This is a genomic window from Arthrobacter sp. Soil763, from assembly GCF_001428365.1.
Classification (GTDB): domain Bacteria; phylum Actinomycetota; class Actinomycetes; order Actinomycetales; family Micrococcaceae; genus Arthrobacter.
In genome coordinates this window covers 685,929-743,599 of the sequence record NZ_LMSH01000003.1, presented here as the reverse complement: position 1 = coordinate 743,599, position 57,671 = coordinate 685,929, and the positions used below count along the sequence as shown (strand labels likewise).

The 57,671-nt window shown below is 69.9% G+C and carries 47 protein-coding genes (2 of these 47 cut by a window edge); 31 read left to right on the top strand and 16 right to left on the bottom strand.

Translation table 11 applies throughout. From position 1 onward, the window contains the following. On the top strand, positions 1 to 72 hold the final stretch of the coding sequence (locus ASG71_RS13110) for a S41 family peptidase (RefSeq protein WP_056739895.1). 3,477 nt of this gene lie to the left of the window's left edge; only the last 72 of its 3,549 coding nucleotides appear in the window; its start codon lies off the left edge, out of view; it ends in the stop codon at positions 70 to 72. 118 nt (positions 73 to 190) lie between these two features. On the opposite strand, the gene ASG71_RS13105 is transcribed toward ASG71_RS13110, so the two are convergent. The 5 genes from ASG71_RS13105 to ASG71_RS13085 all read right to left on the bottom strand — a co-directional run bounded on the left by ASG71_RS13105 (position 191) and on the right by ASG71_RS13085 (position 6,436). After that, positions 191 to 619 (bottom strand): OsmC family protein, encoded by a 429-nt coding sequence (locus ASG71_RS13105; protein ID WP_056739892.1) that lies wholly within the window; start codon positions 617 to 619, stop codon positions 191 to 193. 209 nt (positions 620 to 828) lie between these two features. Next, a complete protein-coding gene (locus ASG71_RS13100) occupies positions 829 to 1,179 on the bottom strand; it encodes a hypothetical protein (protein WP_056739890.1) in 351 nt (116 codons plus the stop codon). A gap of 156 nt (positions 1,180 to 1,335) precedes the next feature. Further along, complete coding sequence (sucB, locus tag ASG71_RS13095; RefSeq protein WP_056739888.1) at positions 1,336 to 3,117, bottom strand: 2-oxoglutarate dehydrogenase, E2 component, dihydrolipoamide succinyltransferase; 1,782 nt, start codon at positions 3,115 to 3,117, stop codon at positions 1,336 to 1,338. A 123-nt stretch (positions 3,118 to 3,240) separates the two neighbouring features. Continuing rightward, on the bottom strand, positions 3,241 to 4,626 hold the full coding sequence (lpdA, locus tag ASG71_RS13090) for a dihydrolipoyl dehydrogenase (RefSeq protein WP_056739886.1): 1,386 nt from the start codon (positions 4,624 to 4,626) through the stop codon (positions 3,241 to 3,243). Between the two features lie 283 nt (positions 4,627 to 4,909). Then, positions 4,910 to 6,436, bottom strand: a complete 1,527-nt coding sequence (locus ASG71_RS13085) for a leucyl aminopeptidase (RefSeq protein WP_056739884.1) — start codon at positions 6,434 to 6,436, stop codon at positions 4,910 to 4,912. Between the two features lie 277 nt (positions 6,437 to 6,713). On the opposite strand from ASG71_RS13085, the gene ASG71_RS13080 reads away from it, so the two are divergent. The 4 genes from ASG71_RS13080 (at position 6,714) to ASG71_RS13065 (ending at position 11,978) form a co-directional block, all read left to right on the top strand. Further along, positions 6,714 to 7,652 carry a proteasome assembly chaperone family protein gene (locus ASG71_RS13080; RefSeq protein ID WP_056739882.1) on the top strand — a complete coding sequence of 313 codons (939 nt, stop codon included), beginning with the start codon at positions 6,714 to 6,716 and terminating at the stop codon, positions 7,650 to 7,652. Between the two features lie 35 nt (positions 7,653 to 7,687). Next, positions 7,688 to 9,019, top strand: a complete 1,332-nt coding sequence (locus ASG71_RS13075; RefSeq protein ID WP_056739881.1) for an MFS transporter — start codon at positions 7,688 to 7,690, stop codon at positions 9,017 to 9,019. A gap of 65 nt (positions 9,020 to 9,084) precedes the next feature. Beyond that, complete coding sequence (locus ASG71_RS13070) at positions 9,085 to 10,356, top strand: DUF4192 family protein (RefSeq protein WP_056739879.1); 1,272 nt, start codon at positions 9,085 to 9,087, stop codon at positions 10,354 to 10,356. 287 nt (positions 10,357 to 10,643) lie between these two features. Then, complete coding sequence (locus ASG71_RS13065; RefSeq protein WP_056739877.1) at positions 10,644 to 11,978, top strand: RNA polymerase sigma factor; 1,335 nt, start codon at positions 10,644 to 10,646, stop codon at positions 11,976 to 11,978. A 169-nt stretch (positions 11,979 to 12,147) separates the two neighbouring features. Here ASG71_RS13065 and ASG71_RS13060 read toward each other — a convergent pair whose 3' ends face one another. Further along, positions 12,148 to 12,369 carry a hypothetical protein gene (locus ASG71_RS13060; RefSeq protein ID WP_056739875.1) on the bottom strand — a complete coding sequence of 74 codons (222 nt, stop codon included), beginning with the start codon at positions 12,367 to 12,369 and terminating at the stop codon, positions 12,148 to 12,150. A 215-nt stretch (positions 12,370 to 12,584) separates the two neighbouring features. Here ASG71_RS13060 and ASG71_RS13055 point away from each other — a divergent pair, with 215 nt between their 5' ends. Beyond that, positions 12,585 to 14,693: a DNA gyrase/topoisomerase IV subunit B gene (locus tag ASG71_RS13055; RefSeq protein WP_056739873.1), complete on the top strand. Its 2,109-nt coding sequence runs from the start codon at positions 12,585 to 12,587 to the stop codon at positions 14,691 to 14,693. Positions 14,694 to 14,724: 31 nt separating this feature from the next. On the opposite strand, the gene ASG71_RS13050 is transcribed toward ASG71_RS13055, so the two are convergent. Further along, a complete protein-coding gene (locus ASG71_RS13050; RefSeq protein ID WP_056739870.1) occupies positions 14,725 to 15,714 on the bottom strand; it encodes a M56 family metallopeptidase in 990 nt (329 codons plus the stop codon). A gap of 6 nt (positions 15,715 to 15,720) precedes the next feature. Next, the gene (locus tag ASG71_RS13045) at positions 15,721 to 16,107 is read right to left on the bottom strand and encodes a BlaI/MecI/CopY family transcriptional regulator (protein ID WP_056739869.1); all 387 of its coding nucleotides are present in this window, start codon (positions 16,105 to 16,107) and stop codon (positions 15,721 to 15,723) included. Positions 16,108 to 16,383: 276 nt separating this feature from the next. Here ASG71_RS13045 and ASG71_RS13040 point away from each other — a divergent pair, with 276 nt between their 5' ends. From ASG71_RS13040 to ASG71_RS13025, 4 genes are read left to right on the top strand one after another with little or no spacing between them, the layout of a single operon-like run. Then, positions 16,384 to 17,979 carry a cytochrome ubiquinol oxidase subunit I gene (locus tag ASG71_RS13040; protein WP_056739867.1) on the top strand — a complete coding sequence of 532 codons (1,596 nt, stop codon included), beginning with the start codon at positions 16,384 to 16,386 and terminating at the stop codon, positions 17,977 to 17,979. Positions 17,980 to 18,015: 36 nt separating this feature from the next. After that, complete coding sequence (cydB, locus tag ASG71_RS13035) at positions 18,016 to 19,065, top strand: cytochrome d ubiquinol oxidase subunit II (protein WP_056739865.1); 1,050 nt, start codon at positions 18,016 to 18,018, stop codon at positions 19,063 to 19,065. Positions 19,066 to 19,071: 6 nt separating this feature from the next. Beyond that, positions 19,072 to 22,569 carry a thiol reductant ABC exporter subunit CydD gene (gene cydD / locus ASG71_RS13030; RefSeq protein WP_056739862.1) on the top strand — a complete coding sequence of 1,166 codons (3,498 nt, stop codon included), beginning with the start codon at positions 19,072 to 19,074 and terminating at the stop codon, positions 22,567 to 22,569. 21 nt (positions 22,570 to 22,590) lie between these two features. Then, complete coding sequence (locus ASG71_RS13025) at positions 22,591 to 23,619, top strand: GNAT family N-acetyltransferase (RefSeq protein WP_056739859.1); 1,029 nt, start codon at positions 22,591 to 22,593, stop codon at positions 23,617 to 23,619. 33 nt (positions 23,620 to 23,652) lie between these two features. On the opposite strand, the gene ASG71_RS13020 is transcribed toward ASG71_RS13025, so the two are convergent. Next, positions 23,653 to 24,171 (bottom strand): DinB family protein, encoded by a 519-nt coding sequence (locus ASG71_RS13020; RefSeq protein ID WP_056739857.1) that lies wholly within the window; start codon positions 24,169 to 24,171, stop codon positions 23,653 to 23,655. 64 nt (positions 24,172 to 24,235) lie between these two features. On the opposite strand from ASG71_RS13020, the gene ASG71_RS13015 reads away from it, so the two are divergent. After that, positions 24,236 to 24,619: a VOC family protein gene (locus ASG71_RS13015; RefSeq protein ID WP_056739855.1), complete on the top strand. Its 384-nt coding sequence runs from the start codon at positions 24,236 to 24,238 to the stop codon at positions 24,617 to 24,619. Positions 24,620 to 24,752: 133 nt separating this feature from the next. Here ASG71_RS13015 and ASG71_RS13010 read toward each other — a convergent pair whose 3' ends face one another. Next, positions 24,753 to 27,266 carry a DNA topoisomerase (ATP-hydrolyzing) subunit A gene (locus ASG71_RS13010; protein ID WP_056739852.1) on the bottom strand — a complete coding sequence of 838 codons (2,514 nt, stop codon included), beginning with the start codon at positions 27,264 to 27,266 and terminating at the stop codon, positions 24,753 to 24,755. Positions 27,267 to 27,334: 68 nt separating this feature from the next. Here ASG71_RS13010 and ASG71_RS13005 point away from each other — a divergent pair, with 68 nt between their 5' ends. The 3 genes from ASG71_RS13005 to ASG71_RS12995 are packed head-to-tail and all read left to right on the top strand — an operon-like array spanning position 27,335 to position 32,156. Continuing rightward, positions 27,335 to 30,073, top strand: a complete 2,739-nt coding sequence (locus ASG71_RS13005) for a GNAT family N-acetyltransferase (protein WP_056739850.1) — start codon at positions 27,335 to 27,337, stop codon at positions 30,071 to 30,073. Between the two features lie 59 nt (positions 30,074 to 30,132). Beyond that, the gene (locus ASG71_RS13000) at positions 30,133 to 30,876 is read left to right on the top strand and encodes a DUF5998 family protein (RefSeq protein WP_056739848.1); all 744 of its coding nucleotides are present in this window, start codon (positions 30,133 to 30,135) and stop codon (positions 30,874 to 30,876) included. Continuing rightward, positions 30,876 to 32,156, top strand: a complete 1,281-nt coding sequence (locus ASG71_RS12995; protein ID WP_056739846.1) for an alkaline phosphatase family protein — start codon at positions 30,876 to 30,878, stop codon at positions 32,154 to 32,156. The genes ASG71_RS13000 and ASG71_RS12995 overlap by 1 nt, the downstream gene beginning before the upstream one ends. Positions 32,157 to 32,239: 83 nt before the next feature. Here ASG71_RS12995 and sepH read toward each other — a convergent pair whose 3' ends face one another. Next, entirely contained in the window at positions 32,240 to 33,685 is a 1,446-nt protein-coding gene (gene sepH, locus ASG71_RS12990; protein WP_056739844.1) for a septation protein SepH, read from the bottom strand. A 355-nt stretch (positions 33,686 to 34,040) separates the two neighbouring features. Between sepH and ASG71_RS12985 the strand changes: the two genes are divergently transcribed. After that, complete coding sequence (locus ASG71_RS12985) at positions 34,041 to 34,340, top strand: DUF4193 domain-containing protein (protein ID WP_056739842.1); 300 nt, start codon at positions 34,041 to 34,043, stop codon at positions 34,338 to 34,340. Between the two features lie 37 nt (positions 34,341 to 34,377). Here the strand turns inward: ASG71_RS12985 and ASG71_RS12980 are convergent, their stop codons facing one another. Then, on the bottom strand, positions 34,378 to 34,863 hold the full coding sequence (locus ASG71_RS12980) for a DUF3093 domain-containing protein (protein ID WP_056739840.1): 486 nt from the start codon (positions 34,861 to 34,863) through the stop codon (positions 34,378 to 34,380). Between the two features lie 146 nt (positions 34,864 to 35,009). On the opposite strand from ASG71_RS12980, the gene dut reads away from it, so the two are divergent. The 4 genes from dut (at position 35,010) to ASG71_RS12960 (ending at position 37,454) form a co-directional block, all read left to right on the top strand. Continuing rightward, entirely contained in the window at positions 35,010 to 35,543 is a 534-nt protein-coding gene (gene dut, locus ASG71_RS12975) for a dUTP diphosphatase (RefSeq protein WP_056739838.1), read from the top strand. Between the two features lie 72 nt (positions 35,544 to 35,615). Continuing rightward, entirely contained in the window at positions 35,616 to 36,314 is a 699-nt protein-coding gene (locus ASG71_RS12970; protein WP_056739836.1) for a DUF3710 domain-containing protein, read from the top strand. Beyond that, complete coding sequence (locus ASG71_RS12965) at positions 36,307 to 36,705, top strand: hypothetical protein (protein ID WP_056739834.1); 399 nt, start codon at positions 36,307 to 36,309, stop codon at positions 36,703 to 36,705. The genes ASG71_RS12970 and ASG71_RS12965 overlap by 8 nt, the downstream gene beginning before the upstream one ends. Further along, positions 36,702 to 37,454, top strand: coding sequence for a DUF3159 domain-containing protein (locus tag ASG71_RS12960; protein WP_056739832.1), 753 nt, complete (start codon positions 36,702 to 36,704; stop codon positions 37,452 to 37,454). Before ASG71_RS12965 ends, ASG71_RS12960 begins: the two co-directional genes overlap by 4 nt. A gap of 45 nt (positions 37,455 to 37,499) precedes the next feature. Here ASG71_RS12960 and ASG71_RS12955 read toward each other — a convergent pair whose 3' ends face one another. Further along, positions 37,500 to 38,243, bottom strand: coding sequence for a potassium channel family protein (locus ASG71_RS12955; protein ID WP_056739830.1), 744 nt, complete (start codon positions 38,241 to 38,243; stop codon positions 37,500 to 37,502). Further along, positions 38,244 to 38,915: a potassium channel family protein gene (locus tag ASG71_RS12950; RefSeq protein ID WP_056739828.1), complete on the bottom strand. Its 672-nt coding sequence runs from the start codon at positions 38,913 to 38,915 to the stop codon at positions 38,244 to 38,246. Between the two features lie 157 nt (positions 38,916 to 39,072). Here ASG71_RS12950 and ASG71_RS12945 point away from each other — a divergent pair, with 157 nt between their 5' ends. The 11 genes from ASG71_RS12945 to ASG71_RS12895 all read left to right on the top strand — a co-directional run bounded on the left by ASG71_RS12945 (position 39,073) and on the right by ASG71_RS12895 (position 53,723). After that, complete coding sequence (locus ASG71_RS12945) at positions 39,073 to 41,049, top strand: APC family permease (protein ID WP_200947987.1); 1,977 nt, start codon at positions 39,073 to 39,075, stop codon at positions 41,047 to 41,049. Continuing rightward, positions 41,046 to 42,401 carry a class I SAM-dependent RNA methyltransferase gene (locus tag ASG71_RS12940; protein ID WP_056739824.1) on the top strand — a complete coding sequence of 452 codons (1,356 nt, stop codon included), beginning with the start codon at positions 41,046 to 41,048 and terminating at the stop codon, positions 42,399 to 42,401. The genes ASG71_RS12945 and ASG71_RS12940 overlap by 4 nt, the downstream gene beginning before the upstream one ends. A 180-nt stretch (positions 42,402 to 42,581) precedes the next feature. Further along, positions 42,582 to 45,392, top strand: a complete 2,811-nt coding sequence (locus ASG71_RS12935; protein ID WP_056739821.1) for an aconitate hydratase — start codon at positions 42,582 to 42,584, stop codon at positions 45,390 to 45,392. 207 nt (positions 45,393 to 45,599) lie between these two features. Further along, positions 45,600 to 47,573 carry a 1-deoxy-D-xylulose-5-phosphate synthase gene (gene dxs, locus ASG71_RS12930; protein ID WP_056739819.1) on the top strand — a complete coding sequence of 658 codons (1,974 nt, stop codon included), beginning with the start codon at positions 45,600 to 45,602 and terminating at the stop codon, positions 47,571 to 47,573. Positions 47,574 to 47,593: 20 nt separating this feature from the next. Further along, positions 47,594 to 48,151, top strand: a complete 558-nt coding sequence (locus tag ASG71_RS12925; RefSeq protein ID WP_056740029.1) for a hypothetical protein — start codon at positions 47,594 to 47,596, stop codon at positions 48,149 to 48,151. Positions 48,152 to 48,235: 84 nt separating this feature from the next. Beyond that, positions 48,236 to 48,454: a hypothetical protein gene (locus tag ASG71_RS12920; RefSeq protein WP_056739818.1), complete on the top strand. Its 219-nt coding sequence runs from the start codon at positions 48,236 to 48,238 to the stop codon at positions 48,452 to 48,454. Positions 48,455 to 48,528: 74 nt separating this feature from the next. Continuing rightward, on the top strand, positions 48,529 to 49,506 hold the full coding sequence (locus ASG71_RS12915) for an aldo/keto reductase (protein ID WP_056739815.1): 978 nt from the start codon (positions 48,529 to 48,531) through the stop codon (positions 49,504 to 49,506). A gap of 44 nt (positions 49,507 to 49,550) precedes the next feature. Beyond that, entirely contained in the window at positions 49,551 to 50,564 is a 1,014-nt protein-coding gene (locus tag ASG71_RS12910; protein ID WP_056739813.1) for a nucleoside hydrolase, read from the top strand. Between the two features lie 64 nt (positions 50,565 to 50,628). Beyond that, a complete protein-coding gene (locus ASG71_RS12905; protein ID WP_056739811.1) occupies positions 50,629 to 51,456 on the top strand; it encodes a hypothetical protein in 828 nt (275 codons plus the stop codon). Positions 51,457 to 51,459: 3 nt separating this feature from the next. After that, entirely contained in the window at positions 51,460 to 52,212 is a 753-nt protein-coding gene (locus ASG71_RS12900; protein WP_056739809.1) for an energy-coupling factor transporter transmembrane component T, read from the top strand. Continuing rightward, positions 52,209 to 53,723 (top strand): ABC transporter ATP-binding protein, encoded by a 1,515-nt coding sequence (locus ASG71_RS12895; RefSeq protein ID WP_056740027.1) that lies wholly within the window; start codon positions 52,209 to 52,211, stop codon positions 53,721 to 53,723. The genes ASG71_RS12900 and ASG71_RS12895 overlap by 4 nt, the downstream gene beginning before the upstream one ends. A gap of 53 nt (positions 53,724 to 53,776) precedes the next feature. Here ASG71_RS12895 and ASG71_RS12890 read toward each other — a convergent pair whose 3' ends face one another. Beyond that, positions 53,777 to 55,093, bottom strand: coding sequence for a hypothetical protein (locus ASG71_RS12890; protein WP_056739807.1), 1,317 nt, complete (start codon positions 55,091 to 55,093; stop codon positions 53,777 to 53,779). Between the two features lie 177 nt (positions 55,094 to 55,270). Here ASG71_RS12890 and ASG71_RS12885 point away from each other — a divergent pair, with 177 nt between their 5' ends. Beyond that, positions 55,271 to 55,618 (top strand): VOC family protein, encoded by a 348-nt coding sequence (locus ASG71_RS12885; protein ID WP_056739805.1) that lies wholly within the window; start codon positions 55,271 to 55,273, stop codon positions 55,616 to 55,618. 100 nt (positions 55,619 to 55,718) lie between these two features. Here ASG71_RS12885 and ASG71_RS12880 read toward each other — a convergent pair whose 3' ends face one another. Continuing rightward, positions 55,719 to 57,671 carry the 3' portion of a 3-hydroxyacyl-CoA dehydrogenase NAD-binding domain-containing protein gene (locus tag ASG71_RS12880; protein WP_056739803.1) on the bottom strand. Its footprint extends 213 nt past the window's final position, so only the last 1,953 of its 2,166 coding nucleotides appear in the window; the start codon falls outside the window, past its right edge; it ends in the stop codon at positions 55,719 to 55,721.

Genomic DNA, 57,671 nt, shown 5'->3' with positions numbered 1-57,671 from the left:
CGGCCGCCCCTGCGCGAGGGCTACCGCCTGGTCCGGCCGGCGCCCCTGCCGGCCCGCAGCCCGCGCGGCTAGCGACCGGCGCAGTACAGCCCGCCGCGGCTTTCGGGCCCGGCACGGCCCGGCGCACGGCAAAGGCCCCCGCCCTCCGGAACAACCCGGGAGGCGGGGGCCTTGGCGTTGGCGCTCCTGGCTAGGCGGCCAGGGTGGCGTCCAGGGTGATCTTGATGCCGGTCAGGGCTGCCGAGACAGGGCAGCCGGTCTTGGCCTCTTCGGCGATGCGCTGGAAGTCCTCTTCGGAGATGCCGGGCACCCGGGCGTTCAGGGTGAGGTGGCTGCCGGTGATGCCGGTGCCGGGCTCGAAGGTGACGTCAGCCTTGGTGTTGACTTCCTCCGGCGTGTGGCCGGCCTGCGCCAGGGCGTGGCTGAAGGCCATGGAGAAGCACGCGGAGTGCGCTGCGGCGATCAGTTCCTCCGGGCTGGTTTTGCCCTCGGCCGCCTCGGCGCGCGCCTTCCAGGTGACATCGAAGTTGCCCAGGCCCGAGCTGTCCAGGCTGGTGTTGCCTGCTCCGGACATCAGGTCGCCGTTCCATACAGTGTGTGCGGTGCGTGTCGTTGCCATATCCACTCCTCAGCGTCGTTGTACCAGGATCCGGCCAGTCGGCGGACCCTGCCGTGTCCCATCCTAGGGAGTCGTTCCCGCCCCCGCACCCGGTGTCCGCTGTCAGAGAAGTCGTGCCCCGGCACAGCGCCTGCCGGCGTACGCCCGGGAGGTTAACGACGACGGCGACGCACCCCGCGGGGTGCGTCGCCGTCGTCGGCAAGGAGTTGCTACTGCCAGAGCGTGGCGATCGCGACGTTCAGCAGGGCCAGGCCGCCGACGCCGTGGGCGAGGGCCTTGCCGACCGGCTCGTCCTTCTTGTACCGGCGGCTGCCGATGAACGCGAGCACGGCCACCGCGAGGGCGATCGCGAACTTGATGCCAAGCTTGAAGTAGTTGGCCTCCATGTCCAGGGCCGGGATGAGGCCCATCATCACAATGCCGGTAATGAGCTGGAGTGCTGCGCCGTCGAACTGGCGCGGGTGGACGGTGGGCTTCTTCATCTGGCCGATCCAGAGGCCGACGATCATGGCGGCGCCGACGATGTGCAGGAAGACCATGACGTTATAGACGATGTTCATGGGACCAGTGTAGCGAAGGTGTTCTACGCCCCGTAGTAGGACCCGCCCGCGGCGGCGGGACGCGGCGCCGCGGCGGCACGCAAACGGCGGCGGCCGTGCCGGCTGTGGTTTCCCACCGCCCGCACGGCCGCCGCCGTCGGTGCTGCTGTTTCGGGCCTAGAGGCCGAGATCGGCCTCGAAGGCGCCTTCTTCCAGCCGCGCCTTGAGCGTCTGCAGGAAGCGTCCGGCGTCCGCGCCGTCCACCAGGCGGTGGTCGTACGTCAGCGAGAGGTACATCATGGAGCGGATGGCGATCGAGTCGTCGCCGTTCTCGTCGGACACGACGACGGCGCGCTTGACGATCGCGCCGGTGCCCAGGATGGCCACCTGCGGCTGGTTGATGATCGGGGTGTCGAACAGGGCCCCGACCGAACCGATGTTGGTGATGCTGAAGGTGCCGCCGGACAGCTCATCCGGACCGATCTTGCCGTTGCGGGTGCGGTCGGCGACGTCGGCGATCTTGCCGGAAAGGCCGGCAAGGTTCAGGTTTCCGGCATCGGCGATGACCGGAACCAGCAGGCCCTTGTCGGTGTCCACCGCAATCGCCAGGTGCTCGGCGTTGTGGTAAGTGATCTCCTGCTTGTCCTCGTCGTAGGAGGCGTTCAGCTTCGGGTGCTGCTTCAGTGCCTCGGCGACGGCCTTGGCGATGAACGGCAGGAAGGTCAGCTTGGAGCCGTTCTGGGCCTGGAACGAGTTCTTGGCCTTGGCGCGCAGCTTGGCGACCTTGGTCATGTCGACCTCGTGGACCTGGGTCAGCTGGGTGGAGACATCCAGCGACTCGCGCATGCGGCGGGCGATGACCTGGCGGATGCGCGGGGCCTTCTGCACGGTGCCGCGCAGCGAGGACGCGGCGGCCGACGGCGCTGCCGAGGCGGCTGCTGCCGGAGCCGGTGCGGCGGCCGCGGGGGCTGCCTTGGCTTCTGCCGCGGCAAGCACGTCCTGCTTGCGGATGCGGCCGCCGACGCCGGTGCCGGTCAGCGACGCGATGTCCACGCCCTGCTGGTTGGCGAGCTTGCGGACCAGGGGAGTGACGTAGCCGGACTCGGCCGGAGCCGAGGCGGCCGGGGCAGCCTGCTTGGGAGCTTCCTGCTTGGGAGCTTCCTGGGCGGGGGCGGCGGGAGCTTCCTGCTTAGGGGCCTCCTGGGCCGGGGCAGCGGGTGCGGGGGCGGCCGGTGCTTCCTGCTTCGGTGCTTCCTGCTTGGGAGCTTCCTGCTTGGGAGCCTCCGGGGCCGGGGCTGCCGCGGGTGCGGCGGCGCCGGAACCGATCACGGCGAGGACGGAGCCGACCTCGGCCGTCTCATCCTCCGCGACGCGGATTTCCTGCAGCGTGCCTGCCACCGGGGACGGGATCTCGGTGTCGACCTTGTCCGTCGAGACCTCCAGCAGCGGCTCGTCGACCTCGACCGTGTCGCCGACGCTCTTCAGCCAGCGGGTGACGGTGCCCTCGGTGACGCTCTCGCCCAGCGCGGGGAGGGTGACCTCGTGGCCTTCGCCGGCCGGAGCGGCCGGGGCTTCCTCGGCGGCAGGAGCGGCAGTTTCCGCCTCGGGGGCCGGGGCCTCGGCAGCGGACGGCGACTCGGCGGCGGCTTCCTCGGCCGGGGCTTCCTCAGCGGGAGCCTCCTCGGCCGCCGGAGCGGCGGCTTCGGTCGAGCCGGAACCCGAGCCGTCGCCGATACGGACCAGCGGAGCGCCAACTTCGGCGGTCTCGTCTTCGGCGACGAGGATTTCTTCGATCACGCCGGCGATCGGAGAGGGGATCTCGGTGTCGACCTTGTCGGTGGAGACTTCGAGCAGGGGCTCGTCCACCTCTACCCGGTCACCGACCTGCTTGAGCCAGCGGGTGACGGTTCCTTCGGTGACGCTCTCACCGAGGGCGGGCAAGTTAACGGATTCAGACATGTCGTCCCCGTTCTCCTTATTGATCTTTAGTGCGGATGGTTGCTGCCTGGTTCGAGCTTAGTGCACCCGGATTTGCGGGCCGGGCGCACTAAGCCCTGGGTCTTGCGGTGCTGCGGGGAACGCTTAGCCGTGCAGGGGCTTGCCGGCGAGGGCCAGGTGCGCTTCGCCCAAGGCCTCGTTCTGCGTCGGGTGGGCGTGGACCAGCTGGGCCACGTCCTCCGGGTAGGCTTCCCAGTTCACGATCAGCTGGGCCTCGCCGATCTGCTCACCCATGCGGGCGCCGATCATGTGGACGCCGACGACGGGGCCGTCCTTCTGGCGGACCAGCTTGACCAGGCCGGAGGTGCCCAGGATCGAGCTCTTGCCGTTGCCGGCCAGGTTGTACTCCTGGGTCTGGATCTGGTCGTCGCCGAACTTGGCCTTGGCGGCCTTTTCGGTGTAGCCGACGGTGGCGATTTCCGGCTCGGAGTAGGTGACCTTGGGGATGTTGACGTCCTCGACGACTACCGGCTTGAGGCCGGCGATTTCCTCGGCGACGAAGATGCCCTGCTGGTAGCCGCGGTGTGCGAGCTGGACGCCGGGGACGATGTCGCCGACGGCGTAGATGTTGCCGACGCCGGTGTGCAGGCGCTCGTTCGTGATGACGAAGCCGCGGTCGATCGTCAGGCCGGCCTCCTCGTAGCCGAGGTTGGCCGTGACCGGGCCGCGGCCGACGGCGACCAGCATGAGGTCGGCTTCGAAGGTCTTGCCGTCAACGAGGGTGACCTTGACGCCGTCGGCGTTCTGCTCCACGCCCTGGAAGAAGGTGCCGGTGGAGAACTTGATGCCGCGCTTCTTGAACGCGCGTTCGAAGGCCTTCACGATCGTTGCGTCCTCGTTCGGGACGAGGGAGGGCAGGCCTTCGATGATGGTGACGTCGACGCCGAAGGACTTCCAAACCGAGGCGAACTCGACGCCGATCACGCCGCCGCCCAGGATGATGGCGCTCTTGGGGATGAAGTCCATGGTGAGGGCTTCGTCGGAGGTGATGACCTTGCCGCCGATTTCCAGCCCGGGCAGGGTGCGGGAGTAGGAGCCGGTCGCGAGGACGATGTTCTTGCCCTTGTACGCGGTGCCGTTCACGACGACGGTGTCGGTGCCCTGGAGCTTGCCCTCACCCTCGATGACGGTGATGCCCTTCTTGCCCTTGATGAGTCCCTGCAGGCCCTTGAACTTGCCGGCGATGATGCCGTCCTTGTAGGCGTTGACGGCGTTGATGTCGATGCCGTCCAGGGAGACGTTAACGCCGTACTTGGCGGAGTCACGGGCGTGGTCGGCCAGTTCCGCGGAGTGCAGCAGGGCCTTGGTGGGGATGCAGCCGTTGTGCAGGCAGGTGCCGCCGAGCTTTCCCTTTTCAATGAGGCCGACGGTGAGGCCGAGCTGTACAGCGCGGAGGGCAGTGGCGTAACCGCCGCTGCCGCCGCCGAGTACCAGGATGTCGAATTCTTGCGCAGTTGCCTGATCGGCCACTAAAACGCTCCCTCGCGTGAACGATGACACGAGAGTACGCATCATCTGGTCTTGGAACCTGACTGCCGTGATTATGCCAGCAGCGACGGTTCCCTTTCGTTTGGAACTACTTCTGTGAAGCTGTGTGCTTTGAAACTACGGTTCACCTTAGCGAACCACCTATCCATGCTCCACCTTGCCGTGGCGTTTGTGGAGCGCTTGTGTCCAGAGTCACGCGGCCCTGTGGCCGGGGGATCATCCCCGGCCACAGGGCCGCGCGGACCCGTGGCTGCGGCGGGACCGCCTAAGCGGTTTTGGCCAGGAGGTCCTCGACGTAGGTGACCAGGGTGCGCACGGTGCTGCCGGTGCCCTGCTTGTGCGTGTAGCCGTAGGGGCTGCCAGTGTTGAAGGACGGTCCGGCGATGTCGATGTGGGCCCACGGGATCTGCTCGCCGTTGCGGTCCTTGCCGACGAATTCGCGCAGGAACACCGCCGCCGTCATCATGCCGCCGTGGCGTTCGCCGATGTTGGCGATGTCGGCGACCTGGGAGTCCAGGCTCGGACGCAGTTCCTCGGGCAGCGGCATCGGCCAGACCAGCTCGCCGGCGCGGTCCGCGGCGGCCTTGATGGCTCCCGTGACGGAATCCGCGCCCATGACACCGGCCGTGCGGTCGCCGAGCGCGATCAGCTGCGCACCGGTGAGGGTGGCGACGTCGATGATCGCGTCCGGGTACTCCTGGCTGGCGGCAACGATGCCGTCGGCCATGACCAGGCGGCCCTCGGCATCGGTGTTAAGGACCTCAACGGTCTTGCCGCCGAAGATCGTCATCACGTCGGCGGGACGCTGGGCGCTGCCCGAGGGCATGTTCTCGGCGATGCACAGCCACGCGGTCGCCTTGACCGGAAGGCCGAGTTCGGCCAGCGCGAGCACGGTGTTGAGGACGACGGCGGCGCCCGCCATGTCGGACTTCATCTCGCCCATGCCCAGGTGTGGCTTGAGCGAGATGCCGCCGGTGTCGAAGGTGATGCCCTTGCCCACGAGCGCGATTTTGGCGGTGGCCTTCGCCGGGGCGTATTCGACCTTGACCAGGCGCGGCTGCCGGCTGGAGCCCTTGCCGACGCCGAGGATGCCGCCGAAGCCGTCCTTCTCCAGGCGCTTCTCATCCCAGACGGTGACCTTGACCGGCAGGCCCTTGGCCAGTTCCTTGGCCGCATCGGCGAAGGTTTCCGGGTAGAGGTGGCTGGGCGGCTGGTTGACCAGCGAGCGGGTTGCCTTGACGGCCTTGCCAATCAGCGAGGCCCGCTCCAGCACCGGCTTCAGCGCCTTGTCCGCGGCGAGGTCGGTGAGGATGCGCACGGCCTTGACCGGGTCCTTGAGGCCGTCTTTGGTGGAGCGGTGTTCGGTGAAGGAGTAGGCGCCCATCGCGGCGCCTTCGGCGACGGCGGCGACGGCGGCGACATCGGGGGTCGGGAGGGCCAGGGTGACGGTCGAAACGCCTGCCAGCTGGCGGACGGCCGAGCCGGCCGCGCGGCGCAACGCTTCATCAGGGATCCGGGTGCCGGGGGAGACCTTGCCGACGCCGGCGAGGACGAGGACGGCGGCGCCGGCCTCCGGCAGGCCCGGAAGGCGGTGGGCTTGGTCCGCGGCGCCGGTGAGGCCCAGGGCTGCCAGCGACTCGGCCAGCGCCTCGGCGGACTTGGCGGTGAGCGGGTTCTCCAGCAGGACGGGACCGTCCGCGCCCTGGCCCACGCCCACGACGAGGGCGTCCGACGGCGACTTCTTCAGGTCGCCGGCGACCGCGCTCAGTTTGACTTCGGTATTCTTGACCACCAGGACAGTCCTCAATTCTGTGTGATTATTCGGCAGGATCTGCATGTTCGGCGCCCTGCCACGGGTACCCGGTCCACCTGCGGCGCTGCACGCCCGCCGGTGTCCCCAGGCCATCGATCAGGCCAGTTCCGATCGTAGTCTCTCCCCGGCGGCGGAATTCAATTTAATGAGAGCTGGCCCACACCCGGCATCGGAATTACCCCGGCCGGCGGCGCGTTGTAGCTGGTAACGGCGCCGGATCCGGCCGCCGACCCTGCTAGCCCGAAAGGAACATGCCGTGATGGAACGGATTTCCGGCTCCCTGCTGGACCCCGCAACGCTTTATGTCCGTGACGACGTGCTGTTCCGCAGCCCGGAACTGCGCGGGCTGAACCTGCTCATGGGCTTCACCGGTTTCGCCGACGCCGGCCACGTGGTCCGGCAGATCACCACGGAACTGCTCGACACCCTCGATTCCGAACTCCTCGCCGAGTTCGACTCCGACCAGCTGATCGACTACCGCTCTCGGCGGCCGCAGGTGAGCTTTGTCGAGGACCACCTGCAGGACTACCAGGCGCCCAGGCTGTCGCTCTACCGGATGGTCGACGGGCTGGGAAAGCCCTTCCTGCTGCTGGCCGGCTTCGAACCGGACCTGCAATGGGAACGGTTCGCCCGGGCCGTGGTGGGGATCGTGGAGGAACTGGACGTCAACCTGGCCGCCTGGATCCATTCCATCCCCATGCCGGTGCCGCACACCCGCCCCGTGGGAGTCACCGTGCACGGCAACCGGCAGGAACTGATCGAGGGAATCTCGGTCTGGAAGCCCACCGTCGAGGTGCCGGCCGCCGTCGGGCACCTGCTGGAACTCCGGCTCGAGGACGCGGGCCGCAATGTCGCCGGCTACGTCATCCACGTCCCGCACTACCTCGCCGAAGCCGAGTACCCGACCGCCGCCGTGGCCGGGCTGGAATACCTGGGCGCGGCCACCTCGCTGATGCTGCCCACCGACCGCCTGCGTGAGGCCGGGCGCGAAGTGGGCCGGCAGATCGCCGACCAGATCGCCGCCTCCGAAGAGGTCCAGCAGGTGGTGGCCCGGCTCGAAACCCGCTACGACGAAAAGGCCGAGGGCACCGTGCGGCGGTCCCTGCTGGCGGACGAGAACGACCAGCTCCCGAACGCCGACGCCCTGGGCGCCGCCGTCGAGGCGTACCTGGCCCGTAAAGAACCCGGCGAATAAATACGACATAAGCCCTGCAAGGGCATAATAGGACCGTGACCTCCCCCCGCGCCTGGCTGATCTGGATCGTCGGGGTTTTCGCGTACCTGGTGGCGGTCAGCCAGCGCACGTCCTTCGGCGTCGTGGGGCTGGAGGCCACCGCGCGCTTCCACGCCAGCGCCGCCGAAATCTCGTTCTTTACCGTGCTGCAGCTGCTCGTCTACGCCGCCCTGCAGATTCCGGTCGGCGTGCTGGTGGACCGCTTCGGCTCGCGGGCGATGATTGCCGGCGGAGCCCTCCTGATGGGTCTTGGCCAGCTGCAGCTCGCCTTCACCGCGAACGTCCCGGGCGGCGTGCTGGGCCGGGTCCTGGTCGGCGCCGGGGACGCCATGACCTTCGTTTCGGTGATCCGCCTGGTCCCGCTGTGGTTCGCCCCGGCCCGGGTGCCGCTCCTGACCCAGCTCACCGGCATGTCGGGCCAGCTCGGCCAGCTCTTCTCCGTCGTGCCGTTCGCGCTGATCCTGCACGCCGCCGGCTGGACCCCCGCCTTCCTGACCCTCGCCGCGATGGCTGCCCTCGCCGTCGTGCTCGTGGTGGTGCTGCTGCAGGACGCCCCGCCCGGGCACCCGGCGCCGGAGTCCTCGCAGGGCCTGCGCAGCACGGGGGTGTCCCTCTCCAGCGCCTGGCGGCAGCCCGGAACCCGGCTGGGACTGTGGAGCCACTTCACTGTCCAGTTCAGCGGCACCGTCTTCGCCATGACCTGGGGGTACCCCTTCCTCATTTCGGCCCAGGGGCTGGACACCGCGACCGTATCGGCGCTGATGGCGCTGTACGTGGCCGCCGCGATCGCCGCCGGACCGCTGATGGGCAGCTTTGTGGCCCGCCATCCGCTGCGGCGTTCCACCATGGTGCTGCTGATTTCGGCGGCGACGGCGGCCGCCTGGGCCGCGGTGCTGCTCCAGCCGTCCCGGTCCCCGCTGTGGCTGCTCGCCGGGCTCGTCGTGGTCCTCGCCATCGGCGGCCCCGGGTCCATGATCGGGTTCGACTTCGCCCGCACATTCAATCCCGCGCACCGGATCGGCACCGCCACCGGCATCGTGAACGTGGGCGGTTTCATCGCCGCGCTGGTGTCCATTTTCCTGATCGGGCTGGCCCTCGACGCACTGCATCTGGGCGGATTCTCGCCCGAGGGGCTGTACAGCCTCGGCGCGTTCCGGATTGCCCTCAGCGTCCAGTTCCTCGTGCTGGCCGGCGGGGCCGCAGCGATCCTCATCACCCGCCGCAAGGTGCGCCGGCAGATGGCCGCGCAGGGCGTCATCGTGCCACCGCTGCTGCGCACCCTGGTCCAGCAGCGCAGGCTCGTTGCCGAGCGCCGCCGCACGCCCTGAGGAAGTTCTCCACATAGCGGCATCCGGGCCTGACCGCGGCGAGCCGTGCGGACGAAGCTGGCCTTATGACAGCTCCAGAGCAACTCAAAGCCACTGGCCCCGAGGACATCCTCGGATTTATCCCTCATTCCCTGGGCTACTGGCCCGCCAGCAGCCTGGTGGCCATGACCGTGCAAGGAAAACGCCTGGGGGCCACGCTGCGCCTGGACCTTCCGGACCCGTCCCATTGCCGCGGCCCCGGCCTGGCGGCCTTCGCGCGCACGGTGCTCGGCTATCTCGAATCCGACCCCGACGCGGACGGTACCCTGCTGGCGGTGTTCACCGCGCCGGACCCCGGCGATCCGGAGAAGGCGGTGCCGGATGCCGCCGGCCTGGATCGGCTGCTGGCCCAACTCCAGCGCACCCTCGGCGCGGCCGGACTGCCCGTCCGGGACGCCTGGCTGATCGGCGAACACTACTGGCGCAGCGCCCTGTGCAACGATCCATCGTGCTGCGCTCCGCCCGGCCGGCCCGTGGAGGAGATCAGGAACAGCAGGCTCAACGCCGAGCTGGTCTTCCGCGGCAGCCGCGTCGGTGCGGCTCCGGCGGCCGGTACGCCGGGGGAGCCTCCGGAGAATGCGGACCCCGCCGCGGCGGCGGCCGAAGCGGACTGGGGCCGGACATTCTCCGGCCGCTGGCGGGACCGGGCGCAGTTCGCTGCCGTGCTGGACGTGTGGGAACGCGTGCTCGCCGCCTGCGCGGACCCCGGGGCAGGCGTCCCGGCCCTGCCGCCCGGCCTGGCCGGCTACCTGCGGGCCACCCTGTGCGTGCCGCCCTGGCGGGATGCGGTGCTGGTGCTGGCCGCTGCCGGTCGCCGCGCTGCCGAGGCCGGCGCCGAGGAATTCGGCAGTTTCGACGCCGGACCGGGCCGGGCCGCCGGGCTGCCTCCGCTGCCGGACTTTCCGCCAGCGCCGGAACCGAAACCGGGACCGGAACCGGCCACGGACTCCGGCCCTTCGGCGGCGCTCCCGGACCCCGGCTACGGGGAGGTACTCCTCGGACTGGAACCGGCGGTCCCTGACTGGGCCCGCCTGGCGCAGCTGGACCGCCTCCTCGCCCGGCTCGAAGCCTGCGGCGGCGGCGAATCCCGGGCCGCAGGACTGACAGGCCGGGCCTGGATCGAGTGGTGCCGGGGGAGGGGGTCTTATGCTGACGCCCTGCTCTGCGCGGCCGCCGCTGCGCATCCCGGGTACCGCCTGGCCGAACTGCTGGCCGAACTGGTGCGCCGCGGGACGCTCTGCGGCTGGGCGGGCCGGAAGGAGGCGGCCTGGCAGCGGTTCGACCCGGATGCGGCCTGATCGCAACGGCGGAGGGGCCCGGGATCTGGCGCCCGACGGGGCGGGCTGCGGCTCCGCAGGGCCTGATCGGGAAAATCGTGAGACAATGGTTGGCGAGACCCGGTTGGGTCCGTGAATCGAGTGCGAGTAGCGAACCTTGGAAACAGGGAACATTACGGTCGCTCCGGCAGTTCTACTAAGTGGCTCTGTCGGACGTGATTGCACGCGATGTCAATCACGGACTTGACAGGGTCATAGTGGTGTTGCCCGTATGGTGATTCCACAGACCGCCGCTAGAAAGGTTTTCTGTGACCCCGTCTTCCGCGAAGAAGGAACCCGCCGACCAGGCCGTATTGTCTCCCGAGGAGAAGAAGGCCGCGGCCAACGCCAAGCGTGCCGCCACGCGTGCTGCCAACAAGGCAGCTAAAGACGCAGCCGCCGCCGCGGGCGATGACACGGGCACGGCAGTCGCCAAGCCTGAGCCCAAGAAGCGCGGGCCCAAGCCCGGCGCCAAAGCCGCGGCCGAGGCCGCCGGCAAGTCCTCCGACGAGGACACGGAAGATATTGAGGTCGACGAGGATCTCGATGAAGCAGCACCCGACGCCGCCGACCTCGGCGAGGAGGGCGAAGAGGCAACCGGCAAGGCAGCGACAGCCGCCACCGGCTCCGGCTTCGTTTACTCCGATGCCGACGACGACGACGCCCCGGTCCAGCAGGTCATGTCTGCGGGTGCCACCGCCGACCCGGTCAAGGACTACCTGAAGCAGATCGGCAAGGTTGCCCTGCTGAACGCCGAGCAGGAAGTCGACCTGGCCCTGCGCATCGAAGCCGGCCTGTTCGCCGAGGAGAAGCTTGCCGCGGACGACGGGTCCATGGACCCCAAGCTCAAGCGCGAGCTCGAGTTCGTCATCCACGACGGCAAGCGCGCCAAGAACCACCTGCTGGAGGCCAACCTCCGCCTCGTGGTCTCGCTGGCCAAGCGCTACACCGGCCGCGGCATGCTGTTCCTTGACCTGATCCAGGAAGGCAACCTGGGCCTGATCCGTGCGGTCGAGAAGTTCGACTACACCAAGGGCTTCAAGTTCTCGACCTACGCCACCTGGTGGATCCGCCAGGCCATCACCCGCGCCATGGCCGACCAGGCCCGCACCATCCGCATCCCGGTGCACATGGTGGAAGTCATCAACAAGCTGGCCCGCGTACAGCGCCAGATGCTCCAGGACCTCGGCCGCGAACCCACCCCGGAAGAACTGGCACTCGAGCTGGACATGACGCCCGAAAAGGTCGTCGAGGTCCAGAAGTACGGCCGCGAACCCATCTCGCTGCACACCCCGCTGGGCGAGGACGGCGACTCCGAGTTCGGCGACCTTATCGAGGACTCCGAGGCGGTTGTCCCGGCCGACGCCGTCAGCTTCACCCTGCTGCAGGAACAGCTGCACTCGGTGCTGGACACGCTCTCCGAACGTGAAGCCGGCGTCGTCGCGATGCGCTTCGGCCTGACCGACGGCCAGCCGAAGACTTTAGACGAAATCGGAAAGGTCTACGGCGTGACCCGCGAACGCATCCGCCAGATCGAATCGAAGACCATGTCGAAGCTGCGGCACCCGTCCCGCTCCCAGGTGCTGCGCGACTACCTGGACTAGGCACCGCGTCCCGCGATGCGGGGCCGCCGCGCCGCCGTCGGTCTTCGGACCCGGCCGCACGGTGGCCCCGCATCGTGCGTTTAGGAGCGCGCGGCTACGACCGGCGGTCCCGGGCTTAAAGCAGAAGGACCCCCTCCGCATCGGAGGGGGTCCTTCTTATGTCTGCGTCCTAGTCGGCCGCGACCGGCTCCTTCTCGTGGAGACGGGCGGTCTCATCGTGCCAGTCGGAGCTGAGCGGCCGAAGGTTCGGCTCGACAGCCCGGGCGTGGTGTGCGCAGAAAAGAAGCTCGCCGCCGGAGGCTTCGAGAACAACCCGGACGTATGCCTGGGCTCCGCAACGATCGCACCGGTCAACGGTGGTGAGTGTGCGGTCCGCAACTGCTGTTGTCATGTTCGGCCTCCTTGGTAGTTCGGTACATCTATATAACCAGCATTCGCCGCCGTTCCATGGCAAGGATGGGACACTTTCGCTGTCCGCGTATCACGGCTCAGTAACGGCCGGGCCCCTCCGGCAGCCGCAGGGGAGTGGCAACCGGGCGGCGGCCGGCTGGCCGACTAACCTAGGAAGAGCGTCTCCACGTTCCATCCCGAAGGAGTTTCCAACCCGTGGCACCAAGTTCTGATTACACCGCCCGGCACCTCTCCGTGCTGGAGGGCCTCGAGGCCGTCCGCAAGCGCCCGGGCATGTACATCGGGTCTACCGACTCCCGCGGGCTCATGCACTGCCTCTGGGAGATCATCGACAACTCGGTCGATGAAGCCCTCGCCGGCTTCGGCCACGACATCCGGATCATCCTGCACGCCGACAATTCCGTGGAAATCCACGACGACGGCCGCGGCATCCCGATCGACGTCGAACCCAAGACCGGGCTCACCGGCGTCGAGGTCGTCTTCACCAAGCTGCACGCCGGCGGTAAGTTCGGCGGCGGCTCCTACACCGCCTCCGGCGGCCTGCACGGCGTCGGCGCCTCGGTGGTCAACGCGCTGTCCTCCCGGCTGGACGTCGAAGTGGACCGCGGCGGCAAGACCTACAAGATGTCCTTCCGCCGCGGCGAACCGGGCCGCTTCAAGGACCCGGGGACCCGGCCCGACCCGGGCGCGGTGTTCGAACCGTTCATCGACGGATCGGTGCTCGACGTCGTCGGCAAGGCCAGGCGCGGCGTGACCGGCACCCGGATCCGTTACTGGGCCGACCGGCAGATCTTCACCCCGGACGCGAAGTTCTCCTATGACGAACTGGTCTCCCGCGCCCGGCAGACCTCGTTCCTGGTGCCCGGGCTGAAGCTCACCGTCCGCGACGAGCGCAGGATGCCCGGTACCCCCGGCGAAGGTGGCCCGCACGAGGAAGTCTTCCACCACGATGGCGGCATCTCCGAGTTTGTTGAGTTCCTCGCCGCGGACCCGGCGGTCACCGACGTCTGGCGGCTCCACGGCGCCGGCAAGTTCAAGGAGACGGTCCCGGTCCTGGACGAACGGGGGCACAGCCAGTTGGCGGAGGTGGAACGGGACTGCGAGGTGGACGTGGCGCTGCGCTGGGGCATCGGCTACGACAGCACCGTGCGCAGCTTCGTCAACATCATCTCCACCCCCAAGGGCGGCACGCACCAGTCCGGCTTCGAGCAGGCCCTGGTCAAGACCTTCCGCAAGGCGGTGGAGGCGAACGCCCGCAAGCTCAAGGCCGGCAACGACAAGATTGAAAAGGACGACATCTTCGCCGGCCTCACCGCGGTGCTGACCGTCCGGCTCGCCGAACCGCAGTTCGAGGGCCAGACCAAGGAGATCCTGGGCACCTCGGCGGTCCGCGCCATCGTGGCCAAGGTCGTCGAGCGGGAGATCAACGCCAAGCTCACTTCCTCCAACCGCAACGACAAGGCCCAGTCGGCGCTGCTGCTGGAGAAGGTCGTCAGCGAGATGAAGTCGCGGATCTCCGCGCGGGTGCACAAGGAGACGCAGCGGCGCAAGAACGCGCTGGAGACCTCCTCGATGCCGACCAAGCTGGCGGACTGCCGCACCGACGACGTCGCACGCTCGGAACTGTTCATCGTCGAGGGCGACTCGGCGCTCGGCACCGCCAAGCTCGCCCGTTCCTCGGACTTCCAGGCGCTGCTGCCGATCCGCGGCAAGATCCTCAACGTCCAGAAGGCCTCGGTGGGGGACATGCTCTCCAACGCCGAGTGCGCCGCCCTGATCCAGGTGGTCGGGGCCGGATCGGGCCGCAGCTTTGACATCGGCGCCGCGCGCTACGGCAAGGTGATCCTGATGACCGACGCCGACGTCGACGGCGCCCACATCCGCACTCTGCTGCTGACCCTGTTCTTCCGGTACATGCGCCCGATGATCGACGAGGGCCGGGTCTTTGCGGCCGTGCCGCCGCTGCACCGGGTGGAGGTCATCAACGCCGGCCAGAAGGCCAACGAGATGATCTACACCTACTCCGAGGCGGAGCTGCACGCGCTGCTTGGCCGGCTCGCCAAGGAAGGCAAGCGCTACAAGGAGCCCATCCAGCGCTACAAGGGCCTGGGCGAGATGGACGCCGAGCAGCTCGCCGAGACCACCATGGATCCCCGCCACCGCACCCTGCGCAAGGTCGGGATCGAGAACGCCAAGCAGGCCGAGGAGATTTTCGACCTGCTGATGGGCTCCGACGTGGCGCCGCGCAAGGACTTCATCATCGCCGGGGCGGCCAGCCTGGACCGGGAGCGGATCGACGCCTGACGGGTCTTACCAGCCTGGGCCGGGCCACGGGTTAGCCGAGCAGGCCCGGAACGATCAGCAGCGCGGTGGGCACGGCCAGCAAAAGGACGCAGGCGCCGAGGACGGCGTAGCGAAGCGCCTCCGGCAGCGGCGGCTGCGGCGAGAGCAGCCGGCTGACCCGGGACGCGGTGGTCACCAGGGCACCGGCACCGCCGGTGGCGCCGGGCTGGCCGCCGTCGGACTCCGCCGGACCGAAGGCCATGCGGGCCGCGGGTGCGCCAGGGGCGGCCGTCGAGCCGCTGGCCACGATCGCGATCGCCTTGATCAGGGTGGCCTTGCTCTCGGTCTTCAGGGCGACGTCGTCGGCCAGCATTTCAATCAAGGAGTTGACCGCCTCCTGGGCCAGCCGGGTCGTGGGCAGCCAGGGGAGGGCCTGCCGCCACGCGGCGAAGGCCCACAGCAGCAGGTGGTGGCGCTGGTTCAGGTGCGCGTTTTCGTGGCTCAGCACGGCCCGCAGTTCGTCCGGGGCAAGGGCAGCCATCAGGCCGTCCGAGAGCACGGTGACGGAACGGGCCCCGCCGGGCAGGCAGTACGCCACGGGCGAGTCATGGTTGATCACCATGGTCCGGGCAGCGTCCGCCGAGGGGGAGGCCAGCAGCGCGAGCAGTTCGCGGTGCCGGCGCCGCTGCCGCTGGATCTTGTAGTAGGTCAGCAGCAGGGTGAACACCAGGTGCGCGCTCAGCAGCGCGGCGGCGGACAGGGCGAAGATGTGCCAGAAGCCCAGCGCCGTGGTCGGCTCGTTGCGGAACACCATTCCGGCCAGCGACTTCAGGCCCGCCAGCAGGTTGTCGCCGATCGGTTCCAGGCCGTAGACCAGCATGGCCCCGATCATGGAGAGGCCGCCGGCGAGGGCGATGGCCTGCCAGAGCAGCATTGCCGTGAACGGCGAGCGGGCCGGCCATTGGGCGCGGGAAAGAAGGATAGGCACCGGCCACGCCAGTGCTATCGCCAGGACCGCCAGAAAGTATGAGGTCCAGAACATCCGCTGCTAGCTGTGGCCCAGGAGCTTGCGCAGCGTTTCGGCCTCGGTGGCCGTCACGGAGCCGATGAAGCGGGCCAGTACGGCCTCGCGGTCCGGGGCGGAGCCGAGCACTTCGTGCATGAGTTCCGCGGTGTGGTCCGCCCGGCTGGAGACGGCCTGGTAGCGGTGCGGCCGGGTGCCGCGCTCACGCTCGACGAGGCCTTTGCGCTCCAGTCGGGACAGGACGGTCAGCACGGTGGTCACGGCCAGGTCCTTGCCCTCGTGACCGGCGGTGCCGCCAGCGGACCGGGTGCTCTGCGCCAGCAGGTCCCGCAGGGTGTTCGCCGTTGCAGCCTCCTGGCTCGCCCAGAGCAGGTCCATGACTGCCCGTTCCAGTTCGCCGAGACTTGCCATTCCGTACGTCCTTCGTCAATGCCGCCCGGGCGGCACGGCCGCCGGGAAGTTGGTGAATACTACGGATTAAATTTACCGCTTTTTCGACGCACTTTCTACATGAGGTAGAACAGGGGCGCCGGGCGTGTCGCCGGCGGGGCCGGGGACATCATTGCAGGCCGCAGCGGGCCGTGCCACGCTGGGATGCGGGACGGTGCGCAGTTGTTCTACACTCTGTAGAAGTAAGTGTTCTACGCACTGTAGAAATCTCTCGGGAACCTAGCCAAAGGGACTGCCTTGGACGCCTTGGAAATTGCACGCTGGCAATTCGGCATTACCACCGTCTACCACTTCATGATGGTGCCGCTGACGATCGGCCTGGGCCTGGTGGTGGCGGTGATCCAGACCCTCTGGCACCGCACGGGCCGGCCCGAATATCTGCGGATGACGAAGTTCTGGGGCAAGCTCTTCCTGATCAACTTCATCATGGGCGTGGCCACCGGCATCGTCCAGGAATTCCAGTTCGGCATGGCCTGGAGCGAGTACTCCCGCTTCGTCGGCGACGTGTTCGGCGCGCCGCTGGCCATGGAAGCGCTGCTGGCCTTCTTCGTTGAATCCACCTTCCTGGGGCTGTGGATCTTCGGCTGGAAGCAGCTCAAGCCCGCCGTGCACCTGGCCTGCCTCTGGATCGCCGTCATCGGATCCGTCTTCTCCGCCTACTTCATCATCGTGGCCAACAGCTGGATGCAGCACCCGGTCGGCGTTGAAATGATCGACGGTCGGCCGGTAATGACCGACGCCTGGGCCGTCTTCACGAACAACACCGCCCTGGTCGCGGTGCCGCACACCCTCTTCGGCGCCCTCGCCGTCGCCGGGGCCTTCCTGCTCGGCATCGCCTGGTACCACCTGTGGCGCCGCCGGCACGACGGCACGGACACCGTCGGCCCGGACGGCAGGGTGGTCCCCGGTTCCTCGGACATCCCCGGCCGGGACCGGGCGGACCACGCCGTCTGGATCCGCTCGCTGCGGATCGGCGCCGTCGTGGCGATGATCTCCTTCGCGGGGACTGCCGTCACCGGCGACCTGCAGGGCAAGCTGATGTTCGACCAGCAGCCGATGAAGATGGCCGCCGCCGAGGCGGCCTGCCACGACGGCACCGGCTTCTCCATCCTTAGCGTCGGCAACGTCGGCTCCAAGAACTGCGACGACGTCGTCGCCGTGATCGAGGTCCCGGGCCTGCTGTCCTTCCTGGCCGAGGGCGACTTCACCACCGAGGTCAGGGGCGTCAACAGCCTCCTGGACCAGTACAAGGCCGACTACGGCACGCACCTGCCGGACAACCCGATCTATGGCGACCGCGCCGGCAAGGAAATACAGTACGTCCCGGTCATGGAGGTCACCTACTGGGGTTTCCGGATGATGATCGGCTTCGGCGGTGTTGCCGCCCTCGCCGCCCTCGCCGCCCTCTGGCTGACCCGCAAGGGGACCGTCCCGGCCTCCCGCGGGCTGATGCGGCTGGCCGTCTTCGGCATCCTGGCCCCCTTCGGCGCCAACGCCGCCGGCTGGATCTTCACCGAAATGGGCCGGCAGCCCTTCGTCGTCGCACCCAATCCGGACCCCAGTGGCATCGACCAGGTCTTCATGTTCACCGCGGCGGCCGTCTCCCCGGGCGTCTCCGCGGGGGAGCTGCTGACGTCGCTGGTGGTGCTCACCGCCGTGTACGCGGTGCTGCTGGTGGTCGAGGTGAAGCTGCTGGTGAAGTACGTCCGCGGCGGGGTCGCCTCGGCGATGCCGGAGCTCGCGCACGCCCCCGCCGACGAGAACGAGGACCAGACCCCCGGCGGAGGCCCCGGCAAGCCCGGTGCCGACGACGTCCTGGCCTTCGCCTACTAACCGGCCCCTTCGAACGAGCTGCAGAGGACTTTCAGCATGGAACTGCTTCCCACCATCTGGTTTATCGCCATCGCGGTGCTCTGGACCGGCTACCTCTTCCTGGAGGGCTTCGACCTGGGGGTCGGAATGCTCATGAAGGGTTTCGCCCGGAACAACACCGAGCGCCGAGTACTGCTCAACACCATCGGCCCGGTCTGGGACGGCAACGAAGTGTGGCTGCTGACCGCCGGCGGGGCCACCTTCGCGGCCTTCCCGCTCTGGTACGCCTCCCTGTTCTCCGCGCTCTACCTGCCGCTGCTGCTGGTCCTGGTGGCCCTGATTTTCCGGGCCGTGGCCTTCGAATACCGCGGGAAGGTCGATACCCCGCAGTGGCGGGCGCGCTGGGACTGGGCGATCGTCCTGGGCTCCCTGGTGGCCGCCTTCGGCGTCGGCGCCGCCCTGGCCCTGACCACGACGGGCCTGCCGCTGAACGCCAACGGCGACCGCGACGGCGGCCCCTTCGCCTGGTTCAGCGCCTACGCGGTGCTCGGCGGGCTGGCCGTCGTCGGCTTCTCGCTGCTGCACGCACTGGCGTTCCTGGCGCTGAAGACCGACGGCGACGTCCGGCACCGGGCACGTCAGTGGTTTGTCCGGCTGCTGCCGGTGCTGCTCCTGCCGATCGCCGGCTGGGCGGTGGCGTTGCAGCTGCAGAGCGGCAAGGCCTGGACCTGGGCCGCCGTCGTCGTCGCCGTCGCCGCGGCCGCCCTGGCGTGGTTCTTCGGCCGCCGCGGCGCCGAAGGCCGGGCGTTCCTGTCCCTCGGCGCCTTCCTGCTGCTGGGCAGCGCCTCGATCTTCGGGGCGGCGTTCCCGGTGGTGCTGCCCTCGACCCTCAACCCGGACTTCAGCCTGACGGTCGCCAACGCCTCCTCCTCCGACTACACGCTGGGCCTGATGACGGTCGTGGCCTGCATCGGCCTGCCGCTGGTGCTGGCCTACCAGGCCTGGACCTACTGGGTGTTCCGGCGCCGGGTCAGCGCGGCCCACATCCCCGAGGCGCACAGCTTCCTCCCCGCGATCGCGTCGCGCGTGCTGGCGTCGAAAGACTAGCTGCCGATGCGACCGCAGTTCCCCGCCGGCCCCGCCACCCGCTCCGCGCTATACCTGCTGGGGCTGCTCGCGGCCCTGAAGGCCCTTTCCCTGGTACTGATGGGCCAGGCCGTCGCCGCCATGCTCGCCGGCCTGATGGCCCACAACCCGGCGTGGGCGGAGCAGCTGGTCTGGGGCCTGGCGGGGGCGGTGCTGCGGGCGCTCACCGTCTGGGCTCAGGCGGTCGCGTCCCGCCGCGCCGCGCTCGGGGTCAAGGAGGAACTGCGCTCGCAGCTGCTGGACCGTGCCCTGCACACCGGCGTCCGGAGCGCCGGGCCGGCCGACGGCGGCCTGGCGGTGCTCGCCACGCGCGGCCTGGACGCGCTGGATAATTACTACACCCAGTTCCTGCCCGCCCTGGTCAACTGCGCCGCCATCCCGCTGCTGCTCGGCGCGAGGATCCTCTTCGCCGACTGGATCAGCGCCGTCGTGATCGTCCTGACCGTTCCGCTGGTGCCGCTGTTCATGATCCTTATCGGCCGCCACACCGAGGACAAGGTGCGGGAGGCGCAGTCCGCGCTGTCCCGGCTCTCCGGCCACATGCTCGAACTCGCCAAGGGCCTTCCCGTCCTGGTCGGGCTGGGCCGCGCCACCGCGCAGCGCAAGGCCCTGGAGGACATCTCCGAGCAGTACCGCGCCAGGACCATGGGCACCCTGCGCACCGCCTTCCTCTCCGCCCTGGCCCTGGAACTGATCGCCACCATCTCCGTCGCCGTGGTGGCCGTCTTCATCGGCGTGCGGCTGGTGCACGGGGACATGGCACTCGAAGCCGGACTGCTGGCCCTGATCCTGGCGCCCGACTGCTACCTGCCGCTGCGCGAACTCGGCACCGCGCACCACGCCAGCGACGAGGGCCGCGCGGCGCTCGCCGACACCACGGAGGTACTGGACGCGCCGCAGGCCACGCCGCTGCCGCCGTCGGGTCCGGGCCGGCAGGGTGTGGCTGGGCCGGCACGGCAGGGCGCGGGCGCACCGCCGGCGGTCACGGTCCGGGACCTCGCCGTCCGCTACGCCGGGCGCACCGGATCCGCCGTCGGGCCGCTGAGCTTCACCGCCGTCCCGGGCGGGATCACGGCCCTGGACGGCCCCAGCGGGGCCGGCAAAAGCACCGTGCTGGGCGTCCTGGCCGGCACCATCGGTGCCGGCGCCGGCACCGGGATCAGCGGCCGGGTGGAGGGCTACACCGCGGCAGACCTGGCGTGGGTGCCGCAGCACCCGGTGATGGTCCGGCCCACGGTGCTGGCGGAGGTGCTGCTCTACCTGGGGGTTCCGGAGGGCCCGACACCGGCGCAGGACGCGGCCGCCCGCGGATGCCTGGCTGCCTGCGCCGCCGCGCACCTGGCCGCAAAGCACCCCGCCGAACTCAGCCCGGGGGAGCTGCGCCGGGTCGCGGTGGCCCGGGGCCTGGCCCGGCTCAGGGCCGGCGCCACCGTCCTGCTGCTGGATGAACCCACCGCGCACCTGGACCGCGCCTCCGCCGACGCCGTCAGCGCCGCCCTCCGGGACCTGCGCGGCAAGGCCACCGTGCTGCTGGTCGCCCATGACCGGCGGACCCGGGAACTCGCAGACCGGCTGGTGGCCATCGGCGCGGAGCCGGCCGCTGGCACGTCAGCGCCGCCTCCCGGCGGTGAAGCGCCGGCCCGTACCGGCACGGCGCCCGCGACCTCCGGCGCCGGGTCCGTTCCCGCTGCTGCCGGTGCTGCTGCCGGTGGCGCAGATGCTAGCGATGGCACCGATGCAAGCCGTGCCACCGGTGGTGCCGGAAGTGCCGGTGATGCCGGGGTGCCTCCCGTGGCGGGGGCGGCCGGGCGGCTGCGCCGGCTGCTGGCCCCGGTGTCCGGTAAGTTTGCCGCGGCCGGTGCCGTGGGCGTGCTGGCTGCCCTGTTCGCGGTCGCCCTGTCGGGGCTCTCCGGCTGGCTGATCCTGCGGGCCAGCGAACAGCCTCCCATCCTGTACCTGCTGACGGCGATCGTGGGGGTGCGCTTCTTCGGCGTCGGCCGGGCCGTCCTGCGCTATGCCGAACGGCTGCTCCTGCACGATGCCGTCTTCACTGCCCTGACCCGGCTCCGCGGCCGGCTCTGGGAATCGCTAAGCCGCCGGGCCCTCTCCCTGCGGCGGCTGCTGCAGGGCGGCAACGTGCTCGGCACCGTGGTCGACGACGTCGACACCGTCCGCGAACTGCTCCCGCGCGTTGTCCTGCCCCCGCTCACCGCCGTGGCCGTGGGCGCCGCCGCGGTCACCGGCGTCGGCTTGCTGCTGCCGGCAGCCCTGCCGGCCGTGCTCGCCGCCGCGGCCGTCAGCCTTGCCGTGGCACCGGCGCTGGCGCTGCTGGCGGACCGGATGTCCGCCCGCGCCGAGCAGCAGCTCCGCTCCGGCGTGCTGCGGCAGGTCGCCGCCGCCCTGGACGCCCGGGCCGAGCTGCATGCCAACGGGGTGGCGGGACCGGTGCTGGCCGCCATCCACCGTGCCGACCGGGCCGCGACGGCCGCCTCGCAGCGTTCTGCGCTGGCCGAGGGGCTCGGCCACGGACTGACCGTACTGGCCTGCAGCGCCGCGGCCCTGGCCAGCGCGGTCCTCGCCGCGCCGCTGGCCCTGGCCGGAGCGGTGGAACCGGAGACCGTCGCCGTCGTCGTGCTGCTGCAGTTGGCGCTGGTGGAGCCGTACGCGGCCATCACGACGGCGGTGCGGCAGTACCCGGCGCTGCGCTCCGTCCTCGCCCGGATTGCAGGCTCCGGCGTCCTCGGCCGGGAATCCGACGAAACGGCCGGCGGCCCGGTTCCGGTGCCCCCGCGGCCCGGCGGACGGCCCGGACTGGAGCTCGAGGACCTGGCGGCGGCGTGGCCCGGCGGCCCGGCCGTCTTCACCGGCCTGTCCGCCCGTGCCGAACCCGGCCGCTGGCTGGCCGTCACCGGAGCCTCCGGATCCGGAAAGTCCACCCTGCTGGCGGTCATGCTCGGCTTCCTGCCGGTTGCCGGGGGACGCCTCCGGCTCACCGGCGGAGCGGCCTGGTGCCCGCAGGAGGCGCACCTCTTCGACTCCACCATCCGCGGGAACCTGATGCTGGGGGTGCCAGGCTCGGGACGCGGCGCGGGTGCGGAGCTCGAGGCACAGTGCACCGCCGCGCTCTCCGCCGTCGGCCTGGAGCCCCTGCTGCGCCGGCTCGACCGCGGCCTTGATACCCCCATCGGCCCGGGCGGAGCGTTCCTCAGCGGCGGCGAACGCCAGCGCCTGGCAGTGGCCCGGACACTGATGACCGGCGCGGACGTCATCCTGCTCGACGAGCCCACGGCCCACCTGGACGCCGAAGCGGGCCGGAGCATGCTGGCCGAGCTGCGGCGCGGCCTGGCCGGCCGAACCGTCGTGCTCGTGACGCACAACCCGGAGGACATCAGCCCGGAGGACTCCCGGCTGGACCTTGACCTGGCCCGGGACATCCACGGGCCCCCGGTGCTGGCGCGCCGCTAGCCGCGCCGCTAGCCTGATCCGATGACCACCCCGCACGCCGACGATCCCCGCACCGCTCTCGACTCCCGCCTGGCCTGGCGGCCGGCCGGCGAGGACGACCTGGACGCCTGGGCGGCCCTGATCGCCCGGACCGCCGCCGTCGAACGACCCGTCTGGTTTGAGCGCCGGGAGGACCTGGCACAGATCCTGGCCTCACAGAAGAACCCTCCGACCGAGAACAGCATCCTGGGCTTTGACCGGCAGGGAACGGTCCGGGCCTACGGCCGGCTCACGAAGAACCCCGGCGGGAACAAGGCCGTCGGCTTCGGCTGCGTGGACCCCGAATGGCAGGGCAGCGGCGTCGGACGCGGTGTGCTGGCCTGGCTGGAGGCGCGGACCCGGCAGCGGTTCGCCGAGGACGCGGCCCGGGCAGCGGATTCCGGGGCCCCGGCGGAGCGGGCCGATGGCCCCAGGTTGCGCCTCCACGCCGAGGAACAGCACGCCCATCAGGCCCGGCTCTTTACCCGCCGCGGGTACCGGGTGGTCCGCTACTACAACGAGATGCACCGGCCGCTGGAAGGGCCCCTGCCCGCGCACCGGCTCGACGACGGACTGCAGCTGGTGGATTTCGGCCCGCGGCTGCACGAGCCGGTGCGGCAGGCCCACAACGACGCGTTCCGCGACCACTGGGGCAGCGAGCCCCGCGATGAGGAGGCCTGGGGGTTCGTCGTGAACGATCCGCAGGCGCGGCCGGACCTGAGCTGCGTCGTCGTGGACACCGCGAGCGGCCAGGTCGCCGGGTACCAGCTGGCCAGCCATGATGCGGAGATCTCCGCAGAGCGCGGCTTTAAGGAGGGCTACACGGACCTGCTCGGGGTGCGGCGGCAGTACCGGGGCCGCGGTATCGCCCAGGCGCTGCTGGCGGAGGCCATGCGCCGCTTCGCCGCGGCCGGCATGGATAAGGCCTCGCTCGACGTCGACTCGGAAAACCCCACCGGGGCCCTCGCGCTGTACACGAAGCTGGGGTACACGACGGTCAACCGCAGCATAGCCTGGGACAAGGAGCTGTAGCGCCGCTCAGCCGCCGCCTTATCCCTCCACGCCTTATCCGTCCACATCGTGGAGGTGGTGCACGACGTCGTGGAGGAAGTACTGGCTGAAGGTCAGGACCGTGAATTCGGAGCCGTTGCTGCGGGTACCCTTGCGGCCCCAGTCCTGCTCGGGGACGGAGCCGAACGACGCGGCGATCTGCTCGCCTTCGGCCGTCAGCGCGGCGCTGACCTCGGCCGGGTCAGCGCTCTGGTAATCCTGCTCGATGGCCGTGCGGTCCTGGTCCCAGTCGTCGAAGCGGGCATCGTCCCGGGTCAGCATCAGGCCCAGGCGGTGGTCGAAGAGCGTGAACACGTCCCGCACGTGGCAGGCATACTCCAGCGGGGACCAGGTGTCCGCGTCCGGGCGGTCAGCCACGTCCGGCCGGCGCAGCACCGCGCGCCAGCGCGGCAGCATGCTGGCCAGCTTCCCGGGGGCCGTGGCGGGGGTGCAGGCGGAGACGTCGAAGCCGCACTCCGGGCACGGCCGCGACAGCACCCAGGTCCAGTCCTTGTAATCGGGCGCGATAGGCATGTCAGCAGTCTAGGCGAAGGAGTAAAATTCCAGCCGGGGGAAGGGCCTGGAAAAGGACATCACCATGCTCAAAGACCAGCCGGTCGGCGCCGTACTGCCGGCCGCGGACATCGCCCGCGCCCGCGACTTCTACCGCGACAAACTCGGCCTCGAACCCGACAACCCCGGCGCCGAGGATAACCTCCAGTACACCTGCGGCTCCGGCAGCCGGTTCCTGGTGTACCAGACCTCCAACGCCGGAACCGCGAAGAATACCCAGATGGGCTGGATGGTGCCGGACGTGTCCGCCGCCGTCGCCGAGCTCCGGGCCGCCGGGGTCGTCTTCGAGGAGTACGACTTCCCCGGGCTGAAGACCGAGGACGGCATCGCCACCCTCCCCGACGGCAGCTCCGCCGCCTGGTTCCTCGATAGCGAGGGCAACATCCTGAACATCAATTCCGGTATGTAGGAACGGGCGGCGGGCCGTAACGGCCGGTGCTTCCGTTTGCCGGAAATGGCCGCTAAGGACGACGCCTTAGCGGCCATTTGTGGCAACCGGACGCCCAACGGCGGGCCAGGAGGCAGCCGGGGCACGGGGCCGGTCAGCCCTCAGCGGCGGCTTCCCCGGCCCAGGCCATGCTCGGGCCGATCGCGTCGACGGCCTGGGAGAGCGGAATACCGGACCCGTCGCGGCGGCCGTGCTCCACCGGCAGGGAACGCGCCACCCCGGCCAGCGAGGAGGCCTTCGCGGGGCCGTGGCCGGCCCACGCGAGCAGCAGGGTGTCCTCGCCCTTCAGGAAACGGTGGGCCCGGACGCCGGCCGTGCCGCGGCCCTTGGCCGGGTACTCGGCCAGGGCCGTCACCTTCGCCGAGCCCGGGGCGGTGCCCGGCAGGGCGCCTTCGGTACCGGCGATCGTGACCACGACGGCCGCGTCGTCGGTGGAGCGGGCCGTCCCGAAGTGCAGCACCCGGTCCCCGGCGGCGAGCTTGATCCCGGCCATGCCGCCGGCGGTGCGCCCCTGCGGCCGGACCGCGGAGGCGTTGAAGCGCAGCAGTTGGGCCTGGCGTGTGACGAAAATGAGTTCGACGTCGTCGCCCGCGGCCGGCTCCACGCCCACCACGGTGTCCTTGTCCTTGAGGGCGATCACGTCCCAGTCCTCGCGGTTGAGCGGGTAGTCCGGCTGGACGCGCTTCACCACGCCCTGGGCGGTGCCGATTGCAAGGACCTGGTCCAGCGGGGCAAACGCCACCAGGCTCTCGCCCTTGAGCAGGGTGATGAAGTCCTTGGCCGGGACGCCGCCGGCCAGGTTGGGCGTTCCGGCGGTCGGCGGCAGGACGGGCATGTCCATCACCTGCAGCCGCAGCATCCGGCCCTGGGAGGTCACGGCCGCGATCTCACCGCGGGCGGAGGTCTTCACCACCGAGCGGAACACGTCGTGCTTGGTCCGCGGCCCGGACTCCGCGAGGCTGTCCTGGTTGGCGGTGCGGGCGATCTGGCCGGACGCGGTCAGGATGGCCCAGCAGGGGTCGTCGGCGATTTCCAGGGCCAACGGCGCGGCCTTGCCCTTGGTGCCGGGGGCGGCGAGGGCGGCGACCCTGGGGGAGACCGCCTCGGATTCGAGCAGCACGGTCCGGCGCGGGGTGCCGTACTTGTCCGCGAGTTCGCCGAGTTCGTCGGACACGAGCCCGCGCAGCAGCTCGGGGGAGTCCAGGATGGCCTGCAGTTCGGCGATCTCCCGGCGCAGTTCGTCCTGTTCCTTTTCCAGTTCGATCCGGGAGTACTTGGTCAGCTGCCGGAGCCGCAGTTCCAGGATGTAGTTGGCCTGGATTTCGGACAGGTCGTAGATCGACATCAGCCGGGTCCGCGCCGCGGCCGCCTCATCGGAGGAGCGGATGATCTGAATGACCTCGTCGATGTCGACAATCGCGACCAGCAGGCCCTCCACCAGATGCAGGCGGTCCTTCTTCTTGGCCAGCCGGAACGCGGTGCGCCGGCGGACGACGTTGATTCGGTGGTTCACGTAAACGGTGAGCAGCTCCAGCAGGCCCAGGGTCTGCGGCTGGCCGTCGACCAAGGTGACGTTGTTGATCCCGAAGGAGTCTTCCATCGGCGTGAAGCGGTAGAGCTGCTGCAGGACGGCGTTCGGGTTAAAGCCGTTTTTCAGCTCGATCACGAGTCGCAGGCCATGCTTGCGGTCGGTGAGGTCGACGATGTCGCTGATCCCGGTCAGCTTCTTGCCGTTGACCGCGTCCTTGATCTTCTCGATCACCTTCTCCGGGCCCACCATGTAGGGCAGCTCGGTGACGACCAGGCCGGTGCGCCGGGCGGACAGCTGTTCGACGTCGACCTTGGCCCGGGTCTTGAAGGACCCGCGGCCGGTGGCGTAGGCGTCGCGGATCCCGTCCAGGCCCACGATCCGGCCGCCGGTCGGCAGGTCGGGACCGGGAACGAACTTCATGATGTCATCGAGGGTGGCGTCCGGGTGCGCGATCAGGTGCCGGGCCGCGGCGACCACCTCGCCGAGGTTGTGCGGGGCCATGTTCGTGGCCATGCCGACGGCGATGCCGGTGGCGCCGTTGACCAGCAGGTTCGGGAACGCCGCCGGCAGCACCTCCGGCTGGGTCAGCTGGTTGTCGTAGTTGGGGACGAAGTCCACCACGTCTTCGTCCAGGTGGTCCGTCAGGGTCAGCGCCGCCGCCGCGAGCCGCGCCTCGGTGTACCGCGGGGCGGCCGGTCCGTCGTCGAGCGAGCCGAAGTTGCCGTGCCCGTCGATCAGCGGCAGCCGCAGGGAGAAGTCCTGCGCCATCCGGACCATCGCGTCGTAGATGGCGGTGTCGCCGTGCGGGTGCAGCTTGCCCATGACCTCGCCCACCACGCGGGCGCTCTTGACGTGGCCGCGGTCCGGGCGCAGGCCCATTTCGCTCATCATGAACAGAATGCGCCGCTGCACCGGCTTCAGCCCGTCGCGGGCGTCCGGCAGCGCCCGGGAGTAGATCACCGAGTAGGCGTACTCCAGGAACGAACCTTCCATTTCGGAAGTGACGTCGATATCGACGATGTTCTCGTGAATATCCTGGGCTTCCCCTGCCGGGGGCGTGGTTTGGCGGCGTGCCATGAGGCTGGTGGGTCCTTCTGCGGGGGTGCTGAACGGGTACTGCGCAAGTTTATGGCTAGGCTAAGCCTATGGTGGATCAGCCCCTGGACGGCGTATATCCGGAACATTGGGAAGCCGATGTCGTGCTGCGCGACGGCGGGACCGCGCACCTGCGCCCCATCCACCCTGCCGACTCGGACGCCGTGCAGGCCTTCCACGTCGGCCAGTCGCAGAAGTCCATCTACATGCGCTTCTTCGCGTTCAAGTCCAAACTTTCCGCCAAGGAACTCAAACGCTTCACCGAGGTCGACTACAAGGACCGGGTGGCGCTGGTGATCACCATCGGCGGTGACATCATCGGCATCGGCCGCTACGACCGGCTGCAGGACCCGGCGGAGGCCGAGGTGGCCTTCAACATCGCCGACGCGCACCAGGGACGCGGCATCGGCTCGATCCTGCTCGAACACCTCGCCGCTGCGGCCCGGGAAAACGGGATCCGCAAGTTCAGCGCCGAGGTGCTCCCGGAGAACCGCAAGATGCTGATGGTGTTCTCGGACGCGGGCTACGACGTCAAACGGCATTTCGATGACGGCGTCGTCAGCCTCGAGTTCAACATCGATCCCACGGACAAGTCCCGCGCCGTGATGGAGTCCCGCGAACACCGTGCCGAGGCGCGCAGTATCCAGGAACTGCTCGCGCCGTCGTCGGTGGCGGTGATCGGGGCCAGCCGCACCTGGGGCACCGTGGGCTACCAACTGCTCGAGCACATCATTGAGGGCGGTTTCACCGGGCCGGTCTACGCGATCAACCCCGAGGCCCTTGAGCTGGCCGGCATGCTCTCCTTCGCCAAGCTCTCCGACGTCCCCGGCCCGGTCAACCTCGCCATCATCGCCGTCCCGTACGACGAGGTGCCCAAGGTGGTCCAGGAATGCGGCGAAGCCGGCGTCAAGGGCATTGTGGTGGCCACCGCCGGGTACGCGGACGACGGCGAACGCGGTCTTGCCCGGCAACGCGACCTCGTCCGCCAGGCCCGCGCCAACGGGATGCGCGTCATCGGCCCGGCCTCGCTCGGGATCGTCAACACCAATCCCGCCGTCTCCCTGAACGCCTCGATGGCCCCTTCCCTGGCCCGCCGCGGCGGTCTCGGCCTGTTCAGCCAGTCGGCGGCGATCGGCGTCGCGCTCTACGCGGCGTCGAGCCGGCGCCGGGTGGGCCTGTCCACCTTCCTCTCGGCCGGCAACCGTGCCGACGTCTCCGGCAACGACATGATGCAGTTCTGGGAAGACGACCCGGACACCACCGCCGTCGGGCTCTACCTCGAATCGATCGGCAACCCGCGCAAGTTCTCCCGGCTGGCCCGGCGGCTGGCCCGGACCAAACCGGTGATCGTGGCCAAATCCGACGCGATGGGACTGAACCTGCCGCCCGGCCACGCCGTCCGCACCACCCTGGCGCCGCCGGAGGCCCTCGATGCGATGATGCGCCAGGCCGGGGTGATCCGGGTCGAAACCATCGAACAACTCATGGACGTGGCCCAGATCGTTTCCAGCCAGCCGCTGCCGCAGGGCCCGGGAGTCGCCGTGTTCAGCAACTCCAGCGCGCTCGGCAAAGTGGTGGCCGACAGCGCCGCCGCGGCAGGCCTGGGCGTGGAGCGCGTCGTGGCCGACGTCGACCTGGACACCGGCATGTCCCGGGCGCTCCCGGCCCTGCGCCGCAGCCTGCAGGAGACGCTGACGATTGAATCGGTGCACGCCGTCGTGGTGGCCCTGCTGCCCGCCCGCGGCCTGACGGTGGAAAAGATCGGCGCGGTGCTGGCCGAGTGTTCGGCCGCCGCCGGGAAGCCGGTCGTCGCCGCCTTCACCGGAATCCTGGACCCCTCCATCTACGTGGAGGGCATGGTCGGCGCCGCCGCGGGGGAGGGCGCCGCCGGGGACAACGCCCCGGAACCGGCCGCTGCAGATCCGGCCCCGGGCGTGCCCTGCTACTCGAACCCCGGCGCCGCCGTCGCCGCCCTCGCCGCGGTGGTCCGCTACGCCCAGTGGGTTGTCCGCGACCAGGGCCTGTTCGTGGAGCCCGACGGCTGCGACCCCGAAGCCGCGCACGAGGACCTCGAGGAGCTGCTCCGGCCGGTCGGCGGCGAGCAGTTGGTCCGGCTGGAGCCTGCCGCCGCGGCGAAGCTGCTGGGCCGGTACGGCATCCGGGTGCTGGCATCCGAGGGGTTCGAGAACGAGGACCAGGCCGTGGCGGCCGCCGACCGGCTGGGCTGGCCGGTGGCGCTGAAAACCACGGACCCGGCCCTCCGGCACCGCCTGGACCTGGGCGGGGTCCGCCTCGACATCCAGGACGCCGATTCGCTGCGCCGCAACATCGTCCAGATGCGCCGGTCGCTGCAGCGCTACGGCTCGCCGTCCCTGGAGGTGCAGTCCATGGCCCCGGTGGGTCAGGCGTGCACCTTCCGCGCCATCGAGGATCCGCTCCTGGGCCCGGTGGTCTCGTTCGGGCTGGCCGGCGACGCGGTCAACCTGCTCGACGACTGGGCCCACCGGGTCCCGCCGCTCTCCGGCTCCGACGTCCGCGACTTCATCCGCGCCCCGCGCGCCTCGCGCAAGCTCTTCGGCTACCAGGGCCTGCCCGCCGTCGACGTCGCCGCGCTGGAAGACCTCGCGGCCCGGCTGACCCGGCTCAAGGACAACCACCCGGAAATCGCCCTGGTCGAGTTCAACCCGGTGCTCGCCGGGCCGGACGGCGCCGTCATCCTCGCCGCCGACGTCCGGATCGCCAACGCGGCCCAACGGACCGACACGGCACGGCGCGCCATGCGCAGCTGAGCCGCCGGGGACCCCGGCGCGGTTAGCAACTCCCTAGCCGATCTGTGAAAATGGAAGCCATGACCTCCCAGCCCCCAGCACCCCAGCCCCGCGCATCGGTCCCCGGCCGCAACGGCTCACCGCACCACGGGCTGCACGACCACAGCGCGCAGGGCCAGAGCCTGGAGGGCGCCCTCCAGCAGGCCGGCTTCTACCCGCGGCTGGTGGCCGACGTCGTCGCCGACGCGCTGGACGGCCGCGACTGCGTGGCGCACCTGGTGCACCTGGAAACGCACTTCGACCGTGCCGAGGTGCGCCGCCACATCACCGTCCTGGTTCTGACCGAGGACATGCTCGTCATCACCCACGTCGATGACCAGCAACTGGACGAAGCCGGCGAGCAGATCGTCGCGCAGGTCTCCACCGAGTCCGTCCCCGTGACGCAGATCCGCTCCGTCGTGCTCAGCTACGTCTATGCCCAGCCGCAGGACTACAAGCCCTCGGACCCGGTCCGTGAACTGACCCTGTCCATCGCCTGGTCCGGCGGCCAGCGCCTCGACATGGGCCCGGCGAGCTGCGGGGACCCGCAGTGCGAGGCGGACCACGGCTACAGCGGCACCATCGCGCAGGAGGACATTGTGCTCCGGATCAGCGCCGAAGCGGACGGACTGCAGGCCGTCCAGGACGCCAAGCTGTTCGCCCGCGCGCTCCGGGCCGTGAACACCGGCTCCACCGCGCCCGCCCCGCACGGGACTTCCACCCTGCCGCAGCGCCCCCGCCCCGGCGTCTTCGGCAACCGCCTCAGCCGCGGCCACCAGCGCTGATGGGGCCGGTCCGCGCCGCCTCGTCCCAGGCACCCGCCACCCCGGATAGTGCGACCGCCGGATTGCCCGCGCCGCCCGCCTACGGGGAGCGCTCCATCGCCGAAGTCCTCGTCAGCGCCGCCGCCAGCCTGGGCGTCCCCGGTTTCGAGAACCGGTTGAACCTGCCCGCCGCCCGGCACGTCTGCGTGGTCCTGACCGACGGACTGGGCCGCCAGCTGCTGAAGCAAAAGACCGCCCACACGCCGTTCCTGCGTTCGGTGGTGCAGGCCGGCCAGGGCGCCGTGCCGGTCTGGCTCGACGCCGCCTTCCCGTCCACCACTGCCGCCTCGCTGGCCAGCTTCGGCACCGGAGTACCCGCCGGGCAGCACGGCATGGTCGGCTACGACGTCCTCGACCCGGAGCAGGACCGCGTGGTCAACATGCTCGGCAACTGGGACGAGGGCGTGGACCCGGAAACGTGGCAGCCGCTGCCCACGGTGTTCGAACGCGCGGCCGGGCATGTGGATGTCACGACCGTCGGGCTGCCCAGGTTCAGCGGCTCGGCGATGACCCGCGCCGCCCTGCGCGGCGGCCGCTTCCTGCCCGGCACCACCTCGCACGCCCGTACCGCGGCGGCGGCCGAAGCTATGGCCGGCGCCGAACGGTCGCTGATGTACTTCTACATCCACGAATTGGACAAAGCCGGGCACCGCCACGGCTGCCAGTCACCGCAGTGGGAACACCAGCTCGAGGAACTCGACGCCACCGTGCGGCGGCTCAACGCCACCCTCCCGCCCGGCACCACCGTGATGGTCACCGGGGACCACGGCATGCTCGATGTGCCGGAATCACAGCGGATCGATTTTTCCGCCGACCCGGCGCTGACCGCCGGCGTCCGGCACACCGCGGGGGAGCCGCGGATGGTGCACCTCTACCTGGAAGATGGAACGGACGGCGCCGGTGCGCAACGGCTGCTGGACGCTTGGCGGGCGCGCTTCGGGGACCGGATCTGGGCCTTCACCAAGGCCGACGCCCTTGCGGCCGGCCTGTTCGGCCCGCTCCGCGACGGGGTGGGCGGCCGGATCGGCGACGTCATGATCGCCGCCCGCGACGCCCTGGCGTTCTACGACACCCGCAGGGTCCCGGCCCGGGCCATGGAGGTGGTCGGCCAGCACGGCTCGCTGACCAAGGCCGAACGCGAAGTGCCGCTGCTGTGCTTCAGCGCGGAAGGAAAAACCCGGGGAGCCAAAGCCGGGTCGAAAACACGGTCGAAAGCCGGCGGGAAGAACGCGGCCAAGTAAATCAAGCCGGGCGGCGCCGACCTGACCGGGCGGCGCCGAACTGACCGGGTGGTGCAGAGCTGACCGGCGGCGGGGGCAGCCAGCTAGTCGCTGCGGGTGCCGAAAACGATTTCGTCCCAGCTCGGGACGCTGGAGCGCTTCGGTCGGGAGGGCTGGCGTTCCGGCGCCTCGGTCTCCCGTTCAGGGCGTGCAGCCTCAGAGCGGGCGTCGTCGCCGCGGGCGGCGGCGGAAGAGCCGTGACGGGTCTGCCGGGAGGGGCCACCGCCCAGCAGTTCGTCCAGGCCCGGGCTCGACGTCGGGCCGGACCGGACCGGCCGCAGCTGCGAGGCTGCGATGGTGATCTCCCGGGTTTCGGTGCTGACCCCGTCGTGCAGCTTCAGCGCGTCGTCGTTCTCCTGGTGCCGGGGCGCCAGGCTCAGGCGGGACAACATCGAAGGGCGCGCGTCGCGGCGCCGGGTGAAGGCATCGGGGCCGGGAAGCGCGTGCGGCTCAACGGCGGCCGCCGGCGCCTGCTCCTGGTCCTCGGTTCGGTCATCGGTTCCGTCCTCCGCCTCCGGGGCGTCGGCGGGGCCCGCCTCGGCAGCATCGTCGGATTCGTCCAGGTCGTCGTCTTCTTCCAGCGCCGGCACTTCGGAGGGCCGCGGGTGGGCGGCGGGGACGCCGTTGGTCAGCAGCATCGCCAGCGCATCGTCCGCGTCCTCGTCCAGGCCCAGGCGCTGGCCGCGGCGGGAGCGGAGCATATCGAGCAGGCCGTCCGCGTCCTTGTCCTGCTGGCTGCCCGGCTGGACGACGCTGAGCTGGGAGGTACTCGGCTGCGCCGCGGCGCCGCGCGCGGCTGCCTCGGCGTCGGTTTCGAAATCAAAGGGCCGGTCCGAGACCGCCGAGAGCCGGCGGGCCGGCACCGGGCCGTCCATCGGCTCCAGTTCACTGAGCTGCTGGGCCCAACGGTTGGCGTTCTGCAGGGATTTGCGGGCGGGGCTGAAGGTCCACATCGCCGGCGGTTCTTCGCCGATGGCGGCGTGCGCGCCGGATGGGGCCTCGAAGCGGGCCACCACGTTCCAGCTGCCGTCGGGCCGGCGCCAGGAATCCCACTCCACCGTGGCCGGGTCGATGCCGTGGGCCCGCAGCCGGTGAACAACCATCTCTTCCAGGGCCGCGGGCTGGTCGCCGAAGAAGGACCGGTAGCTGTCGTGGCCCGCGGACGGGGACGCCACCTCGATCTTCCGCGCCTGCTGGGCCACGTACTCGCGTTCGGCGAGCACCGGGCCCTCGTAGCGCTGCACCTTCGCCAGCGGCAGGCCGGACAGGGCGGCGACCTCCGCTGCGGTGGCGCCGGCGCGGATCCGGGACTGGATGTCGCGCGGGGACAGCGCAATAGGCTCCGCGGCGGGCGCGGCCTTGGCCGTGCTCCGCGCGGCGGCAGCCCTGAGCGCGTCGTCGATCGGCAGCTGGAACATCTCGCCGCCGGTGCCACTGACCAGGAGATGCTCCCCGTCGTCGTGGACGCCTACAAGCCGTAGATCCTGCATACAAATCCTCCACCCTGGCATTACTAACATTCGAAACTCTGCCACCGATAGGCACCTTTTCGGGTTAGGACGGAGGGCGCGCCGTGATTTTCCGCGACTTTCCGGCCCGGGCGGGCCACCGGGCGGCCACCCGGGCGGGCTCCTGGACCGTCCGCAGTGGGGTCCCGGAAGCCGCCGCCACTGGCCTCTGGCGCCCGGGCGGGCATGTGCGTAAAAATGACCCGACGCCGGGCACAAAAAGCCGCTGCCCGGCGTTGACATCGGTGAACCGGCCCGGGCCGGTCGGAGCTACCAGGCGCCGCAGGACCCGGAACGGCGAACCAACCCAACAACTGCGGAGTGTGAGCAACAAGTAATGGCGACAGACTACGATGCGCCGCGCAAGACTGAGGAAGAACTCAACGAGGACTCCATCGAGGAACTGAAGGCGCGGCGTACGGATAAGCCTTCCGCGGTGGTCGATGAAGATGAGACGGAACTCGCCGAAGGCTATGAGCTCCCCGGCGCGGACCTCTCCGGCGAGGAACTGCTGGTGCGGGTTCTGCCGGCGCAGGCAGACGAGTTCACGTGCGCGTCCTGTTTCCTGGTCCGGCACCGCTCGCAGATCGCGCGCGAAAAGGACGGACTGAAGTACTGCAAGGACTGCGAGGGCTAGGCCGGAGGGCGCACCTGCGGCGCCCGGCGCCGGGAACTCAGCGGGAGAGCGCGGCGACCAGTTCGTCCGGGTGCCTGGAGGAAGCCAGCCAGTACGGGGTGCGGTCCGCGGGGTCGGTGATCTCGATCCGGACCACCGGATCGATCCAGCCCCGGATGCACATGAAAGCCAGTCCGTTGAGCCGGGTGCCGCGCTCTGCGGTGGCGTCGGAACCGCGGAACGCCTCGGCGGAGCCCACGAAGCGGCGCTCGATGCTCGCCCGCCCGACGCGCAGCGTCTCCGCGGTGACGGTGATGGACGGCGTCGAGAGCACCAGCAGCACCGTAAGGATCGCAAAGAGCACGACGGCGGCGGTGACCCCGGCGGCCATGCTGATCGGCGCGAACACGAGGATGCCAGCGCCGGAGAGTCCGGCCGCCACCAGCCAGATCCAGAAACTGGGCCAGAGCTTCTCGCGGAAGACGACGGAAGCGTCGTGGGGGCTGCTGCTGGACGCGGGAACGGACGCGCTGGATTCGGGCATGGACCCAGCTTTCCACGTTTCCGGGGCCATTTCACCTCGGCACCGCCCCGCCGCGGGCGTCCGGCAACGTGCGGCCGTCCCGGGGCCCTTGGCGCCGTCCTCCCGCGGTAGGACGTTCCGTTGCCCGGGCGTTACAGTGGGGAACTGTGACTGAAGAAACCACCGCCGTGACCACCCCGCCGGCAGGCCCCGCAGCCGCCTACGGGACCCCCACCCTGACGGTGGAGCTGAAGATGCTCGACGACGGCCTGGAGCCGCCGTCGTACGCGCACCCCGGCGACGCCGGCGCAGACCTGCGCGCCCGCGAGGACGTCGTGCTCCAGCCGGGGGAGCGGCGGCTGGTGCCCACCGGGGTCTCGATTGCCCTTCCCGACGGCTTCGTCGCGCTGATCCATCCGCGGTCCGGCCTGGCCACCAAGCACGGCCTGACCGTCGTGAACGCACCGGGCACCGTCGACGCCGGTTACCGCGGCGAGATCGCCGTGACCCTGCTGAACACCGACCGCGAGAAGGCCATCGAACTGCGGCGCGGCGATAGAATTGCACAAATGGTCATCCAGCGCGTGGAGTACGCCCGCTTTGTCGCCGTGCAGGAGCTTGGCGCTTCGGTCCGCGGCGGCGGCGGCTTCGGCTCGACCGGCGGCTTCGGCCCTGCCGGGACCGGCGCCCCCGGGGTCTAGAACCCGACCGGCCGGCCACCGATACGCGGCGGCCCGGCGCCCCGAGCAGGATCACAACTAAGGAGACAACCCATGGTTTTTGGGCGTGGCAAGAAAGCCAAGCAGGAGCAGCCAACGGACAGCGCCGACCTCCCGGAGTCCGCGGCCGCCGCTGAACCGGCGGAGACCCGGCGCGGCGCCGGCCCCTTCGACGTGTCGGAAATTGAGAACCAGGACGGCTACGTCGACCTCGGCGCCCTGCTGATCGCACCGCGCGAGGGCCTGCAACTCCGGCTCGAGGTCGAGGAAGCCACCCAGCGCGTCGTGGCCGTCACCATGGACCTGGAGGGCTCCAGCCTGCAGCTGCAGGCGTTCGCCGCACCCCGGTCCGAGGGCCTGTGGGACGAAATCCGGGAACAGATCGGCCAGTCTGTCGGCAGCCAGGGCGGCCAGGTCGATGAAATCGAGGGCCACTTCGGCATCGAGCTGGTTGCGAAGCTCCCCGCCGGCGACGGCAGCGAAGGCTACCGCGTCGCCCGGTTCATCGGCGTCGACGGTCCGCGCTGGTTCCTCCGCGGCGTCCTCGGCGGCGAGGCCGCCCTGGACCGCAGCGCGGCCGCCGGGCTGGAGGACCTGTTCCGGCAGATCGTCGTGGTCCGCGGCGAGAGCCCCATGCCGCCCCGGGAACTGCTGCAGCTCCGGCTTCCCAGGGACACCGGCGTCGCCGCCCCGCAGGACACCCCCGAATTCGAGCAGCCCGAACGCGGACCGGAGATTACCCAGATTGGTTGATGCCCCCGGCAGGAAGCCTGCCGACGCCGTTCCGGTGCGCGGGCTGCCCGAACGCGGGCGGGTGCAGTGCCGTGGCTTCATCGAATCCGTGACCTATGCCCCGGCCGGGGAAGTCGCCGCCTTCACCGCCATCATCACGGACCACGACGCCCCGGCGCCCCGGGCCCGCACCGCGCCGGCCGCCGCCCAGGCCGCCCCGGCCGGGGACCGGCGCCGGCGTCCCGCGGCAGCAGCTGACCGGCTGCGTGTGGTCTGGCTTGGCCGGCGCCGCATCCCGGGCGTGAAGGCCGGCCTGGAGCTCCGGCTCGAAGGGATGGTCACGGTGCGCGACGGACTGCCCACCATGTTCAACCCGCGCTATGAAATCCTGTCCCGCCTGGAGGAACAATGAGCACCCCCGACGACCCGCAGCGGCCCGCGCCCCAGCCCACGGCGGCCGAGCCCACGGCGGCCGAGCCCGCGGCGGCCCAGCCCACGGTGGCGCAGCTCGCCGAAGGCTACGCCGCCAAGGCCGGCCTGCACCGTACCAGCAACGGCAACATCGATGTGCTCAAAAGCGCAGGCGGCGTCCAGGGCATCGCCGAAAGCATCCTTCCCGGTCTGGTCTTCCTGATCGCCTTCACCATCACCCGGGAGCTTCCGCCCGCGCTGGTCGGTGCCCTGGCGGTGGCCGCGGTGTTCACTGTCGTGCGGCTGGTCCAGCGCAAACCGCTGACGCAGGCGCTGGCCGGCATTGCCGGCGTCGGTCTGTCCGCCTGGCTCGCCAACTCCACCGGCAAGGCCGAAGACTTCTACGTCCTGGGGTTCTTCACCAACCTCGGATACATCCTGGCGATGTCCATCTCAATCGCGGTGCGCTGGCCCTTCGCCGGCCTGCTGTTCGGGTTCATCCGGAACGAGGGCCTGGAATGGCGCAAGCACCCGGCCCGGCTCAAGGCCTACCGGATCGGCACCTGGGTCATCATCTCGGTCCTGGCGCTGCGCCTGCTCGTCCAGGTCCCGCTCTACCTGATGGGGGAGCAGGGCCTGGCCGGCTTGGCGACCACCCGGCTCATCATGGGCGCGCCGCTGTACATCCTGGGCATGTGGGTGGCGTGGCTGCTCACCCGTCCGGCGCCGGCACCGGCCGACCCCAGCTGACCGCGCCCGGCAGCCGGCCGGGCCAGCAAAGACGAACCGGCGGGTTCAGCCGTCGAAGCCGTCGTCCGCTGTGGCCTGGGCCTCCCGGCCGTGGTGTTCGACGGCGGCCTGGACCGGTCCGCCGGCCGAGTCCGGAGCCGAAAGCAGCGCGCGCAGCCCGTCCTCGGCGGCGATGGTCGTCACGAAGAACAGTTCATCCCCGCCGTCGATGACGTCATCGCGGCTGGGCGTGATGGGCGCCTGGTCACGCAGGATCGCCACCAGGGCCGCGTCCTCGGGCCAGTCAATGTCGCCCACGGTCAGGCCGATCACGTGGGAATCGTGCGGCACGGTGAACTCCACCAGCGAGGACACCCCGGTCTGCAGGGTCAGCAGCCGGACCAGGTCGCCGATCTCCACCGCCTCTTCCACCAGCGCGGTCATCAGCTGCGGGGTGTTAACCGCGACGTCGACGCCCCAGGAATCATCGAACATCCAGTCGTTCTTCGGGTTGTTGACCCGGCCCACGGTCCGCCCGACGCCGAACTCGGTTTTAGCCAGCAGCGAGACCACGAGGTTCACCTTGTCATCGCCCGTCGCCGAAACCACGACGTCGGCGTCCTCGAGGCGGGCGTCCTTGAGCGTGCTGAGCTCGCAGGCATCGCCGACCAGCCAGTGCGCGCCGCGCAGGCCGCTGCGGCCGATCACTTCCGGCTTGAGGTCAATCAGCAGGATCTCGTGCTTGTGGGCCAGCAGTTCCCGGGCAATTGAGGACCCGACGCTGCCCGCCCCGACGATGACGACTTTCACTTAGGACTCCTTGGCGGGGGACTTGGCGAGGATGTGGGCAACCTCCGAGGTGCGCTCCACACTCAGCATGGCGTGGACGGTGTCGCCGTCCTGGTACATGGTGCCCGGGCCCGGCAGGATGCCCTCGCCGAAGCGTGTGAGGTAGGCGACGCGGATGTCCGCGGCCTTCTCCAGGGAGGCCACCGGATGGCCGATCCAGGCGGCATCGACATCCACCTCGGCCAGCACGAGCCGGCCCGACGGGTCGCGGAAGTCGCCGGCCAGGTGCTGTTCGGGCAGGATCCGCCGCAGGACCTGGTCCGCGCTCCAGCGCACGGCCGCCACGGTGGGGATGCCCAGGCGCTGGTAGATCTCGGCGCGGCCGGGATCGTAGATCCGGGCCACGACGTGGGGGACATGGAACGTCTCGCGCGCCACCCGGGTGGCCAGGATGTTGGAGTTGTCGCCGCTGGAGACCGCTGCGAAGGCGTACGCCTCTTCGACCCCGGCCTGCTTGAGCGTTTCGCGGTCGAAGCCGACGCCGGTGACCTTGCGGCCGGAGAAGCCGGTGCGGAGCCGCCGGAAGGCACGGTCGTCCTGGTCGATGATCGCGACCGAATGGCCGGCGTCCTCCAGGGTGTGCGCCAGGGTTGCCCCGACGCGGCCGCAACCCATGATCACGAAGTGCGCCACACGTGCCTCCTTAAGCGTCTGTGTCTGTTGCTGCCTAAAACTCTACCGGCGGCAGCCGGTGCGGGCGGCGGAGCGTGGCGTCCCGGCCCGGACCGGCAGCAGCCGGGCGGATTCCCGCCGTCATGACATCGCGTGCGAATCAGACTAACTTTGTCTGGTGCTGACAATTTTCAACGCCGTGAAGCGCGTGCTGGTAGGCAGGCCCTTCCGGAACGACCGTCTGGCCCACACCCTGCTGCCGAAGCGGATTGCGCTGCCCATCTTCGCCTCGGACGCGCTGTCCTCGGTGGCCTACGCCCCGGACGAAATCCTGCTCACCCTGGCCCTGGCCGGCGTCAGCGCCGTCGCGTTCTCGCCCTGGGTGGGACTGGCCGTCATGGTGGTGCTGCTGACCGTGGTCGCCTCCTACCGGCAGAATGTCCACGCCTACCCCTCGGGCGGCGGCGACTACGAGATCGCCAACGAGAACTTGGGCAAGTACGCCGGGCTCACGGTTGCCTCCGCCCTGCTGGTGGACTACGTGCTCACCGTCGCGGTGTCGATGTCCTCGGCCGCCGCCTACCTGACCACCGCCGTCCCGTCGCTGCACGGCCAGCAGGCCGCGATCGCCACGATCGGCGTCGTGATCCTGGCCCTGGTGAACCTGCGCGGCATCCGCGAAGCGGGCACGGTGTTCGCGGTGCCCACGTACATCTTTATGTTCTCCATCCTGGGCATGACGGCCGTGGGTATCTTCCAGGCCGCCACCGGGCAGCTCGGCCAAGCGCCGTCGGCTGCGTTTGAGATCGTCCCGACGCCGGGCTTCGACGACGGCCTGGTCGGCCTCGCCGGGGCGTTCCTGCTGCTGCGGGCCTTCTCCTCCGGTGCCGCCGCCCTCACCGGCGTCGAGGCCATCAGCAACGGCGTCCCGAACTTCCAGAAACCCAAGAGCAAGAACGCGGCCACCACGCTGCTGCTCCTCGGCGCGATCGCCGCCTCGATGCTGGCCGGCATCATTTACCTGGCCAACGCCACCAAGGTGCACATCGTGCTGGACCCGGCCAGGGAGTTCCTGCTCAACGGCCAGCCGCTGCCCGAGGGCTACATCCAGAACCCCGCCATCAGCCAGATCGCCCAGACCGTCTTCGGTCCCGGCTCCATCCCGTTCTACATCGTGGTCGCTGCCACCGGCGTGATCCTGGTGTTCGCCTCCAACACCGCCTTCAACGGCTTCCCGGTGCTCGGCTCGATCCTTGCCCAGGACGGGTACCTGCCCCGCCAGCTCCGCACCCGCGGCGACCGCCTCGCGTTCAGCAACGGCGTGCTGGCGCTGGCCGCCGGCGCCCTGGTGCTGATCATCTCCTTCGACGCCGACGTCACCAAACTCATCCAGCTCTACATCGTGGGGGTGTTCATCTCCTTCACCTTGAGCCAGCTGGGCATGATCCGGCACTGGGGCCGGGAGCTGAAGCTCGCCAAGGACCCGGCGGCGAAGCTGCGCATGCTGAAGTCCCGCACCATTAACACCATCGGTTTCGGCATGACCGCCCTGGTCCTGGTGATCGTGCTGATCACCAAGTTCGAGCAGGGCGCCTGGATCGCGCTGCTGGCCATGTTCATCCTGTTCCTCATTATGTGGAGCATCCGGGCGCACTATGACAACGTGGCCAAGGAACTGGCCGTGGACGAGGACTCCTCGCCGCGGGCGCTGCCCACCCGCGTGCACGCCGTGCTGCTGGTCTCGCACGTGCGCAAGCCCGTGCTGCGCGCGCTGGCCTACGCCCGCGCCTCCCGGCCCTCCCGGCTGGACGCCATCACCGTGGACATCAGCCCGGAGGAAACCGAACAAACCCTGGCGGACTGGGAAAAGCTGGAGATCCCGGTGCCGCTGACCGTGCTGGCCAGCCCCTTCCGGGAAACGGTCACTCCGATCATGGAGTACATCAAGAACATGCGGCGCGATTCGCCGCGCGACCTGATCGTCGTCTACATCCCGGAATACGTCGTCGGCAAGTGGTGGGAGCAGCTGGTGCACAACCAGACGGCGCTGCGGATCAAGACCCGGCTGCACTTCGAGCCGGGTGTCATGGTCGCCAGCGTCCCGTGGCAGCTGAAATCGTCCGAAGAAGCCAAGAGACTGCAGGATATCCAATGAGCACCGACACCGGGACCACCGACCATACCGAACTGACCGTCGACGTCGGTCCCGTCGCCCACGGCGGCCACTGCGTGGCCCGGCACGAGGGGCGGGTCATCTTCGTCCGGCACGGCATCCCGGGGGAGAAGGTCCGCATCCGGCTCACCGAGGACGGCGAGTCCGCCAAGTTCTGGCGCGCCAACGTCATCGAGGTGCTCGAACCCTCGCCGGACCGGGTGGAGCACTTCTGGCACGCGGCCGACGCGCAGCGGTCCTGGTCCCACGGCCACCCGCCGGTCGGCGGGGCCGAACTCGGACACATTTCGCTGGCCCGCCAGCGCAGGCTCAAGGCCGAGGTGCTGGCCGAACAGCTGCACCGGCTGGCCGGACCAGGCTTCCACGTCCCGAAGACTCCGGTCGAGGCCGTAGGGGAGGCCGCCTCGGCAGCGGGCACCGGCCTGGGCTGGCGCACCCGGACCGGGTTCGCCGTGACGCCCGCCGGCCGGATCGGCATGCACGCGCACCGCTCCGAGGCCGTCTTCGCCGTACGGGAGATGCCGCTGGCCGTCGACGGGATCAACGCGCTCCGGCTCTGGGACCTTGACCTGCAGGGGATCGAACGTGTCGAGGTCGCGGCCCCGGCCAACGGCTCCCGGCCGCTGGTGCTGCTGGTGCCCGCCGGCGGCACCCGGCCCAAGCGGCTCGCCGCGATTGCCGCCCGGCTGCCGGACGACGTCTCCGTGGCGCAGCTGGATCCCGCCACCGGAGCGGTCACGCAGCTGCGGGGCCGGACCTGGGTGCAGGAGAGCGCGGCCGGCCACGACTACCGGGTCACCGGCGACGGGTTCTGGCAGATCCACCGCGACGCCCCGGAGACGCTGGTCGGCGCGGTGACCGGGTTCCTGCACGACGGCGGCTACCTCGCCGCCGGGTCGGTGGTGGCGGACCTCTACGCCGGGGCGGGCCTCTTCACCGCGCCGCTGGCCGACGCTGTCGGGGTCACCGGCTCCGTGCTGTCCGTGGAGGGCGCACCGGGCACCAGCCGGGACGCGCGCAAGAACCTGCACGGTGCGCCCCAGGTCGAGATCGTCCAGGGCAAGGTCGAACGTGTGCTGCGGCAGAAGCCACGCAACTTCGACGCGCTCATCCTGGACCCGCCCCGCGCCGGCGCGGGCAAGGCCGTGGTGAACCAGCTGGTCGCGTCCGGGCCCCGCGCCGTCGCCTATGTCTCCTGCGATCCGGCGTCGTTCGCCCGCGACGTCGGGTACTTTCGGCAGGCCGGGTGGGACCTCGGGGCGCTGCGGGCCTTCGACCTGTATCCGCACACCCACCACATGGAGACTGTGGCGTTGCTGACGCCCCGGCGCTGATGCCACTAGGATGGCGGTAGTAGTCCGACGTCGCGCACTGTCCTCTGCTGAAAGGCCACGGGAGCCCTTAGGGGCCGTCCCGCGCGTGGTCCTCATGACACCCGTCTTAGTTAGGGAAGCCTAACTAGCTAGGGGTCTGCGGCGCGACAAAGATGAAACTGTTGCGAGAGGAGTCCTGCGATGAGCACTGTGGACAGCTTCGGTTCAAAAGGCCAACTTAATGTAGCCGGTACCGAATACGAAATTTTCCGGTTGAACTCCGTTGAAGGTGCAGAAAACCTTCCGTTCAGCCTCAAGGTATTGCTTGAAAACCTGCTGCGGACTGAGGACGGCGCCAACATCACGGCCGACCACGTCCGCGCCCTGGCGGGGTGGAACCCCGACGCCGAGCCCGACACCGAAATCCAGTTCACGCCGGCGCGCGTGATCATGCAGGACTTCACCGGCGTGCCCTGCGTTGTCGACCTTGCCACCATGCGCGAGGCCGTCAAGGAACTCGGCGGCGACCCCAAGCGGGTCAACCCGCTGGCACCGGCGGAGATGGTGATCGACCACTCCGTGCAGATCGACGCCTTCGGCAACTCCGGCGCCCTCGAGCGCAACATGGAGATCGAGTACCAGCGCAACGGCGAGCGGTACCAGTTCCTCCGGTGGGGCCAGACCGCGTTCGACGACTTCAAGGTCGTCCCGCCGGGAACCGGCATCGTGCACCAGGTCAACATCGAGTACCTGGCCCGCACCGTCATGACCCGCGAAGTTGACGGCGTCGTCCGTGCCTACCCGGACACCTGCGTCGGCACCGACTCGCACACCACCATGGTCAACGGCCTCGGCGTGCTCGGCTGGGGCGTCGGCGGCATCGAAGCCGAGGCTGCCATGCTCGGCCAGCCCGTCTCCATGCTGATCCCGCGCGTCGTCGGCTTCAAGCTGACCGGCTCCATCCCGGCCGGCGCCACCGCCACCGACGTCGTGCTCACCATCACCGAGCAGCTGCGCCAGCACGGCGTGGTCGGCAAGTTCGTGGAATTCTACGGCGAAGGCGTCGCGGCCGTGCCGCTGGCCAACCGCGCCACCATCGGCAACATGAGCCCCGAATTCGGCTCCACCGCCGCGATGTTCCCGATCGACGACGTCACCCTCGACTACCTGCGCCTGACCGGCCGCTCCGAGGAGAACGTCGCCCTCGTCGAGGCCTACGCGAAGGAACAGGGCCTCTGGCACGACCCCTCCCGCGAGATCAAGTTCTCCGAGTACCTCGAGCTGGACCTGTCGACGGTTGTCCCGTCGATCTCCGGCCCGAAGCGCCCGCAGGACCGCATCATCCTCAGCGAGTCCAAGGCCCAGTTCCGTGAAGACCTGCGCAACTACGTGAAGGAAGACCTCGCCGACGGCAGCGTCGACGAGGCCATCGACGAAAGCTTCCCCGCTTCCGACGCCCCGTCCTTCAACGCCTCCGGCACGCACCTGACGGACCAGGCCCCGCACTCGCACGGGCCTAAGTCCAACGGCCGCCCGTCCAAGACGGTGGCCGTGAAGACCGCTGACGGACGCGAATTTGAGCTGGACCACGGCGCAGTGTCGATCGCCTCGATCACCTCCTGCACCAACACCTCGAACCCGTCCGTGATGCTGGCCGCCGCCCTGCTGGCCCGCAATGCCGTGGACAAGGGCCTGGCCTCGAAGCCGTGGGTCAAGACCTCTGTCGCCCCCGGTTCCAAGGTTGTCACCGACTACTACAACAAGTCGGGCCTGACCCCGTACCTGGAGAAGCTCGGCTTCTACATCGTCGGCTACGGCTGCGCCACCTGCATCGGCAACTCCGGCCCGCTGGACGCCGAGATCTCCGAGGCCATCCAGGCCAACGACCTCTCCGTCACCGCCGTGCTCTCCGGCAACCGCAACTTCGAAGGCCGGATCAACCCGGACGTCAAGATGAACTACCTGGCCTCCCCGCCGCTGGTCATCGCCTACGCCCTGGCCGGTTCTATGGACTTCGACTTCGAAACCGACCCCCTGGGCCAGGACGAAGCCGGCAACGACGTCTTCCTGAAGGACATCTGGCCCAGCCCGTCCGAGGTGCAGGAAGTCATCGACTCCTCGATCGACAAGGGCATGTTCGCCCGCGGCTACGAAGGCGTCTTCGAAGGCGACGACCGCTGGAAGGCGCTCGACACGCCCGCCGGTGACACCTTCGCGTGGGACGAGAAGTCCACCTACGTCCGGAAGCCCCCGTACTTCGAGGGTATGAAGGCCCAGCCGGAGCCGGTCCAGGACATCACCGGTGCGCGCGTGCTGCTCAAGCTCGGCGACTCGGTCACCACGGACCACATCTCCCCGGCCGGTTCCTTCAAGTCCGACACCCCGGCCGGCCAGTACCTGCTGGCCAACGGTGTGGAGCGCAAGGACTTCAACTCCTACGGCTCCCGCCGAGGCAACCACGAGGTCATGATCCGCGGCACGTTCGCGAACATCCGGATCAAGAACCAGCTGCTCGACGGCGTGGAGGGCGGGTTCACCCGTGACTTCACCCAGGCGGACGGCCCGCAGGCCTACGTGTACGACGCCGCGCAGAACTACCAGGCCGCCGGCACCCCGCTGGTCGTCCTGGCCGGCAAGGAGTACGGCTCCGGCTCGTCCCGTGACTGGGCCGCCAAGGGCACCGCGCTGCTGGGCGTCAAGGCCGTCATCGCCGAAAGCTACGAGCGTATTCACCGCTCCAACCTGATCGGCATGGGCGTCCTCCCGCTGCAGTACCCGGCCGGCGAGAACGCCGCCAGCCTGGGTCTCACCGGCACCGAGACCTTCGCCGTTGAGGGCGTCACCGCCCTGAACGAAGGCACCACGCCGAAGACGCTCAAGGTCACCGCCACGGCCGAAGACGGCTCCACCAAGTCCTTCGATGCGGTCCTGCGCATCGATACCCCGGGTGAAGCCGACTACTACCGCAACGGCGGCATTCTGCAGTACGTGCTGCGCCAGATCTCCGCGTAGGGACCCGTGGTAAACCCGGCAACGCTTTTCCGCCGGGTTTACCACGGGAGCGCGGAGATCGTCTCCGCTAGCTAGCGGCAGTCCGGTAACAGACCGCGAAAGCCCCGGCCCGTCCCCGACGGACCGGGGCTTTCGCGTTCCGGCGCCCGGCCCGGCGCCGAGGCGTTAGAGTTAAAAGGCATGTCTACTACCCGCAAGGAGGGGCCGTTGGGAATCTTGGAGACCATCCGGAATCCGCAGGACCTGAGCAAACTGTCGCAGGCGCAGCTGGACCAGCTCGCCGCCGAGGTCAGGGAATTCCTCATCGGCAACGTGTCCCAGACCGGCGGCCACCTCGGACCGAACCTGGGCGTCGTCGAACTCACCATTGCGGTGCACCGGATCTTCGATTCCCCGCGCGACAGCATCGTCTTCGACACCGGCCACCAGTCCTACGTGCACAAGCTCCTCACCGGACGGCAGGACTTCAGCACCCTCCGTCAGCAGGGCGGGCTCTCCGGCTACCCGGACCGGGGTGAGTCAGAGCACGACATCGTCGAAAGCTCCCACGCGTCTTCCTCGCTGTCCTGGGCCGACGGCATTTCCCGCGCCCGCCAGCTCACCGGCGACGGCGACCGGTACGTGATCGCCGTCGTCGGCGACGGTGCCCTCACCGGCGGCATGGCCTGGGAGGCCATCAACAACATCGCCGCGGACAAGAAGCGCCGCGTCGTCATCGTCGTCAACGACAACGGCCGCTCCTACGCCCCGACCGTCGGCGGCGTCGCCGACTACCTCGCCTCGCTGCGGCCCACCATCGACTCGCTCCGCGCGGCGCCTGCCTACGAAGGCGCCCTCGACTGGTGGAAGAAGCGGCTGCAGAACGGCGGCCCGGCCGGACAGTTCACCTACAAGAGCCTGCACGCCATGAAAAAAGGCATCAAGGACTGGTGGGCGCCGCAGGGCATGTTCGAAGACCTCGGCATGAAGTACATCGGCCCGGTGGACGGACACAACCTGCAGGCCATGGAGAACGCGCTGGCCACGGCGAAGAACTACGCCGGACCCGTGATCGTCCACGCTATGACCGAAAAGGGCCACGGCTACGCCCCCGCCCGGGCGCACGAGGCGGACCAGTTCCACGCCGTCGGCATCATCGATCCGGAAACCGGTGAACCCACCGAGGCCGGGGGAGCGAAGTCCTGGACCTCGGTCTTCGCTGACGAAATCGCCGAGATCGCCGACGAACGCAAGGACATCGTCGGGATCACCGGCGCCATGCTGATCCCCGTTGGGCTGCACAAGTTCGCCGCGCGCCACCCCGAGCGGGTCTTCGACGTCGGCATCGCCGAACAGCACGCGCTGACCTCCGCCGCCGGCATGGCGTTCGGCGGCCTGCACCCCGTCGTGGCGGTCTACGCCACGTTCCTCAACCGGGCCTTTGACCAGCTGCTGATGGACGTCGCCCTGCACAAGGCCGGCGTCACCGTGGTGCTGGACCGGGCCGGGGTCACCGGGCCCGACGGCGCCAGCCACCACGGCATGTGGGACATGGCCATGGTCCAGATCGTGCCCGGCCTGCACCTTGCCGCCCCCCGCGACGCCACCCGGCTGCGGGAGGAACTGCGCGAGGCGGTCGCGGTCGAGGACGCCCCCACCGTGATCCGCTACTCCAAGGGCACCGTCGGCGCCGAGGTCGAGGCGATCGAACGGCTCAGCGACGGCGTGGACGTCCTCGCCCGCCGGCCCGCAGGCTCCAGCGAGAACGACGTGCTGATCGTCAGTGTCGGCGCCATGTCCGAACTCGCGCTGGACGTCTCCAGCCGGCTCGGCGCGCAGGGCATCAGTTCCACCGTGGTCGACCCGCGCTGGGTGCTTCCGGTGCCGAAGTCCGTCGTGGCCCTCGCCTCCCACCACCGCCTCGTGGTCTGCATCGAGGACGGCGTCCGGGCCGGCGGCGTCGGCTCCCGGATCCGCCAGGAGATGCGGGCCGCGGGCGTGGACACCGCCCTCAACGAGGTGGGGTTGCCGGTCGAGTTCCTGGACCACGGCAGCCGGAACCAGGTGCTGGAGCGGGTCGGCCTGACGGCGCAGCAGATCACCCACGACGTTGTCGCGCAGGTCCTGGGCACGAAGGTGCCCTTCGCCCGGCCGCTGCCCGGCCAGCAACACCCCAGCACCGGAAGCCTGCCGATCCTGTGACCGCCACCGAAGGGACGACCATGAGCGGCATCATCCGCCTCTACAAGCGCGACGAGGAAGGCACCCTGCACTTCCGGGAAGCCTGGATCGACGAGGAGTACCACGAGTTCGTGATGAACTACGGCGTCGTCGGGCACCAGAGCACGACCGAGGAAACCGAGGCAGCCGACGCCGCCGCCGGTGAGGGGCTCATGGAAGCCTTTGCGGCACAGTGCGCCGAGGACGGCTACGCGGAGATCCCTGACGAGGACCAGTTCTGGGTGGTGGCGCAGTACGCGCTCAAGACCAAGGACGGCACCAGCCGCGACCGCTACCTGGAGGAAAAGGCCAAGGACGCCCTGATCGGCCACCTCGCCTGGCGCGGTCTGGGCGTAGTGGACCGCTCCGAGTTCTCCGACGCCAAGCTCAACATCTTCTGCCTCACGCCGGAGGTCAACAAGACCGTCAACGCGATCAAGGTCTGCATCCGGGGCGAGGATCTGGACTTCACCAAGCTGAGCATCGGAGCGGCGCCGTACAACGGGACTGACTTCAAGCTCAAGCACTCGGCCAAACCGGCCAACAGCTTCACCCTCTAGGCGCAACCCGCCTGGAAATCCATCTGTAAGGAGCCGGGCACGGCTCAACTCAGTTTTGGGGGCAAGCGATTGGAAGGTAACGCAATGACGCGGAAAGCACCTCGACCAGGCAGCACTCCACTTCCGGCAGGACTCGCCGCACCGGCCCGCAAGTCCCTGGCGCACGCCGGAGTGGAGACCCTCGAGCACGTCCGGGAGCTGGGCCGCCGCCGGCTGGCCGGGATGCCCGGCGTCTGCCCGCGCACGCTTGCGCAACTCCAGGACGCGATGGACGAGCACGGGCTGGAGCTGCCCGTGGGCTAAGCCCCGGAGCACGTACGGCTGACCCGGTACGGGCCTGCCCGCCGGCGGCTCACCGGCGTTATAGGCTGGCTCCCATGACTGATTACCGACGCGTAGGAAATTCCGGACTGACCGTCTCTGCCGTGGGGCTGGGCTGCAACAACCTGGGACGGGCCAACACTGCGACCGAGTCGCAGGAAGGGACCGACGCCGTCGTGCACGCGGCCCTGGATGCCGGGATTACCTTCTTCGACGTCGCCGACGCCTACGGTCGCGAACCGGGCCTGAGCGAAACCATGCTCGGCAAGGCCCTCGCCGGCCGCCGGGACGACGCCGTGATCGGCACCAAGTTCGGCCTGGACATGCGCGGCACCAACGGTAACGACTTCGGCGCCCGCGGGTCCCGTCGCTACATCATCAAGGCCGCCGAGGCCTCCCTGCGGCGGCTGGGCACGGACTGGATCGACCTGTACCAGTTCCACACCCCGGATCCGCAGACCCCGATCGATGAGACCCTCGCGGCCCTCGACGAGCTCGTCACCAGCGGGAAGGTCCGCTACATCGGCCACTCCAACCGGGCCGGCTGGCAGATCGCCGAGGCCGAGTTCGTGGCCCGCGCCCGCGGCGGTGCCCGCTTCATCTCCAGCCAGAACCACTACAACCTGCTGGACCGCCGCGCCGAGTTGGAAGTCACCCCCGCCGCGGAGGCCTACGGCCTGGGCGTGCTGCCGTACTTCCCGCTGGCCAACGGCCTGCTGACCGGCAAGTACTCCGCCGGGAAGGCCCCGGCCGGTTCCCGCCTCAGCCACACCCGCACCAACCTGGTCCACGACGCCGACTGGGACCAGCTGGGCAAATTCTCGGCCTTCGCCGCGGCCCGGGACCTGACCGAAATCCAGGTCGCCTTCTCCTGGCTCGTGGCCCAGCCCTCCGTCAGCAGCGTCATCGCCGGCGCCACCCGCCCGGAGCAGGTCAAGCAGAACGCCGATGCCGTAGCCTGGGTCCCGGACGCCGCGGAACTGGCCGAACTCGACGAGATCTTCCCGCGCACGCCGAAGGTCGCCCTGTTCTGAGCGCGGAAACCCCCGGCGCCCGGGACGCCGGACCCCTGATCCTGATGGACGTCGACACCGGGATCGACGACGCGCTGGCCATTGTGTACCTGCTGTCCCGGCCCGAGGTCCGGCTGCAGGCCATCACCTGTACGGCCGGAAACGTCGGGGCACGCCAGGTGGCGCTGAACACGCTGTCCCTGCTGGAGCTGTGCGGACGGCAGGGGATTGAAGTCGCCACCGGCGCCGAGGTGCCGCTACAGATCCCTTTGGTCACCACAGAGGAGACCCACGGCCCGCAGGGGATCGGCTACGCCGAGCTGCCCGCCCCCGCGCAACCGATCTCAGCCAGGCACGCCGTCGACGTCTGGGTGGAGGAGGTGCGCGCGCACCCGGGGCAGATCACCGGGCTGATCACCGGCCCGCTGACCAACTTCGCCCTCGCCCTGCGCCGCGAACCGGAACTGCCGCGCCTACTCAAGGGCCTGGTGATCATGGGCGGCAGCTTCTACTACCAGGGCAACACCACGCCGACGGCGGAGTGGAACACCGCGGTGGACCCGCACGCGGCCAAGGAGGTCTACGCCGCCTACCGCGGGCTCCCGGAGGACAAGCTGCCCGTGGTCTGCGCCCTGGAGACCACGGAGCGGATCGAGATGCTGCCGGAGCACCTCCGAAGGCTCGGCGAGGCCGCCGGGGCTGGCGAACCCGAACTGGTGCTCCCGGACCAGCCCGAGGGCCAGCGCAGCCGCTCCAGCAACCCGCTGGTCGCGTGCCTCTCGGACGCGATCCGCTTCTACATGGAATTCCACCGGCTCTACGACCAGGGCTACGTGGCGCACATGCACGACGCCTTCGCCGCCTGCGCCGCCGTCGGACGGACCCCGTTCGGCACCCGCCTGGCCACGGTCGACGTCGAAACCGACTCCGCGCTGCTGGCGGGCACCACGGTCGCCGACTTCCGCGGACTCTGGGGACTGCCGCCGAACGCCCGGATCGTCACCGGCAACGATCCCGGCCAGTGCTTCGAGGAGCTGATCTCCTCCGTAGGTGCGCTGGCCCGCTCCCTGGACGGCTAGGATATAAGCTGCGCCGAGGTGACATGAGGCGGTTTTTGCAAACCCCAGCCGAAGGACTTTTCCCATGTCACAGCAGCCCCTGACCCTGCCAGCCGCGGACACCCGTGCCGGGGCCCCGCGCCGCCGCCGGCTGCTGGAAATCGCTGGCGCCGCGGCCATCGCCGCCACCAACGTCTTCCTTGTGCTGAACCAGCCCGCCGACATCGCCAACGGCCCGGCGTCGTTCTCCGCCCTCGTGGCGCTGGGCGGCTTCCTGCTTGGCGCGGTGCTCCTGCTCGCCGCCGTGCTACCGGTCCTGCCCACCTCAACGCTGGTCCTGATGCCGGTGGCGATTGTGCTTAACGTGGTCCTCGGCCAGCTGATGGGCAGCACCGGACTGCCGTTCTACCTCGACGCGATCGGCACCGTCCTGATCGCCGTCCTCGCCGGCCCGGCCGCCGGCGCCGCCACCGGCGTGCTCGGGAGCATCGTCTGGTCCTTCTTCAACCCCACCGTGCTGCCCTTCGCCGCCGGTGCAGCCCTGATCGGTTTTCTCGCCGGGCTCGCGGCCCGTGCCGGTCTCTTCCGGCGCTTCTACTTCGCCCCGGTGGCGGGGTTCCTCACCGGTGTCCTCGCCGGCGTCGTCTCCGCCCCGATAGCCGCCTTCGTGTTCGGCGGGACCGCCGGACTGGGCACCGGGGCGATCGTCAGTGCCTTCCGCGCCATGGGTGACACCCTGCTGGCAGCGATCACCAAGCAGGCCCTGATCTCGGACCCGATGGACAAGGCGATTGTCTTCACGATTGCCGCACTGCTGGCCTACGCCCTGCCGCGGCGCACTACGTTCCAGTTCGCCTTTGTCCGCCGCTTCCGGGTCCTCGCGGGTAAGGTCCCGGCGGACCCCGCTGCCTAGTCCATGTCCCTGCACCCGCTGACGGCCTTGACCGCGGCCTGCTGCGCCGCGGTCGTGACGACGGCGGCCGCCAGCTGGCAGTTGTCCGTCGCCGTCGCGCTGGCCGCCGCGCTGCTCGCCGCGCGCGCGGGCGTGGCCGCGCGGGTGCTGGCGGCTGCCGGGGTCATCCTGGCACCGCTTTTCCTGTCGCTGCTGGTGCTCCACGGTCTGTTCTTCCTGGAAGGGCACACCGTGCTGGCGCAGTGGGGGCCCGCCCGGGTCACCGCCGAAGGCCTGGGCTTCGCCCTGGAGCTGGGTACGCGGACCGCCGCATGCGTGCTGCTGCTCCTGCTCTTTTCCTTCACCGTCAGCGTTCCGGACCTGGTCACCGCCCTGGCCGCGCGGCGGATCCCTCCCCAACTCAGCTTCGTCCTCGCCTCCACGCTCATCCTGGTCCCGGCCATGGCCGGACGCCTGGAGAAGATCCGGCAGGCCCAGGAAGCGCGCGGCCTGGTGGTCGGGCGCGGGCCGCTGTCCCGGCTGGCTGCGGCCAGGCTGCAGGCGGTGCCGCTGGTCCTGGGACTGGTGGAGGATGCCGGGCTCAGGGCGCAGGCGCTGGACGCGCGCGGCTTCGGCTTGCCGGGTCCACGGACTAGCTACCGGCAATTGCAGGACCCGCCGGCGCAGCGCATCTTCCGTGCCGCAGCACTGCTCCTGGCCGCGGCCGCCGTGGTGCTGCGGCTGATGACTGCGTGGCCGACGGCGGTGCCCTCGTGAGTGCTGCCTCCGCCTCCGCCCGGATCCGCAGCTTTAGCTTCCACGGCGACGCGGCCGCTGCGCTGCGGGACATCCGGATTTCTTTTTTGCCGGGGACCCTGACTGCCGTGCTGGGCGGCTCCGGCAGCGGCAAGAGCACGCTCGGCAAACTGCTCGCCGGCTGGCTGCGCCCCGGCCACTCCGGGGTCATGCGCGGGAGCCTCGCACTCGGCGCCGAGCGCCTGGACTTCGACGGCGGCAGCGGGGATCCCCGGATCAACCCCGCCGTCTGGTCCGCCCGGGTGGGCTATGTGCCGCAGGACGCCGCGGCCATCATCTCGACGGTGCGTTCCAACGTGGCCGAGGAACTGGCCTTCGGCCTGGAGAACCGCGGTGTTCCCCGGCCCGAGATGATCCGGCAGGTGGCACGCGTCGCCGAACAGACAGGACTTTCCGGACTGACGGAGCGGGACCCGGCGGAGCTCTCCGGCGGCGAGCTGCGTCGGCTGGCCGTCGCCTGCGCCGTCATTGCCGGGCCCGAGGTGCTGGTCCTCGACGAACCCATGGCCTCCCTCGACGCGGCAGGGGCCAGTGGGCTCCGGAACCTCGTGGCCGGGCTGCTCGACGCCGGGACCGCCGTCGTGGTGCTGAGCCAAAGGGCCGACGTGCTGGCCCGCAGTGCCGGGCGCTGGATCATCCTGGATGGAGGGACGGCCGTCGCGGACGGCTCGCCCGCGGACCTCCAGGAAGGCGCGGCACTCCGGGACGCGGGCGTAGTGCAGGAGGGCGGAGCCGCGGGGATGCCGGGCACCCTGCCGGCGCCGCCAGCATTGCCAGCCGTTCTCGAGCTGCGGGGCATCGGCTTCGGCTATGGGGCTGGCACGCCGCGCGGGGGAGCCGGACCAGGGCCGGCCGGGGACCCTGCCCGGGCGGCAGTGCTGCGGGACCTGGACCTGACGCTCCGGGCGGGGGAGATCGTCGCCATCACCGGCCCGAACGGCGCCGGGAAATCCACGCTGCTGCGCCACGCCAACGGACTGCTGCGGCCTCAAACCGGCGACGTCGTCGTCGCCGGCACCAACATTGCCGGCGTCCCGGCCGGCCGCATCGCCGCGAGGGTCGGCGTGCTGTTCCAGCAGCCGCGCGACCAGCTCTTCGAACGGACCGTGCTGCGGGAGGTCAGCTTCGGGTTGCGCCGGCTCGCCGGTGCCGGGGCGGGGGACCGGGCACAAGAGGCGCTGGCCGCCGTCGGGCTCGCCGGCGCCGCTCAGGCGCACCCGGCGGAACTGCCGTCCTCACAGCAGCGGCTGCTGGCCCTGGCAACCGTGCTGGCACGCCGGCCCGCCGTCATCGCCCTGGATGAACCCACCGTGGGCCTGGACCGGCCGGGGCTCGAACGGCTGCAGCACGCCGTGACTGGCGCGGCGGCGCGGGGAGCCGGCGTCGTCATGGTCACCCACGATCTCGCCTACGCCCGCGCCAACGCCCACCGTGTCCTTGCACTCGACGGCGGGAACCTCCGGGAACTCTGAGCGGCGCCGCAACGTCGGGGCAGGAGCCGCGGACTCATCCCGGCGCCGACAGCCTATCCAGTCGCGGTCGAGGGCGCGGTCTCAAACCATGCCCTGCCGTGCCGGTAGCGGAACGCAAATCCGGCGTAGCCGGCCGGGCGTAGGTCGATGGTGTCCTGCACCCCGGCCTCCGGGCGCCGCGGCTTATCCCACCCCGGGCCGGCTTCGGCCACACTGGCTTCATGGGCCGGCGGGACTCCCGGGAAAACCGCGTCGACGCCGCCCCGGTCTTCCCGGACGGGAATTCCGCCGAAGGTGTGCCCGCAAAAACCGTAGAGACGAAACCGTATTGCCTCCGGGTCCGCGGGCTCCGGCAGATCAGAGGCCATGTCCCACAACCAGGTTTCCCCACTCAGCGCGGTGAACTCAGCGGTCGTCATCGCGTTGATCCGGTCGATGCCATGCAGGAGGCAATAGTCCGAGGCCGGCACGCCGGCGCCCGCCGCGAGTTCATCCTCCCCGTCAGGAACGACCAGCCTGAACTCCGCCAGGCAATCACAGCCGGGTGCTTCAGCCGCCTCCATCGACACCTCGCCGGCGTCGTTGTTCCCGTACAGCCACCATTGGGCGGGGTGCCCCGCCGCGGGTATTTCCCAGACCAAGCGCCGTCCGACCCGGCCCATCGCGAAAAGGCGCCACCCCTGCTGTACCGCTGCGGCAACTGTCATGATGCTGGCCGCCATAGCCGCGGCCGCGAACATGTTCGAGGAAGATTCCTCCCCCAACTCCTCGTAGGTCCGGCCCAGCTCCGCGGGCAGCGTCCCGAACGCCAGCGCCCAGCCGCCGCACGCCGTAGCCAGGAACAGCAGCAGCATCAGCAGGCCCGGCCACAACGCCCGTTTTCTTGCCCGTACGGCGTTGGGGCCCACCGTCGTCGTTCGTCCCGTGGAGGAAGCCTGCGCGAGACGCTGAACCGCGCACAGCCGATGCCACGCCCGGACAGCAGCGATGACGGCCCACAGGGCGGCAGCGGCAGCGCCAAGCCACCACACAGCCCCGGAACGGTAGCCGTCCATGCTGTGCGGAACGGCGGCTGCCAACAACACCAAGGGTGCAGCCACCAGGGCGTGGGTCCGGAGCAGGGATCCAACGACGGAAAAACTCAGGGCGAGGAGAATGCTCGCAAGCCCGAACATGTCGATTATGCGGTAGGCGCCGGACCAGCCGGGATCATCCAGGGTCTCCCACCCCCGGTCCGTGATGAAGGCGCCGGCGGTCGTCAAGACCCCGATCAGCCAGGCGAACATCCCATCCCGGCGCCCCCGGGTCCGCCGCGACAGTGCCTGCCACGCTTCAACGCCGGGCCGCACGACGGCGCTGGTCACTGCCACCCGCCCCTCCTCATCAATTGACACAGAGACGATCATGCCACGGGCGAGGGACTGCGACGGGGCAGGCGCCGCCGCCAAAAGACACCGACGTCCCAGCCACGGCGGAATCCCGATCAGGTATATTTCAGGGAGCTTTCCCGCACCCGAGCCGGGACCACCAACCAGGAGGAACCGCCGATGAACCCCATAGCCGCGGAGATCGGAACCGTCTTCGTTCCGGTCAGTGACGTCGCAAAAGCGCGGGACTGGTACTGCTCCCTGCTTGGTGTCCCGGCGGACGGCGAGGTCCTGTTCGGCCATCTCTACGTGCTGCCCATGCAGGGGGCCGGGCTGGTGTTGGACAGCAAGATCTTCGCACCGGACGCCGTGTTCCGTGTTCCGGCGTTCCACCTGAACACCTCCGACATCCAGGCCGCGCACGCCCACCTGCAGGGCAGGGGCGCGGAGGTCACGGAAATCCGTGATGGCCAGTGGTTCAACTTCAAGGATCCCGACGGCAATGTGCTGATGATTTGCGAGTGCTGACCGGGGGTCTCCTGGCGGCGGCACGGCCAGCACGCCAAAGCGCCGCCGTTCCTGCCTGTCGGCGGGAACGGCGGCGCTGTCGTGTCGGGCGAACGGGCTGCTAGGCGGCCGGCTCGGACGCGACGCCCGGGGCCAGGAACTTCTTGCCATTGACCCGCTCGGAGGCGCCCACCCGGTCGAGGTACGGGGTGATGCCGCCGAGGAACATCGGCCAGCCCGCGCCGAGGATCATGCAGAGGTCGATGTCCTCCGGCCCGGCCACGACGCCTTCATTCAGCATCAGGCCGATCTCCTCCGCGAGGGCGTCCTGGGTGCGGCGCAGCACCTCTTCGGCGGTGGAGGGTGAATCCCCGAAGCTCATCAGGGCCAGGGTCTCCGCCGGGATGACCGGCTTTCCGGCCTTGACCGAAGCCGGATCCCAGACGGACTTGATGCCGTTGTCGATCAGCGCCTGCAGGTTCGCTGAAACCGTGAAGCGGTCGCCGAAGGCGGCGTGCAGGGACTCCTGCACGTGCTGGGCCACCGGCAGCCCGACCATGGCGCCGAGGGTGAACGGCGTCATCGGCAGGCCCATCGGCCGCAGCGCGTTGTCCGCCACCTCGGCCGGGGTGCCCTCGTCGAACGCCGCGGTCACCTCGCCCATCAGCCGCAGCAGGATCCGGTTGACCACGAACGCGGCGGCATCCTTGACCAGGACGGCGGATTTCTTCAGGCCCTTGGCCAGTTCGAACGCGGTGGCCAGGACGGCGTCGTCGGTCTTCGGTGCGCGCACGATCTCCAGGAGCGGCATCACGGCCACGGGGTTGAAGAAGTGGAAGCCGACCAGGCGTTCGGGGTACTGCAGGTCCTCCGCCATGGCCGTGACGGAGAGCGAGGAGGTGTTGGTGGCGAGGATGCATTCGGGCGAGGCGATCGCCTCGACCTCCTTGAACACCTGCTTCTTAACCCCGAGCTCCTCGAAGACGGCCTCGATCACGAAGTCGGCGTCGGCGAAGGCTTCCTTGGACACCGATCCGGTAACCAGGGCCTTGGTCCGGTTGGCCGCGTCAGGACTGATCCGCTTCTTCGCCAGGAGCTTGTCCACCTCGGCGTGTACGTAGTCCACGCCCTTGTCGACCCGCGCCTGGTCGATGTCCGTCATCACGACCGGCACCTTCAGCTGCCGGGCGAAGAGCAGGGCCAGCTGGCTGGCCATCAGGCCTGCGCCGACGACGCCGATCTTCGTCACCGGGCGGGCGAGCTTGCGGTCCGGAGCGCCGGCAGGGCGCTTGGAGCGGCGCTGCACCAGGTCCAGGAAGGCGTAGACCGTGGAGCGGAACTCGTCGGTCTGCATCAGGTCCGCGAGCGTCTGGCATTCCAGCTCCGCGGATTCGGCCTGGGTCAGGGTGCGGTTGGCCTCCAGCACGTCCAGCACCTTGGCCGGAGCCGGGGACGCGTTGGAGGTCTTTGCCTCCACGAACGCCCGGCCGGCCGCGACGGACGCTGCCCAGCGTTCGGCAACCTCCGGCGCGGCGGCGTCGACGGCGTTGGTGCGCGCGGTCGTTACGGTCCCGGCGATCACCTGCGCGGCCCAGGCAACGGACTGCTCGACGAAGTCGGCCGGTTCGAAGATCGCGTCCGCCACGCCCAGCTCATAGGCCTGCGGGCCGGTCAGCGTGCGGTTGTTGCTCAGCGGGTTCTCGATCATGACCTTGACGGCGTTTTCCGGACCGATCAGCCGCGGCAGGATGTACACGCCGCCCCAGCCGGGGATCAGCCCGATGAACGCCTCGGGCAGGGCCAGGGCGCCCGCCCCGGTGGAGACCGTGCGGTAGGTGGACTGCAGGGCGATTTCCAGTCCGCCGCCCAGGGCCAGGCCGTTGATGAACGCGAAGCTGGGGACGCCGAGGTTCGCCAGCGTGGCGTAGACGTCGTGGCCAAGCTGCGCCATCCAGAGCCCCTGCTCGCGGCCGCTGACGGACTTGACCGTGGACAGGTCAGCGCCGGCGACCAGGAAGTAGGGCTTGCCGGTCACGCCGACGCCGACGATCTCGCCGCGCGCGGCGCGGTCCCG

Bases quoted from the DNA above. Each gene is read 5' to 3' on its own strand.
- ASG71_RS13105 (WP_056739892.1), bottom strand. From the start codon at position 619: ATGGCAACGACACGCACCGCACACACTGTATGGAACGGCGACCTGATG.
- ASG71_RS13100 (WP_056739890.1), bottom strand. From the start codon at position 1,179: ATGAACATCGTCTATAACGTCATGGTCTTCCTGCACATCGTCGGCGCC.
- sucB (WP_056739888.1), bottom strand. From the start codon at position 3,117: ATGTCTGAATCCGTTAACTTGCCCGCCCTCGGTGAGAGCGTCACCGAA.
- ASG71_RS13070 (WP_056739879.1), top strand. From the start codon at position 9,085: ATGACAGCTCCAGAGCAACTCAAAGCCACTGGCCCCGAGGACATCCTC.
- ASG71_RS13060 (WP_056739875.1), bottom strand. From the start codon at position 12,369: ATGACAACAGCAGTTGCGGACCGCACACTCACCACCGTTGACCGGTGC.
- ASG71_RS13050 (WP_056739870.1), bottom strand. From the start codon at position 15,714: ATGTTCTGGACCTCATACTTTCTGGCGGTCCTGGCGATAGCACTGGCG.
- ASG71_RS13045 (WP_056739869.1), bottom strand. From the start codon at position 16,107: ATGGCAAGTCTCGGCGAACTGGAACGGGCAGTCATGGACCTGCTCTGG.
- cydB (WP_056739865.1), top strand. From the start codon at position 18,016: ATGGAACTGCTTCCCACCATCTGGTTTATCGCCATCGCGGTGCTCTGG.
- cydD (WP_056739862.1), top strand. From the start codon at position 19,072: ATGCGACCGCAGTTCCCCGCCGGCCCCGCCACCCGCTCCGCGCTATAC.
- ASG71_RS13025 (WP_056739859.1), top strand. From the start codon at position 22,591: ATGACCACCCCGCACGCCGACGATCCCCGCACCGCTCTCGACTCCCGC.
- ASG71_RS13020 (WP_056739857.1), bottom strand. From the start codon at position 24,171: ATGCCTATCGCGCCCGATTACAAGGACTGGACCTGGGTGCTGTCGCGG.
- ASG71_RS13015 (WP_056739855.1), top strand. From the start codon at position 24,236: ATGCTCAAAGACCAGCCGGTCGGCGCCGTACTGCCGGCCGCGGACATC.
- ASG71_RS13010 (WP_056739852.1), bottom strand. From the start codon at position 27,266: ATGGCACGCCGCCAAACCACGCCCCCGGCAGGGGAAGCCCAGGATATT.
- ASG71_RS13005 (WP_056739850.1), top strand. From the start codon at position 27,335: ATGGTGGATCAGCCCCTGGACGGCGTATATCCGGAACATTGGGAAGCC.
- ASG71_RS13000 (WP_056739848.1), top strand. From the start codon at position 30,133: ATGACCTCCCAGCCCCCAGCACCCCAGCCCCGCGCATCGGTCCCCGGC.
- ASG71_RS12995 (WP_056739846.1), top strand. From the start codon at position 30,876: ATGGGGCCGGTCCGCGCCGCCTCGTCCCAGGCACCCGCCACCCCGGAT.
- sepH (WP_056739844.1), bottom strand. From the start codon at position 33,685: ATGCAGGATCTACGGCTTGTAGGCGTCCACGACGACGGGGAGCATCTC.
- ASG71_RS12985 (WP_056739842.1), top strand. From the start codon at position 34,041: ATGGCGACAGACTACGATGCGCCGCGCAAGACTGAGGAAGAACTCAAC.
- ASG71_RS12980 (WP_056739840.1), bottom strand. From the start codon at position 34,863: ATGCCCGAATCCAGCGCGTCCGTTCCCGCGTCCAGCAGCAGCCCCCAC.
- ASG71_RS12970 (WP_056739836.1), top strand. From the start codon at position 35,616: ATGGTTTTTGGGCGTGGCAAGAAAGCCAAGCAGGAGCAGCCAACGGAC.
- ASG71_RS12960 (WP_056739832.1), top strand. From the start codon at position 36,702: ATGAGCACCCCCGACGACCCGCAGCGGCCCGCGCCCCAGCCCACGGCG.
- ASG71_RS12940 (WP_056739824.1), top strand. From the start codon at position 41,046: ATGAGCACCGACACCGGGACCACCGACCATACCGAACTGACCGTCGAC.
- ASG71_RS12935 (WP_056739821.1), top strand. From the start codon at position 42,582: ATGAGCACTGTGGACAGCTTCGGTTCAAAAGGCCAACTTAATGTAGCC.
- ASG71_RS12925 (WP_056740029.1), top strand. From the start codon at position 47,594: ATGAGCGGCATCATCCGCCTCTACAAGCGCGACGAGGAAGGCACCCTG.
- ASG71_RS12920 (WP_056739818.1), top strand. From the start codon at position 48,236: ATGACGCGGAAAGCACCTCGACCAGGCAGCACTCCACTTCCGGCAGGA.
- ASG71_RS12915 (WP_056739815.1), top strand. From the start codon at position 48,529: ATGACTGATTACCGACGCGTAGGAAATTCCGGACTGACCGTCTCTGCC.
- ASG71_RS12910 (WP_056739813.1), top strand. From the start codon at position 49,551: ATGGACGTCGACACCGGGATCGACGACGCGCTGGCCATTGTGTACCTG.
- ASG71_RS12905 (WP_056739811.1), top strand. From the start codon at position 50,629: ATGTCACAGCAGCCCCTGACCCTGCCAGCCGCGGACACCCGTGCCGGG.
- ASG71_RS12900 (WP_056739809.1), top strand. From the start codon at position 51,460: ATGTCCCTGCACCCGCTGACGGCCTTGACCGCGGCCTGCTGCGCCGCG.
- ASG71_RS12885 (WP_056739805.1), top strand. From the start codon at position 55,271: ATGAACCCCATAGCCGCGGAGATCGGAACCGTCTTCGTTCCGGTCAGT.